Source organism: Paraburkholderia kirstenboschensis (assembly GCF_904848585.1).
GTDB lineage: Bacteria > Pseudomonadota > Gammaproteobacteria > Burkholderiales > Burkholderiaceae > Paraburkholderia > Paraburkholderia kirstenboschensis.
Genome location: NZ_CAJHCR010000013.1, coordinates 114876 through 172546 on the forward strand (window position 1 = coordinate 114876; position 57671 = coordinate 172546).

47 protein-coding genes and 7 pseudogenes (2 of these 54 cut by a window edge) are annotated in these 57671 nt (G+C 61.3%); 25 read left to right on the forward strand and 29 right to left on the reverse strand.

Translation table 11 applies throughout. From position 1 onward, the window contains the following. The 5 genes from JMY24_RS27000 to JMY24_RS27020 form a co-directional block, all read right to left on the reverse strand. Nucleotides 1-861: the 5' portion of a LacI family DNA-binding transcriptional regulator gene (locus tag JMY24_RS27000; RefSeq protein ID WP_128596137.1), read on the reverse strand. The gene continues 219 nt to the left of window position 1, outside the view; only the first 861 of its 1080 coding nucleotides appear in the window; the start codon lies at nt 859-861; the stop codon falls past the left edge of the window. 19 nt (nt 862-880) lie between these two features. Then, the gene (locus JMY24_RS27005) at nt 881-2776 is read right to left on the reverse strand and encodes a TRAP transporter large permease (protein ID WP_128596138.1); all 1896 of its coding nucleotides are present in this window, start codon (nt 2774-2776) and stop codon (nt 881-883) included. 15 nt (nt 2777-2791) lie between these two features. After that, nucleotides 2792-3823, reverse strand: coding sequence for a TRAP transporter substrate-binding protein (locus JMY24_RS27010; RefSeq protein ID WP_128596139.1), 1032 nt, complete (start codon nt 3821-3823; stop codon nt 2792-2794). A 255-nt stretch (nt 3824-4078) separates the two neighbouring features. Then, complete coding sequence (locus tag JMY24_RS27015) at nt 4079-4585, reverse strand: DoxX family protein (protein ID WP_128596140.1); 507 nt, start codon at nt 4583-4585, stop codon at nt 4079-4081. Between the two features lie 105 nt (nt 4586-4690). Next, nucleotides 4691-4909 (reverse strand): tautomerase family protein, encoded by a 219-nt coding sequence (locus tag JMY24_RS27020; RefSeq protein ID WP_128596141.1) that lies wholly within the window; start codon nt 4907-4909, stop codon nt 4691-4693. A gap of 433 nt (nt 4910-5342) precedes the next feature. Here JMY24_RS27020 and JMY24_RS27025 point away from each other — a divergent pair, with 433 nt between their 5' ends. From JMY24_RS27025 to JMY24_RS27055, 7 genes are all read left to right on the forward strand, one after another. Continuing rightward, complete coding sequence (locus JMY24_RS27025) at nt 5343-5864, forward strand: hypothetical protein (protein WP_236597527.1); 522 nt, start codon at nt 5343-5345, stop codon at nt 5862-5864. 3 nt (nt 5865-5867) lie between these two features. Beyond that, entirely contained in the window at nt 5868-6053 is a 186-nt protein-coding gene (locus JMY24_RS27030; protein WP_128596142.1) for a hypothetical protein, read from the forward strand. A gap of 41 nt (nt 6054-6094) precedes the next feature. Then, complete coding sequence (locus JMY24_RS27035) at nt 6095-8479, forward strand: hybrid sensor histidine kinase/response regulator (RefSeq protein WP_201703239.1); 2385 nt, start codon at nt 6095-6097, stop codon at nt 8477-8479. 643 nt (nt 8480-9122) lie between these two features. After that, entirely contained in the window at nt 9123-10643 is a 1521-nt protein-coding gene (locus tag JMY24_RS27040) for a helix-turn-helix transcriptional regulator (protein WP_128596145.1), read from the forward strand. A gap of 37 nt (nt 10644-10680) precedes the next feature. Then, nucleotides 10681-12198, forward strand: a complete 1518-nt coding sequence (locus JMY24_RS27045) for an ATPase domain-containing protein (RefSeq protein WP_128596146.1) — start codon at nt 10681-10683, stop codon at nt 12196-12198. A 249-nt stretch (nt 12199-12447) separates the two neighbouring features. Continuing rightward, nucleotides 12448-13125, forward strand: coding sequence for a heavy metal response regulator transcription factor (locus tag JMY24_RS27050; RefSeq protein WP_128584019.1), 678 nt, complete (start codon nt 12448-12450; stop codon nt 13123-13125). Next, nucleotides 13125-14549, forward strand: a complete 1425-nt coding sequence (locus tag JMY24_RS27055; protein ID WP_128596147.1) for a heavy metal sensor histidine kinase — start codon at nt 13125-13127, stop codon at nt 14547-14549. The genes JMY24_RS27050 and JMY24_RS27055 overlap by 1 nt, the downstream gene beginning before the upstream one ends. On the opposite strand, the gene JMY24_RS27060 is transcribed toward JMY24_RS27055, so the two are convergent. The 3 genes from JMY24_RS27060 to JMY24_RS27070 are packed head-to-tail and all read right to left on the reverse strand — an operon-like array spanning nt 14524 to nt 20491. After that, nucleotides 14524-16026 carry an efflux transporter outer membrane subunit gene (locus tag JMY24_RS27060; protein WP_201703240.1) on the reverse strand — a complete coding sequence of 501 codons (1503 nt, stop codon included), beginning with the start codon at nt 16024-16026 and terminating at the stop codon, nt 14524-14526. The genes JMY24_RS27055 and JMY24_RS27060 overlap by 26 nt on opposite strands. Before the next feature lie 19 nt (nt 16027-16045). Next, nucleotides 16046-17287, reverse strand: a complete 1242-nt coding sequence (locus JMY24_RS27065; protein WP_128596826.1) for an efflux RND transporter periplasmic adaptor subunit — start codon at nt 17285-17287, stop codon at nt 16046-16048. A gap of 9 nt (nt 17288-17296) precedes the next feature. After that, entirely contained in the window at nt 17297-20491 is a 3195-nt protein-coding gene (locus JMY24_RS27070) for an efflux RND transporter permease subunit (protein WP_128596825.1), read from the reverse strand. A 344-nt stretch (nt 20492-20835) separates the two neighbouring features. Here JMY24_RS27070 and JMY24_RS27075 point away from each other — a divergent pair, with 344 nt between their 5' ends. After that, on the forward strand, nt 20836-21153 hold the full coding sequence (locus tag JMY24_RS27075) for a DUF4148 domain-containing protein (RefSeq protein ID WP_128596824.1): 318 nt from the start codon (nt 20836-20838) through the stop codon (nt 21151-21153). A gap of 294 nt (nt 21154-21447) precedes the next feature. On the opposite strand, the gene JMY24_RS27080 is transcribed toward JMY24_RS27075, so the two are convergent. Both JMY24_RS27080 and JMY24_RS27085 read right to left on the reverse strand, forming a co-directional pair. Further along, nucleotides 21448-22431: an aldo/keto reductase gene (locus tag JMY24_RS27080; RefSeq protein ID WP_128584005.1), complete on the reverse strand. Its 984-nt coding sequence runs from the start codon at nt 22429-22431 to the stop codon at nt 21448-21450. Between the two features lie 13 nt (nt 22432-22444). Next, entirely contained in the window at nt 22445-23218 is a 774-nt protein-coding gene (locus JMY24_RS27085; protein WP_128596823.1) for an SDR family NAD(P)-dependent oxidoreductase, read from the reverse strand. Between the two features lie 127 nt (nt 23219-23345). Here JMY24_RS27085 and JMY24_RS27090 point away from each other — a divergent pair, with 127 nt between their 5' ends. After that, complete coding sequence (locus tag JMY24_RS27090; protein WP_128596822.1) at nt 23346-24275, forward strand: LysR family transcriptional regulator; 930 nt, start codon at nt 23346-23348, stop codon at nt 24273-24275. Between the two features lie 113 nt (nt 24276-24388). On the opposite strand, the gene JMY24_RS27095 is transcribed toward JMY24_RS27090, so the two are convergent. Further along, a complete protein-coding gene (locus JMY24_RS27095; protein ID WP_128584003.1) occupies nt 24389-25093 on the reverse strand; it encodes an SDR family oxidoreductase in 705 nt (234 codons plus the stop codon). A gap of 234 nt (nt 25094-25327) precedes the next feature. Between JMY24_RS27095 and JMY24_RS27100 the strand changes: the two genes are divergently transcribed. Continuing rightward, nucleotides 25328-25906, forward strand: coding sequence for a TetR/AcrR family transcriptional regulator (locus JMY24_RS27100; RefSeq protein ID WP_128596827.1), 579 nt, complete (start codon nt 25328-25330; stop codon nt 25904-25906). 147 nt (nt 25907-26053) lie between these two features. On the opposite strand, the gene JMY24_RS27105 is transcribed toward JMY24_RS27100, so the two are convergent. Beyond that, nucleotides 26054-27223 (reverse strand): glycosyltransferase family 9 protein, encoded by a 1170-nt coding sequence (locus JMY24_RS27105; RefSeq protein WP_201703241.1) that lies wholly within the window; start codon nt 27221-27223, stop codon nt 26054-26056. A gap of 297 nt (nt 27224-27520) precedes the next feature. Between JMY24_RS27105 and JMY24_RS27110 the strand changes: the two genes are divergently transcribed. After that, the gene (locus JMY24_RS27110) at nt 27521-27904 is read left to right on the forward strand and encodes a nuclear transport factor 2-like protein (RefSeq protein WP_128596821.1); all 384 of its coding nucleotides are present in this window, start codon (nt 27521-27523) and stop codon (nt 27902-27904) included. A 121-nt stretch (nt 27905-28025) separates the two neighbouring features. Here the strand turns inward: JMY24_RS27110 and map are convergent. After that, nucleotides 28026-28478 (reverse strand): annotated as a pseudogene (gene map / locus JMY24_RS27115) (type I methionyl aminopeptidase); the annotation flags it as partial. A gap of 76 nt (nt 28479-28554) precedes the next feature. Then, nucleotides 28555-29457 carry a LysR family transcriptional regulator gene (locus tag JMY24_RS27120; RefSeq protein ID WP_128596820.1) on the reverse strand — a complete coding sequence of 301 codons (903 nt, stop codon included), beginning with the start codon at nt 29455-29457 and terminating at the stop codon, nt 28555-28557. Between the two features lie 100 nt (nt 29458-29557). Here JMY24_RS27120 and JMY24_RS27125 point away from each other — a divergent pair, with 100 nt between their 5' ends. Further along, nucleotides 29558-30577 carry an aldo/keto reductase gene (locus tag JMY24_RS27125; protein WP_128583999.1) on the forward strand — a complete coding sequence of 340 codons (1020 nt, stop codon included), beginning with the start codon at nt 29558-29560 and terminating at the stop codon, nt 30575-30577. Nucleotides 30578-30585: 8 nt separating this feature from the next. Then, nucleotides 30586-30901 (forward strand): annotated as a pseudogene (locus JMY24_RS27130) (SRPBCC family protein); the annotation flags it as partial. Between the two features lies 1 nt (nt 30902). Here the strand turns inward: JMY24_RS27130 and JMY24_RS27135 are convergent. From JMY24_RS27135 to JMY24_RS27145, 3 genes and pseudogenes are all read right to left on the reverse strand, one after another. Then, nucleotides 30903-31358, reverse strand: a pseudogene (locus tag JMY24_RS27135) (two-partner secretion domain-containing protein); the annotation flags it as partial. Between the two features lie 509 nt (nt 31359-31867). Continuing rightward, nucleotides 31868-32566, reverse strand: coding sequence for a GNAT family N-acetyltransferase (locus tag JMY24_RS27140; RefSeq protein WP_128597059.1), 699 nt, complete (start codon nt 32564-32566; stop codon nt 31868-31870). 38 nt (nt 32567-32604) lie between these two features. Beyond that, a complete protein-coding gene (locus JMY24_RS27145) occupies nt 32605-33012 on the reverse strand; it encodes an MAPEG family protein (RefSeq protein WP_128597060.1) in 408 nt (135 codons plus the stop codon). Between the two features lie 126 nt (nt 33013-33138). Between JMY24_RS27145 and JMY24_RS27150 the strand changes: the two genes are divergently transcribed. From JMY24_RS27150 to JMY24_RS27155, 3 genes and pseudogenes are all read left to right on the forward strand, one after another. Then, nucleotides 33139-34098 (forward strand): GlxA family transcriptional regulator, encoded by a 960-nt coding sequence (locus tag JMY24_RS27150; protein WP_128583996.1) that lies wholly within the window; start codon nt 33139-33141, stop codon nt 34096-34098. Nucleotides 34099-34119: 21 nt separating this feature from the next. Further along, nucleotides 34120-34483, forward strand: a pseudogene (locus JMY24_RS38510) (cation:dicarboxylate symporter family transporter); the annotation flags it as partial. Between the two features lie 32 nt (nt 34484-34515). Continuing rightward, on the forward strand, nt 34516-34953 hold the full coding sequence (locus JMY24_RS27155) for an SET domain-containing protein (protein ID WP_128597061.1): 438 nt from the start codon (nt 34516-34518) through the stop codon (nt 34951-34953). Between the two features lie 185 nt (nt 34954-35138). Here JMY24_RS27155 and JMY24_RS27160 read toward each other — a convergent pair whose 3' ends face one another. The 5 genes and pseudogenes from JMY24_RS27160 to JMY24_RS27180 form a co-directional block, all read right to left on the reverse strand. Further along, nucleotides 35139-36074 carry a substrate-binding domain-containing protein gene (locus tag JMY24_RS27160; protein WP_201703242.1) on the reverse strand — a complete coding sequence of 312 codons (936 nt, stop codon included), beginning with the start codon at nt 36072-36074 and terminating at the stop codon, nt 35139-35141. 270 nt (nt 36075-36344) lie between these two features. Beyond that, nucleotides 36345-37346, reverse strand: coding sequence for an NADP-dependent oxidoreductase (locus JMY24_RS27165; protein ID WP_128597062.1), 1002 nt, complete (start codon nt 37344-37346; stop codon nt 36345-36347). Between the two features lie 47 nt (nt 37347-37393). Then, nucleotides 37394-37976, reverse strand: a pseudogene (locus JMY24_RS27170) (alpha/beta fold hydrolase); the annotation flags it as partial. A gap of 44 nt (nt 37977-38020) precedes the next feature. Further along, complete coding sequence (locus JMY24_RS27175) at nt 38021-38809, reverse strand: SDR family NAD(P)-dependent oxidoreductase (RefSeq protein ID WP_128597063.1); 789 nt, start codon at nt 38807-38809, stop codon at nt 38021-38023. A gap of 169 nt (nt 38810-38978) precedes the next feature. Next, nucleotides 38979-39164, reverse strand: a pseudogene (locus tag JMY24_RS27180) (oxidoreductase); the annotation flags it as partial. Between the two features lie 132 nt (nt 39165-39296). Between JMY24_RS27180 and JMY24_RS27185 the strand changes: the two are divergent. Next, nucleotides 39297-39926, forward strand: a complete 630-nt coding sequence (locus JMY24_RS27185; protein ID WP_128597064.1) for a TetR/AcrR family transcriptional regulator — start codon at nt 39297-39299, stop codon at nt 39924-39926. Nucleotides 39927-40101: 175 nt separating this feature from the next. Here JMY24_RS27185 and JMY24_RS38515 read toward each other — a convergent pair. Then, nucleotides 40102-40293, reverse strand: a pseudogene (locus JMY24_RS38515) (hypothetical protein); the annotation flags it as partial. A gap of 57 nt (nt 40294-40350) precedes the next feature. On the opposite strand from JMY24_RS38515, the gene JMY24_RS27190 reads away from it, so the two are divergent. The 7 genes from JMY24_RS27190 to aroQ all read left to right on the forward strand — a co-directional run bounded on the left by JMY24_RS27190 (nt 40351) and on the right by aroQ (nt 45914). Further along, the gene (locus tag JMY24_RS27190; RefSeq protein WP_128597065.1) at nt 40351-41301 is read left to right on the forward strand and encodes a ketopantoate reductase family protein; all 951 of its coding nucleotides are present in this window, start codon (nt 40351-40353) and stop codon (nt 41299-41301) included. Further along, nucleotides 41298-41690, forward strand: a complete 393-nt coding sequence (locus JMY24_RS27195) for a VOC family protein (RefSeq protein WP_201703243.1) — start codon at nt 41298-41300, stop codon at nt 41688-41690. Before JMY24_RS27190 ends, JMY24_RS27195 begins: the two co-directional genes overlap by 4 nt. Before the next feature lie 2 nt (nt 41691-41692). Then, on the forward strand, nt 41693-42154 hold the full coding sequence (locus JMY24_RS27200) for a MaoC family dehydratase (protein ID WP_128597066.1): 462 nt from the start codon (nt 41693-41695) through the stop codon (nt 42152-42154). Then, on the forward strand, nt 42154-43374 hold the full coding sequence (locus JMY24_RS27205; protein WP_128597067.1) for a CaiB/BaiF CoA transferase family protein: 1221 nt from the start codon (nt 42154-42156) through the stop codon (nt 43372-43374). The genes JMY24_RS27200 and JMY24_RS27205 overlap by 1 nt, the downstream gene beginning before the upstream one ends. Continuing rightward, on the forward strand, nt 43374-44207 hold the full coding sequence (gene aroE / locus JMY24_RS27210; protein WP_128597068.1) for a shikimate dehydrogenase: 834 nt from the start codon (nt 43374-43376) through the stop codon (nt 44205-44207). Before JMY24_RS27205 ends, aroE begins: the two co-directional genes overlap by 1 nt. A 197-nt stretch (nt 44208-44404) precedes the next feature. Then, nucleotides 44405-45457 (forward strand): Gfo/Idh/MocA family protein, encoded by a 1053-nt coding sequence (locus JMY24_RS27215; protein WP_128597069.1) that lies wholly within the window; start codon nt 44405-44407, stop codon nt 45455-45457. Between the two features lie 19 nt (nt 45458-45476). Further along, the gene (aroQ, locus tag JMY24_RS27220; protein WP_128583988.1) at nt 45477-45914 is read left to right on the forward strand and encodes a type II 3-dehydroquinate dehydratase; all 438 of its coding nucleotides are present in this window, start codon (nt 45477-45479) and stop codon (nt 45912-45914) included. 155 nt (nt 45915-46069) lie between these two features. Here aroQ and JMY24_RS27225 read toward each other — a convergent pair whose 3' ends face one another. Beyond that, complete coding sequence (locus JMY24_RS27225; RefSeq protein WP_128597087.1) at nt 46070-47503, reverse strand: MFS transporter; 1434 nt, start codon at nt 47501-47503, stop codon at nt 46070-46072. Between the two features lie 188 nt (nt 47504-47691). Here JMY24_RS27225 and JMY24_RS27230 point away from each other — a divergent pair, with 188 nt between their 5' ends. Continuing rightward, nucleotides 47692-48597, forward strand: a complete 906-nt coding sequence (locus JMY24_RS27230; RefSeq protein ID WP_128583987.1) for a LysR family transcriptional regulator — start codon at nt 47692-47694, stop codon at nt 48595-48597. Nucleotides 48598-48792: 195 nt separating this feature from the next. Here the strand turns inward: JMY24_RS27230 and JMY24_RS27235 are convergent, their stop codons facing one another. The 5 genes from JMY24_RS27235 to JMY24_RS27255 all read right to left on the reverse strand — a co-directional run. Further along, entirely contained in the window at nt 48793-50400 is a 1608-nt protein-coding gene (locus JMY24_RS27235) for an alpha/beta hydrolase (protein WP_201703244.1), read from the reverse strand. A gap of 406 nt (nt 50401-50806) precedes the next feature. Then, nucleotides 50807-52273 carry an NADH-quinone oxidoreductase subunit NuoN gene (gene nuoN, locus JMY24_RS27240; protein WP_128583985.1) on the reverse strand — a complete coding sequence of 489 codons (1467 nt, stop codon included), beginning with the start codon at nt 52271-52273 and terminating at the stop codon, nt 50807-50809. Nucleotides 52274-52425: 152 nt separating this feature from the next. Next, the gene (gene gltS / locus JMY24_RS27245; protein ID WP_128597070.1) at nt 52426-53628 is read right to left on the reverse strand and encodes a sodium/glutamate symporter; all 1203 of its coding nucleotides are present in this window, start codon (nt 53626-53628) and stop codon (nt 52426-52428) included. A 35-nt stretch (nt 53629-53663) separates the two neighbouring features. Then, complete coding sequence (gene nhaA / locus JMY24_RS27250) at nt 53664-54875, reverse strand: Na+/H+ antiporter NhaA (RefSeq protein ID WP_236597528.1); 1212 nt, start codon at nt 54873-54875, stop codon at nt 53664-53666. 1625 nt (nt 54876-56500) lie between these two features. Beyond that, nucleotides 56501-57671 carry the 3' portion of an HAD family hydrolase gene (locus JMY24_RS27255; protein ID WP_201703248.1) on the reverse strand. The gene runs 926 nt beyond the window's last position, so the window shows 1171 of its 2097 coding nt (coding positions 927-2097); its start codon lies off the right edge, out of view; the stop codon is at nt 56501-56503.

Consider the following 57671-nt stretch of genomic DNA (forward strand, 5'->3'; position numbering starts at 1 on the left):
ATGCCCGTCCATACCGACGATCGACACGTCTTCCGGTACACGCAATCCACACTCGCGCAAGCCTGCCATGAGGCCGAGCGCCATCAGGTCGTTGACCGCCACGATGCCGGTCGGGCGCGCGTCGTCTTGCGAGAGCAGGCGCGCGAGCGCGCGGCCGTTCTCCGCGATCATCGAATCGCCGTATTCGTTCACCGGGCCGCTGTCGAGCACGCGCGCCTCCTCTGCTAGCCCTGCCTCCTGTGCTGCCGAGAGGAACCCGTTGATCTTGTCGCGGCGGCTCATCGTCACGCCGGTCAACGTGGCGAAGGCGAGCCGCGTGTGGCCGTGCGCGATCAGATGGCGCGTCGCGATGCGCGCTGCTTCGAAATTGTCCGGCGTGACGTGTTCGACGCGCGTCGTCTCACCTTCGGTCGCGCGGCGGTCGTAGCTGACGACGACCATCCCGCGCTCGACGGCGGTTTCCAGATGGCGCTCGTTCGCAAGCGACGAGATCACGATCACGCGCCGCACGCCCTGCGACAGCAGATCTTCAAAGAACGACGCTTCCTTGGCCGGATCGCGATACGTGTTGCCAATCATCACGCGATAGCCGTAGCGCTCCTGTGCGTACGTTTCGACCTCACGTGCGATATAGCCGTACATCGGATTGGCGATGGACGGCACCAGCAGTCCGATGAGCGGCGTCTGTCCCGTCTTCAGCTGACGTGCGAGCGTGCTCGGCCGATATTGCAGCGAACTCATCGCGGCCTGCACGCGCGCGAGCGTTTCCTGGCGCATCTGGTCGGTGCGGCCGTTGAGTACGTTCGATACCGTGCTCACGGAAACACCGGCCTCGCGGGCGACATCCTGAATGGTGCTCATAAGGTTTTGCATCTGCCGGCTACAGGCCGAGCCGGGTCGGCAACCACAACGAAAAAGATGGCACCAGAATCAGCACCACCAGTGCAATGCACAGCACCAGCAGATATTTGAGCATAGGACGCGCAACGGCCTTCATTTCCGTGCCGGTGATGGCGCAGGTCGCAAAGAGGCCCAGGCCGACCGGCGGCGCGAACAAACCCAGGCCCATCGCGACGACGATCACCGTGCCGAAATGCAGCGGGTTGATGCCGAGCTGCGTGGCGATCGGAGTAAGGAGGGGCCCGAAGATGATGAGCGCGGGCGCGCCTTCCAGCACCGCGCCGAACACGATCATGATCAGCACGGAAAGCAGCAGGAACATTGTCGGGCCGTATTGATGCGCGAAGACGATCATCGAATCGGAGACGAGCGCGGGAATCTGCTCGATGGTCAGCGCGAACGACACGCTGGAGGCCGCGGCGACGATGAACAGAATGCTGCTCGCCATCGATGCCGAGCGCACGAATACCCGTGCGACCGATTTCGGCGTGAGCTCGCGAAACGCCAGCCAGCCGACGATAAGCGCATAAACCACGGCGAATGCGGACACCTCGGTCGACGTCGCGATGCCCGACGTCACGCCCTTGCCGATCATGGTGATCATGACGAGCGCGACCAGCGCGCCGCCGAGCAGCGGCATCCACGCGCGAGGATTGGTGAGCGCATCGGCGAGATTGATACGGCGCCCGAAAATCACCGCGACGATTGCCAGCGCTACGGCAAGCACCGCGGCCGGCACCACGCCCGCGAGGAACAGCCCCGCGATCGAAATGTTCGCGACGAAGCCCATGATGATCATGTTCACGCACGGCGGAATGGTTTCCGCCATCACGGCGCTGCAGGCGAGCAACGCTGCGGCTTCGTTCGGATCTTCCTTGCTCTGGCGCACAGCCGGCATCACGACACCGCCGACGGCCGCGATATCCGCAAGCTTTGAACCGGACACACCCGAGAAGAAGGCCGTTGCCATGATCGTGATGAGGCCGAGGCCGCCACGCACGCGCCCGAAAATTCGCAGCAGCAGTTCGATGAGGCGCGACGACATGCCATTGGTTTCCATCAGCAGGCCGGCTAATACGAAGAACGGAATTGCGAGCAGCACGAAATGGTCGGTGCCGGCCATCACTTGTTGCGAATAGACGAGCATCGGCAGGGACGGTTCCGCGAGGAAGTACAGCAGCGCCGAGAACGCGAGCACGAAGCCGATCGGCACGCCGAGCACCAGTGCGCCGATGAAGCCGGCCATCAGCAGGAAGCCGGGCTTGATCGCGTGAGCGGGCACGAACGCGTTCCACGCGAACACGGCCGCCGCGAGCAACAGGCAGCCGATCAATGTGCCGAGCACGGTCTTGCGCGCGCCGTTCACCGCGTTGGCGAGCGCGAACACCGCCATGAATACGCTGCCAATGACGAGCGGATACACGTTGATCCACGCGGGGAGGCCGCTCGGCGTCATCTGACCGTACGAATCGACCAGCAGCAGGCACGACGACACGCACAGATTCCCCGCGACGCCCACGATCACCCAGTGCCCTACATGAACGAGCGCGGGCTGCCAGCGCCTTGGCAGCATGCCGCGAAACAGGTCGACGCCGACGTGCTGGCTGCGCGCAAGGACCGTGGCGGCGCCGAAGAACACCAGCACGATCATCAGCGCGCCGGCGACTTCCTCGGCCCAGTCGAAAGGATCATGGAGAAAGTAGCGGTAGATCACGGAGAGGAACACCACGAGCACATCGGCCGCGAGCACGGCCGCGCACAGGTATTCGATCCAGCGCATGAGACGTGCGAGGCCGCGCGCGAGCATGGTCTCATGGCCGAAGCCCGGTGCGGCGAGTTGCGTTTCCGGTCCGGGCGTCGCGGAGAAAGTGGTCATGATGTGCCTGCCTCGTTAGCCGCGCGCTGCGGCGATGGCGGTGAAGAGCGGCGCGGTCGAGGGATACTGCTTCGAGAAGCTCGCGTACAACTGCGACTGCATCTCGCTGCGCGCGGTGTCGCGGTCGGCTTTCGACATCGGATAGAACGTCATGCCGCGCTTTTTCAACTCCTGCTCGGCGCGGGCGGCCGTCTGGATGGCTGCGACGCGCTGCTTCACGGTCGCGTCTTGCGCCGCTTTCTGAAACGCGGGGCGCAAATTCTCCGGAATCTTCGCCAGCGCGCGGCGGCCCATCGCGACGACAAGCGGGCTGAAGACGTGCTGCGTCTGCCAGCACGACTTCACGACTTCGTCGTACTTGCTCGCGAGCACCGTCGCGCAGTCGTGCTCGAAGCCATCGACGACACCTGTCTGCGCGGCCATGTACAACTCGCCGATGGGAATGGGCGTCGGTACAGCGCCCATCAGCTTGAAAGTTTCCATGAAGGCGGGCGTGGGCAGCACGCGCAGCTTCACGCCCTTGATATCGGCGAGCGATTGCGTGGGCTTCTTCGTGAACACGTTGCGCGCGCCGAACGAATAGCCCCAGGTGACGACCGAGCAGCCCGCACGCTGTTGCAGCATCGTGTCGAACGACTTGCCGACGGTGCCGTCCATGGCGCGCCCGACATGGTCGAAGCTGTCGAACACATAGCCGAGATCGAGCATGCCGAGCTCCGGCAGCACCGTCGCCCAGATCGATGAGCCGGTGACCATCATGTCGACCGCGCCGACCTTCACCTGCTGAACCACGTCGCTTTCCTTGCCGAGCTGGTTGTTCGGGAAGTAGTCGATCCGGATCTGATCGCCGACGCTCGCTTTCAGGTTCGCAGCGAGGTTTTGATACCACACGTAATGCGCGGCGTTTTCGTTCGGAGGCATCGACGATGACAGCCGTAACGTGGCCGCGGGCTGAGCGCGCACGATTGCGGGAAAGCCCGCGCCCGCGGCGGCGAGCGAGGCTGCCGAGGCCGTCTGTAGGAACCGTCGCCGGGAAATGGAATGCATGGTGTTGTCTCCTGGATGCCGCTCTAAGGGGCGGGCGAGTTGTCGAGCGCGGCACGACGGAGCGCGCCACTGTATCGATTTAGTGTATCGATACAGTAAATCGCGGCATCGCCAGATCAAATGGGCGTTTACCCGTGTTTACGTCGGTTGACCGTGACGTCGTGCGTGCGGGCAAACCGCTAAAGCGATCGCAACGCAGCGATGAACAACAGGTTCGTGGCGCTTGCTGGCGAACGTCGCGGCAAGGCGCATCCGTTAAATCTCTCTGCCGATGCCCTTGTCGATCGAATAGCGGCCGCCGCCCTTGAACGCGATATGCAGGGCAAGCAGGCCCATCAGGACGGGGTATTCCATGCCCTTGTCCAGCCAGACCCACGCTGGCGCGAGGACGAAGCAGATCCCGATCATCTCGAACGTGATCATTGCGGCAAAAATGCGGGTCAGGAATCCAAAGGCGATACATAACGCCCCGCCCGACTCGAGGAAGGTCACGACATAGGCAAACATTTCCGCTGCCGGAAGGTGAAGCCTGGAATCGATCAGCCGCATCGAACTCGCCATTGGGTTATCCATCGACCCATGAGAGCGGCCGAGCACCTTCGGAAGTCCGTGGGTGAGCAGGACAATGCCGAAACCAAGTCGCAGTACGGCGTATGACACGGGATCGAAGAGTCGATAGAGCCGGCCAAGTTGCGGGATGATCAGCTTCGGAGCCGTCTCACTCGCGTTGCGGGGTTCGAGTTCTTGCGTGTCGAGATCCATAGCTAAACTCCGCATAAATCGGGAAGACCGGGTGGGAGTGCGTGGCGGATCGCGCACCGACCGAAACGAGTAGCCCCGGTAACCGTGCGCGTTCCCAAACGACAGCTATTTCGACTTCGGAGCGAGTCCCATTTTTTCGAGCGTCAGGGTTTCGTCGGCGCGACCCCATCCCCCGTCGGCAACTTCTTCGACGAGAACCATGGAATACGGACGGACACCTTCACCGAAGTATTCGACGAACATCGCGGTGGTGCGATGGACGATTTCTTCCTTGCGCGCGTGATCCAGAATGCCTTCCGGGAATTTGTAGTTTGCAAACGGCATAGTGCTTTTCCTCTTGGATGCCTCATCGCGAGGCGCATGTCGTGGCACCGGGGCGGTCCGCGAAACAGAAGTCAGCGGGATGACTGGCATGACTGACCGCATTTTTGTCGTTGTCCGTCTTGAGATAAAGAGTGGGAGATGGACATCTGCATTCGAGGTCGATCAATAATGGACGCGAGCGGAGGGGGCTGTGGAAGGGCGTTTGTGTTGCTTGCCGTCGAACAGTGCGTCACCTGGAAATCGCTGAAAGTCGGTTGCGCTCCCGAAAACCAGTGTCATCAGACAATTCATTGCGTGCGCAAGGAGCACCGGCAGCGCGCCGTGCAGGCCACTGCCGCACCAAGCCGATCGCGCGCGTCATGAGTGGGTTTGTCGATAAGTGAGCACGAATGTTTGCCCGATTGCGACGGACGATAGTGAGACGGTACAAATAATGCTGGCTTTGCAGCCAGGCCGGTTGCATGCGGTTATCGTTGATGCGAGACAAGGACTACAACCGGCGGTGATCATGACTTTGAAAAAGTACCCAATGCGACTCTTTTTGTGGCTGCTGACGCCCGTCCTCTTTTTACCGACACCGGCATTCAGTCATGCACTGGACCAGGAAATGGCATGCGAGGGCACTCCGCATGACTTCGTCGAGGAACTGCTCAATCTGCAATCGATAGAAACGCCAGCGAGCCGCGTTCAGCAGGATTCAGTCAACGCGTTTCGTCCCACCCGCGGTGCACATCTGACTGCGTTCGGTTTCCGGGTGAAGGCGATTTTTGGATATCAGCCCGGCGATCCGCTTTTCGAGGCGGGCACCGGCAAGCCAGCGTCCGCACCAATCTATGGCGTGGTCGTGTTCGGTTCGTCCGAGTCGGTGCAGCGTGAACTGGCTGCAGCGGGCAGCCACGCCATCACTCATTCGGTGATTCCGATGGTGCTGACCGCAATTGTCTGTGGGCAATGACACATGACGAAGCGCACCGCCTATCGAGCTCGGCCGGTGGTGGATACATTCAATCATGCCAGCGCCACCGGCACCCGCGAACGCGTTGTGCAGGCGGTGGAGACCGTTGAGCAGGCAACTTTTGCAAGATTTCGATTGCTGTGGAACTGGGTATGTTTGCTGACACTAAAGCATTGGTTGTCGCGCTAATAGAGGCGAACCCCGCTGCATGTGCAGTGCTCGCTCGCGACTTGACCGTAATTGAGGCTAACTTTCGTTTTAGTGACCTGTTCGACTACCGCCCGTCACCGCTGGTGTCCAGGGAGTTTGTTTCGCTCGTCATCGAGAAGCTGCCGGTTCTGTCCAGAGAGGCGTCGCGAGGAAAACTTCTGGCGGCCGCGACGCGAGCACTCGAAGAACATAGGACGGAGAGCGTCGTCATTGCAGACGCTGCGATCGATGCGGACGTCGCGCCGGACGCTCCTGGTTTTGGATCAAGCATTACATGGTGCGTCGAATTCAATCCTCTCTCCGTTGGAGATGCGATCGGCATGGCGCCGGCAATGCTGGTGCTAGTCAAGTCCAAAGACGCGCCGGGCGAGGTTTCACCGGCGGACAGAAAGTGCGAGGGCGCCGCCGCGGCCGGGAACGATGACACTTCGAGGGAGACGGCCCATGTCGACGCTCGTGACGATTCGGAATTGCGCCGATTGCTGTCGGAGGCCCGATATCATGCGCTGGTGAAGGTGGCCAGCTCGGCGGCCTACGTGTGCGATGCTCAGGGCAGATTCGTGGTGCCGCAACCTTCGTGGGAAAGCTATACGGGGCAGCCGTGGGAAAAGCACCAAGGTTATGGGTGGGCCGAGATGATCCATCCGGACGATCGGCTTGCGGCACAGACAGCGCTGAACAAGTCGCTTGAGACAGACGGGCCGTACCGCGCGGACGTGCGACTGTGGCACGCCGCATCCTCGACGTACCGGCGTTGCCAGATACGCGCGGCGGGCTCGCACGACGAGCGCGGCGCGATCTACGAATGGGTGGGGATGATTACCGATGTCGAAGAAACGCTAATAAATGCACAAAGTCTCACAGAAGAACGCGAGCGTCTGGACCTGTCGATCGAGGCGGCCGAAATCGGCACATTCCACTGTCCGATCCCGCTGGACCGAATAATCTGGAACGTCAAGTGCAAGGAACACTTCTGGCTGCCTGCGAACGCCGAGGTGGGCTTTGACCTCTTCTATGAAAGGATTCACCCGGACGATCGGCAAAAAACCCGAGCCGCTGTCGAGAAGGCTGTCAACGAAGGCGTCCCTTACGACATCGAATACCGAACTGCTTCGCCCTCGGGTGATATCCGATGGATCCGTGCCAAGGGGCGGACACATGTCGACGAAGCTGGCCGGCCGTTGCGGTTCGACGGCATCACCATCGACGTTTCATCGCACAAAGCGCTTGAAATGGAGCGCGACCGGCTTCTGACAAACGAGCGGCTCTTGCGGTTCGAGGCGCAACATGCCAATCAGCTCAAAGACGCCTTTCTTGCTACGGTGTCGCACGAGTTGCGGACGCCACTTAATGCGATGCAATCGTGGCTCTACCTTCTGCAGCACGAGAACGCCGATCCTGACCTGCTCGCTCGCGGCATCGAGGCGATAGACCGCAACGTCGAACTGCAAACGCGGCTTGTGGATGACCTGCTCGACCTTAGCCGGATCGCCGCCGGCAAGCTGTTCATCAACTCGAGCGAGGTGGACCTCGTGCCGCTGCTCATCGCCGAGATCAGTGACGTTGAGTTGGCTGCGGGCGCTAAACGAGTCGAGATCGTGCCGAGGCTGGCAGACACACTGCTCGTGGAGGGCGACCCGCTCCGGCTTCGCCAGGTGTTTTCCAATGTGCTCAGCAATGCGCTGAAATATTCGAGCGCTGAAGGGAAAATAGATATCGTTGCCATTCGCGCCGGCAACTGGGCAGAGATACGGGTTGAGGACAATGGTGCGGGTATTCCGGCTTCTTTCATCAACCACGTATTCGAGCCATTTGCACAAGCTTCACAGGCAACGACACGCCGCTTCGGCGGGCTCGGTATTGGCCTCGCAATAGCGAAGAGCATCGTGACTCTGCATGGCGGATCGATCACGGCACATAGTGAAGGCGACGGGCGCGGGAGCACTTTCGTCGTTCACATTCCTCTGCTGGCCGAAGATAGGGGAGCACCGGCTGGACGCCCTCTGGCAGATGTAGTGACATCGTCTCGCGACGAGGCGCTCACCGGCATAAAGGTGCTCCTGGTCGAAGACGAAGCTGAGGTCCGTGATGCAATGCTTGCCGTACTGGAGTCCGCTGGGGCGGCGGTGCGCGGTGCGGAATCGGCGCCCGAAGCGCGTCAGCAGATCGACGACGAGCAGTTCGACGTCATTCTTTCAGACATCGGCATGCCGGACGAAGACGGTTATTCGCTTATCCGCTCACTGCGGCAGCAAGGCAATCGAACGCCGGCGATCGCGGTGACAGCGTTCGGGCGCCCAGAAGACAGGTCGCGTGCATTGCAGGCGGGCTTCGACTTGCATATGCCGAAGCCCGTCGAGCCGAGGGGCCTCTTTAGAGCGATTCGGGAGCTGCTCCGAATCTAGGTTCCCGATGAGGTGCGCCCGAGCGTACCCAGGGCAGCGCAACGCTACGAGCGTGATCGAGGTCCTGCGTGGGCGCGGCCCTCTTCTTGCCGCGTGGGTCGTTGCCTGCGTCGTTCTCTCGCGGCCTTTTTTTCGGCCGCACCCTCCGCCTCTGCATGGGCGTCGCCGATCACCTTGCCGATCGCTTCCTTCACAGAGCCTCGCGCTTCACTGGTCTGAGCCGTCCTTCCTCGTCGGTTGTCCATTTTCGCCTCCTGTGTTGCGTCAACCGAAATCGCTGTCTTTCATAAGGTAAGGAAGAACGGCGCCGGGAAAGTTCCCCGAACACGCGTGGACCTGCGCTTCGCACGCTAAGAGGGGCGAATCATTCGATGTCAACATGCAATTGCTCCCAGGCGTTGGGTGCATTTGCGGCTACCGGTCGGTAAATACATCCCTGATAATCTCGCATTAACGAACGTGCTCGGAACACCATGTCTGCACGTGCTGCATGTTGCTGCGCATACGCTTCCTGATGATTCCCAACGCGTCTGCGCGACTCGACAGGCGGTCGCAACCGGCGAGCCCGCCGGTGCGCCGCCGCAGGCGCTTTCGTCCTTGAACCTTGCCGCGACGCGGCGCCCGAACAGAACAGGCAGCCGCGATGGACGCTTCCGTGCAACGCCCGCAAACCGACCGCCGTCAGCTCCAGCAGATCATCGCAGGCTTGAGCGAAGGGGTCATTCTCATAGAACCCGACCAGAGCATTCGTTGGGCCAATCAGGCCGCCCTCGACATGCATGGAGCAAGCAGCATCGAGGAACTCGGGCGAAACGTGTCCGAGTACCGGCAAAGGTTTCAGCTTCGCTACCGCAACAATCATCGAATCGAACCGGGCAGCTATCCGATTGACCGCGTGGTCGCCGGTGAATCCTTTAGCGACGTACTGGTGGAGGTCGCACCCGCCGGGCAAGTCGAGCCTCGCTGGGTTCATCGCGTGCGAAGTCTGGTGATTACCGATACGAACGGCGAGCCTGACTGTCTCGTGCTCATCCTGCACGATGCGACCGAGTGGGCAAGTGCCGAGGAGCGCTTCGAAAAGACCTTCGGCGCAAATCCCGCGCCTGCCGTGATCTGCAGGCTTAGCGATCTCCGCTTCATCAAGGTCAATCGCGGCTTTGTCGAGATGACGGGCTATACGCGCGAGGAGGTAATCGGGCGTTCAGTCTATGAACTCGATGTCCTCGAAAATGCGTCGCAAAAAGAACTGGCGGTCGAGCGCCTGACAGCTGGGCAGACCATTCCGCAAATGGAAGCGTTGCTGCGCCTCGCGGACGCGGAGTCCAAGCTGGTTATCGTCGCCGGACAGCCGATCGATCTCGCCGACGAACGGTGCATGCTCTTCACGTTCATGGATCTCGAGCCGCGCAGAAAGGCCGAAGAAGCGCTGCGGCGCAGCGAGGAGCAATTTGCCAATGCGTTCAGGATGGCCCCGATCCCGACCATCGTATATGCCCGTGATTCGCTTACGCTGCTCGAGGCGAACCAGGCGTTTCTCGATGCCACGGGTTTCGCGGCTGAAGAACTTGTCGGTCACACGCTCGAGGAATCGACCTTCTGGGACGCGGCGGATGCGCACGCGAACATAGAGCGGATGCTCGCCACGTCGGGAAACCTGCGCAACGTCGAGTTCAAGGTGCGCACCCGGGCCGGGCTTGCGGTCGACTGCCTGATCTCCGCCGAGTCGGTGCCCATTCATGGCGACGACTGCGTGCTAATGGTGTTTCAGGACATCACCGAGCGCAAACGCACCGAGGTCGAACTTCTTCTCGCGATCGAAGCCGTCATGCAGGACGCTTCGTGGTTCAGCCGGTCGATTCTGGACAAGCTTCGTCATATCCGCAGCGGTACGGCACCCGGCAAGGTCGATGCGGCGATCTCCGACCTGACACCGCGCGAGCGCGACGTTCTTGCGCTGATCTGCGAGGGCCTTGCCGACAAGGAAATTGCCACGAGACTTGGCGTGGCTCCGAACACCGTCCGCAGTCGCGTGAGTACGTTGTACGCGAAGCTCGGTGTGCACAGCCGCAGCGAGGCGATCATCTGGGCGCGCGAACATGGCCTGCCGGCTGGCGGCGTTGCAAGCACACGTCCTGCGGCACGCGGTTCCCGACGTTCTTCCTGACTCTGAGGCCGGGACAGCCGGCGTCTTTTTACCTCTCATGGAAAATCAAAGTTCTGACCTCCGTGGCAGTCACATCGACCACCGCGTATCGACCGGCGTTGCCGGCCTCGACGAGATCCTGGCCGGCGGTCTTACGGCAAGCCGGGTCTATCTGGTCGAAGGGCCGCCCGGCGCGGGCAAGACGACTCTTGCACTACAGTTCCTGCTCGAAGGTCAGCGCCATGGCGATACCGGTCTCTACGTCACGCTGTCCGAAACCGCTACGGAGCTGCGTTCGGTGGCCGCGACGCATGGATGGTCACTCGACGGCCTGGCACTCGTCGAACTATTGAGCGACGAAGGGCTCACCCCTGCATACCAGCAGACAGTGCTCAATCCGGCCGAACTCGAACTCGGCGAAACGGTGCGCAACGTGATGCGACAGGTCGAGCAACTTCGTCCTGCACGCGTGGTGTTCGACAGCCTGTCCGAGCTACGGCTTCTGTCGCAGAGTGCACTGCGTTATCGACGGCAGTTACTCGCGCTCAAGCGGTTCCTGGGCAACCGGAACTGCACCGTGCTGCTGCTCGACGACGAAACCTCCGAAGCCGGCGACGTGCAGTTGCACAGTCTGGCGCACGGAGTCATCAACCTGAATCAGATCACGCACGAATACGGCACGCAGCGTCGGCGTCTGCGCATCGTCAAGATGCGCGGCGTGGCCTTTCAGGGAGGTTTTCACGATTTCACGTTGAAAAGCGGGGGCATCCAGGTTTTTCCGACGCTGGTGGCCGGGCATCGACACGCAGAGTTCGACTACGAAAACCTTTCGACCGGTGTGCCGGAACTCGACGCGCTGCTGGGCGGCGGCCTTGCACGCGGAACGAATACTCTGCTGGTGGGCCCGTCGGGCGCGGGCAAAACCACTACCGTGCTCCGGTGCATACAGACGGCACTCGAACGGGGCGAGCATGCCGTCTACTATCTCTTCGACGAAACGCTCGGCACGCTACTGCGTCGCGCAGCGGCGCTCGGCATGGATCTTTCGCCTCATCTGGAAAGCGGTCTGCTGTCGATCCAGCCGATAGACCCAGCAGAGCTTTCGCCAGGCGAATTCACTCACCGCGTCCAGGTGGCGGTCGAGACGCACGGTGCGCGCGTCGTGGCTATCGACAGCATCAATGCGTATCTGCAGGCGATGCCTGGCGAAAAATACCTGATGCTCCAGATGCACGAGCTATTGACCTATCTGAACCAGCGGGGTGTCATGTCCCTGCTCGTTCTCGGTCAGCACGGCATCATCGGAGAGACCCAGAGCAATCTCGACGTGAGCTACCTGAGCGATGCGTTGCTGCTGTTCAGGTTCTTCGAAGCAGAAGGCTCGGTGTTGACTGCGGTGTCCGTCGTCAAAAGCCGGACCAACATGCACGAACGCTCCATTCGGCAATTCCGGCTAAGCGACAAGGGGCTCGAAGTCGGCGATGTGTTGAGCGATTTCAAAGGTGTGTTGTCGGGGCTGCCGTCTTATACCGGACATACGCCTTTGCTCGGCGCGAGTTCCGTTTCCACCGGGTGAGATCTGGCGCTCGGCACCTTTGTCGCTGCCGTACTGACGGGGCGCGGAAGCAGTCCGACGCCCCGTTCGCCGCTCCATCACGGCAACAGCCATTGCCAAAGGCGTGCACATATCGGTAGGCACTCGCCGAGGGAGCGAGAGCGAGAGCGAGGCAACGCCCGTCGAACACCGCGGCTCGGCGGTACATTTCGGTAACATTCGCCAGTCCCTTAGAATGCCGGGATTGATCCAATGACGCCGGAGCTGGTGATGCGTATCCTGGTGATCGAAGACGAGCCGAAAACAGGCGCGTACCTGAAAAAGGGCCTGGAAGAATCGGGCTATTCCGTCGACCTCGCGAACGACGGCGCCGACGGCCTGCTGCTCGCGCAGGAGCAGGACTACGACGTGATCGTACTGGACGTGATGCTGCCGACAATGGACGGTTGGGCCGTGCTGAAAGTACTACGCGCGACTCATGCCACGCCGGTGCTGTTCCTTACCGCGCGCGACGACGTGAACGACCGCGTGCGCGGCCTCGAACTGGGCGGCGACGATTACCTCGTCAAACCATTCGCGTTTGTCGAACTGCTCGCACGCGTGCGTACGTTGGCGCGGCGCGGTCCGCCGCGGGAGAGCGAGCTGCTGGCCGTCGGCGACCTGGAGATGGACATCAACCGGCGGCGCGTGAAACGCGGCGCAACGCGTATCGATCTGACGCCACGCGAGTTCTCGCTATTACAACTGCTGCTGCGCCGCCAGGGCGAGGTGCTGAGCCGCACGCAGATTGCCTCATATGTGTGGGACATGAACTTCGACAGCGATACGAATGTGGTCGAGGTGGCGATTCGCCGCTTGCGCGCGAAGATCGACGACGCTTTTCCGGTCAAGCTGATCCAGACCGTGCGCGGCGTCGGATATGTAATCGAAGCGAAAGAGCCGGACTGATGGCCGCACGTTCGCTGACCACCACGCTTGCGCTCGCGTTCGCTGGCACGACGCTGCTCGTATTCGCGCTGGTCGGCAGCGTGCTGTACTTCGCGCTCGACCGCCAGGTTAAACAGCAGGACGACCTCGACATCGTGCTGATCGCGCGGCACACGCGGCGTCTCGCGCAAGAGCTCGATACGCTCGACGAACTGCGCAGCCACGGCGATCGGCTGACAAGCCAGGTGCTGGGCAACCTTGCGCTATCCATGGAAGTGCGGGATTCGCAGCGCAAGCTGCTGTTCGAACACAACACGGCGGCCATTGCCGACGTGGCGACGCCGTCGCCCGCGCTCATGAAACGGATCGGCGCCTCTCAACGCATCACCGAAGCCGATATCGCAGAGTGGCGCACCGCGCAGGGCGTGCCGGTGCGGGGACTCGCCGCCGATGCGGCGTTGCGCGATGGCACACCGGTGACGGTGATCATCGCGCGCAACATGGCGGATCGCTGGCGTCTGCTCGACCGGTATCGCGACCGGCTGTATGTCGCGGGTCTCGCGGGCATGCTGCTCGCGTTCCTGATGAGCTGGTTGCTGGTGCGCGAGTCGTTGCGGCCATTGCGCGCGATGGCGCGCAGCGCGGCCACCGTCACCGTCGACAAACTGGACACGCGCATCGAAGCCGATGGTGCGCCGAATGAACTGGCGGCGCTCATCGTGTCGCTGAACGCGATGCTGGATCGCCTGCACGGCGGCTTCGAACGGATGTCGCAATACACGGCGGACCTCGCCCACGACATGCGCACGCCGCTTGGCAATCTGCGCGGATCAACTGAAGTCGCGTTGGCACGCCCACGTTCGGCGGATGAATATCAGTCAGTGCTCGCGTCGAATCTCGAAGAGTGCGAACGGTTGTCGCGCATGATCGAAAGCGTGCTGTTTCTAGCCCGTGCCGAGCATCCGCAATTTGTCAAGACGCTGACGCAGGTCGATGCGCAGCAAGAGCTTTCGCGCATCGCCGAATACTTCGAGGGCGTCGCCGACGAAGCCGGCGTGCAAATTCGCGTGACAGGCGGCGGCCAATTGCGCGCCGACGTCGAGCTGTTCCGGCGCGCCGTCAACAATCTGCTTGCGAATGCACTCCGCTATACGCCGCGCGGCGCCATGATCACGTTGAGTGCACAGACGCCCGCCGAGGCTCCCCATACGCTGCGTGTGACCGTGGCGAACGAGGGCAAGCCGATCGATCCGGCCTTGCTCGAGCGGGTGTTCGACCGCTTCTATCGCGTGGATCCGTCGCGCAAAAGCGAGCCGAACGCGTCCGGCTCTGCGGGGCTGGGTCTTGCCATTGTGCGCACCATCATGGAACTGCACGGCGGCAGCGCACATGCCGAAAGCGATGCGGCCAGCACACGCTTCATCCTGACGTTTGCGGCAGCGTAGGCGGCGCGTTCGGTGACGTATTCGTTGCTGTGTTCCCGCTTTCATCGAGCGACGTGCGACTCCAGCCGCCGCCCAGCGCCTTTAGCAACTGCACACTGGCATCAACGCGCCGTGCGTCGATCAGTTCCTGCGTGCGTTCATTCGTCAGCGCGATGGTTTGGGCGGTCACGACATCCAGGTAGCTCACGGCCCCGGCCTGATAGCGGTTCATCGTGAGCTTCAAAGACAATTCAGCGGCCGATGTCGCGCGTTGCTGGCTGTTCGCTTCGCTAGCCAGCGTCGTCAGCGTGGACAGGTTGTCTTCGACTTGCTGGAACGCGGCCAGCACAGTCTGCCGGTAATCCGCCACTGCGCTGTCGTACTGCGCGTTCGCGCCCTGCAACGCGGCATGGCGGCGGCCGCCGTCGAACAGCGTGCCGGCCAGTTGCGCGCCGAGCGACCAGAAGAGGCTGGGCGCCGTGAGCCACGGCGCGAAGAACGTGCTTTCGAGTCCCGCGGTGGCCGACAACGTCAGGTCGGGATAGTAGGCGGCGCGCGCCTCGCCGATCTGCGCGTTGGCCGCCGCGACGCGCCGCTCGGCGGCTGCGATATCCGGCCTGCGTTCCAGTAGTTGCGACGGCACGCCCGTTGGGATCTGCGGCAACCCAACGCTTTTCACTTCGCTGGCCAGGGCGAACGACGACGCGGGCATGCCGATCAACGTCGCGATGGCGTGCTGAAGCTGCGCACGCTGTACGTCGATGTCCGTGTCCTGGCTGCGGGTGCTTTCCAGTTGCGTCTGCGCCTGCGCAACGGCCGATGCGTCGATCGCACCGTCCTTTAACTGCTGTTGCACGATGCTCAAGGCCGCGGCATACGCCGTGACGCTATCGTCGAGCAGCTTCTTCTGACGATCGAGCGAGCGCAGATCGAAGTAATCGGTCGCGAGGTCGCTAGCGACCGACAGGCGCACCGCCTGAAGGTCCGCCTCGCTTGCCTGCGCATTGTCGCGCGCATAGACGGTCGCATCCTTCACACGCCCGAACAGGTCGGGCTCCCAGCTTGCGGTGGCGCCAACCGAGTAGTCGGGCACTGTCTTTCCCGCGAGCGAATGCCCGAGCACGTTCTGCGACAGCCGGGCACGCGACTGCGCCGCGCCCGCCGTCACCGTGGGTGCATAGCCGGCGCGCTGGTAGTCGAGCATCGCTCGGGCGGCCTGCAACTGCGCTACCGCTTTCGCCACCGTCTGATTCGACACATCGACGCGCGCTTCGAGCTGGTCCAGTTCGGCGTCGTGAAAGAGCGTCCACCATGGGCCGGGCGGCTCGGCATCGGCTGGCGCGGCGACGCTCCAGCCGGGCGCCGCCGCGCCTGCGTATCGAGTGGGCACGGCCGCTTCCGGTTGGTGATACGTGGGCAGGGTCGAACACGCAGTCAACGCGCAGGCAGTGACGATAGCCGCGCTGCGGCGGGCGAATGGATGAAAAAGAGTGAGCATGATCCGTCTCCTGGATCGCTTAACCGTGCAGTGCCACGGGTGCGGCGAGGCGCACAGGCTGGCCGTTCGCGAGTGCATCGCCGGGATTGTTGATCACCTGATCCGTCGACGTGACACCGGTCGCGATTTCAACGTAGGTGCCGAAGTCCCGGCCGATCGTCACCTTGCGAAGGTGCGCGCGGCCGTCCTGTCCGATGACCGCAACCGTGACGCCATCGGGTCTGAACAGCAATGCGCTCACCGGCAGTTCAAGCGCGGGGTGCTGCGTGCGCAACGCCAGATGAACCTGCGCATACGCGCCGGGCAACAACGCGCCATCGCGATTGTCGACATCGATCTCCACGCGCAGCGTTCGGCTGACAGAGTCGATTGCGTCGGCGCTGCGTGCGACGGTCGCCGCAAAGGAGCGGCCCGGATACTGCTGGGTCGTCAGATAGACCTGTGTGCCCGCGGTGACGCTGCCGGCATCGTCCTGCGGCACGTTCACATACACGCGCAAGCGGTCGGTCTGTTCGACGTGGAAGAGCTCTCCGGGCGCACTCGCAAGACCCGGCGATCCTCCCGAGGTCACGAGCGCTCCGACGTCGATGTTGCGCACGGTGACGACGCCGTCGAACGGCGCGGTGACTTTCTCGTAGGACACGAGCTCGCTCAGCCGCGCAACGTTCGCCTGCGCCGACGCGAGTGCGGCGAGTTTCGCGGCGCTGTCGCTCGTCTTTGCGTCGGCATCCTGTTGCGAGACCGACTGCGTTTGCAACATGGTCTGCCAGCGCCGCGCGGTACTGTCCGCAAACGCGTAGTTCGCCTTTGCGGTGGCCACGTCGGCGCGTGCCTGTTGCAACTGGGCGTCGAGTTCAGGCGTTTCGATGTCGGCGAGCGTTTGTCCGGCTCGGACCTTCGTGCCGATGTCCGCATACCAGTGCCGAACGTAGCCGCTCGTGCGCGCATAGATCGACGCGTCGGCATACGGCATCACCGAACCGGGCAACAACAGTTCCTGCGAAGCCGGCGCCGGCTTTGGCCGCACCGCATCGACGATCATTTCGCGTTGTGCAGCGACCTGTTGCGAGAGTTCCGTGCTCGCATGCAGACGCGGCACGATTCCGATTGCGAGCAAGGCCGCTGCAATCGCCAGCAGGGCGACGGGCAGCAGCAACGCGCGGCGCTTCGCGGGTTGCGTGCCGGCATCGCTACGCTCGGGTACGGCAAGCGCCGTAGACGCCGTGCCGTCGCGGTCCTGCGGAAGGTTGGACGTAGTCATGGCTTTTCCTTATCGAGCTTGAGTATTCAGTGGCACGGCGGCAGAGCGAGCCGCGCGGCGCCGCGCGAGCCACGCATGTACCGTACCGAACACGACGGGTACGAACATCAGCGTGGAGAGCGTGCCAAATGCCAGGCCGCCGATCACCGCGCGGCCGAGCGGCGCGTTCTGTTCGCCGCCGTCGCCGAGGCCGAGCGCCATCGGCAGCATGCCGATCAGCATTGCGAGCGCGGTCATCAGCACGGGCCTGAAGCGGTTGAAGCCCGCATCGAGCGCGGCGGCGAGCGGCTCCATGCCGGCCTGCAACGACTCCCGCGCCGTGTTGATCACGAGAATGCTGTTTGCCGTTGCAATGCCGATGCACAGAATCGTTCCTGTGAGAGCCGGCACGCTCAGCGTGGTATGCGTCGCGAACAGCATCCATGCGATGCCCGCGAGCGATGCGGGCAAGCCGCTGATGATGATCAGCGGATCCAGCCACGACTGGAAATTCACGACCATCAGCAGATAGACGAGTGCGATTGCGAACACGAGCCCGGCGCCGAGACCCGCGAACGACTCGTTCATCGACTGCACCTGACCGCGCATCACGATCGACGAACCGGGCGGCAACTGCGCGCGCGCCGCGTCGACGATCCTGGATACGTCGGCGGCGACGCCGCCCAGATCGCGTCCCTGCGTCGCCGCGAAGATGTCGAGCACCGGCTGCACGTTGTAGTGCGAGACGACCGCCTGTTGGGAGCTGCGACCCAACGTGCCGAGTGTGCCGAGCTGGTTTTGTGGCGCGACGGTGGGCTGATTCGTAGTCAACGGAATGTTCGAGAGCGTCTGCAGCGAGTCGATGTCGTACTGCGGCACCTCGGCCAGCAGCGGATAGCTGACGCCGTTCTTCGGATCCAGCCAGAAGTTCGGCGTGGTCTGCGAGCTGCCCGATAGCGCGATCAACAGGTTTTGCGCGACGTCGCGCTGCGTGAGGCCCGCCTGCATCGCCTTCGTGCGGTCGACGTTCACGTCGATGGTCGGCGCGTCGCCCGGCTGCTGGATGCGCGCGTCGACGAGACCGCGCACGCCGCGCAACTGCGCAAGCAGCCGGTCGGCCACCACGCGGTTCTTGTCGAGCTGATTGCCGACGATCTGCACGTCGATGGGGGCGGGCAGGCCGAAGTTCAGGATCTGGCTGACGATGTCGGCGGGCAGGAACGCGAACGTCACCCCCGGGAACGACGTGGCGAGCACGTTGCGCAGTTGCGCGACGTATTGCGCGGTGGGCTTGTGCTTCGGTTGCAGCGTCACCAGGATGTCGGCGTCTTCGGGGCCGACCGGATCGGACGAGTCGTAGGTCAGATTGATGCCGCTGACAGGCACACCGATGTTATCGAGCACGGCCGCCTGCTCGGACTTCGGGATCACGCTGCGAATCTTCGCTTCGACCTGATCGGTGATGCGCGCTGTCTCCTCGATGCGGGTGCCCGTCGGTGCGCGCAGATGCAGGCGAATCTGCCCGGTATCGACGGAGGGAAAGAAGTCGCGCCCCGCGAACGGGACGAGGACCAGAGACGCGAGACACAGCGCGACATACACCGGCACGAAACGGCGGCGTCGCGCGATCGCGCGTCCCAGCATCGCACGATAGCCGTTGCGCAGCGCCTCGAAGTGCCGTTCGAACCGCGCCTGGAAACGCGACACCGCGGCGAAGCGTCCGCGCTCGTCGTGGCTGTCTTTGGACGGCGCGCGCATCAGATACATTGCAAGTGTCGGAATCAGCGTGCGCGAGAAAAAGTACGACGCGCACATGGCGAACACGACCGCTTCCGCAAGCGGAACGAACAGGTAACGCGCGACGCCGGACAGCAGGAACATCGGTACGAACACAATGCAGATCGACATAGTCGAGACGAACGTGGGCACTGCGATCTCGCCTGAGCCGTTCAGGATCGCGTCATGCAACGGCTCGCCTTTCTCCAGATGGTGCGTGATGTTCTCGATCGCCACCGTCGCGTCGTCGACCAGAATACCGACAGCGAGCGCAAGGCCGCCAAGCGTCATGATGTTGATGGTCTGCCCGAGCGCTGCAAGTGCAATCAGCGATGTCATCACGGCGAGCGGAATCGTCACGGCAATGATCAGCGTTGCGCGCCAGCTGCCGAGAAACAGCAGAATCATCGCGGCCGTCAGGCACGCGGCGATCAGCGCTTCGCGCACCACGCCCGAAATGGCCGCCTTCACGAACACGGACTGATCCGATAACGGGGTGATGTGCAGTGCTTTCGGCAAACCGGCAGCGATTTTCGGCAGCATGTCCTTGACCTGCTGGATGATCGTCAGCGTCGACGCGCTGCCGGTCTTCTCGACTTGCAGCAGCGCCGCGCGCTTGCCGTCGCTGCGCACGATGTTGGTCTGCGGCGCATAACCGTCGATCACATGCGCGACGTCGCGAACGTACACCACGCCGCCTTGCACCGTCTTGATCGGCAGATCGTTGAGCGCAGCGACGCTCTTCGTGCTGCCGTTCATCTCGACGTTGTATTCGCGCGAGCCGATTTTCGCGGTGCCGCCCGGCAGAATCAGGTTCTGTGCATTGACTGCGTTGACGACGTCGATCGGTGCGAGTCCTTTCGCCTGCAGCGCCTTCGGATCGAGTTCGACCATGATCTGGCGGATCTTGCCGCCGAACGGCAGCGGCACCGCCGCGCCCTGCACGGTGGCTAACTGCGTGCGGATGAAGCTGTTGCCGAGATCGTAGAGCGTCTGTTCGGGCAAGGTGTCGCTCGACAGGCCCAGTTGCAGGACAGGCACCGTCGATGCGTTGTACGTGATGATGTTCGGCGGCAACGTGCCCGGCGGCAGGACGCGCAAGATCGACGCCGAGTTCGATGCGGCTTCGGCGATCGCGCGGTTGATGTCGGCGCCGGGGTGAAAGAAGATCTTCACGACCGAGACGCCGTTTAGCGATTGCGACTCGATGTGCTCGATGTCGTCGACGTCCGTCGTGAGCGCGCGCTCGTAATTCGACGTGATCCGGTGCGCCATGTCTTCGGCGGAAAAGCCGTTGTACGACCAGACAATGCTGACCACGGGAATGTCGATGTTCGGAAAGATGTCGGTCGGCGTGCGCATGATCGCAAGCGGGCCGAGTATGAAGAGCAGCACGGCCACCACGATAAAGGTATAGGGCCGCCGCAGGGCCAGTCTGACTATCCACATGACATTTTCCTGGACGATGGGCTTGAGAGATGGCCTCTGCCGCGGTGCGTCCAAGCGGTGCAATGCGGCGGGCTGATGACGTCGCAGTGTGCCGATCCGTCACTGACTTGTAAGTGACGCCGTCATTACAAGTCTGTTATCTGCATGGGTGCAAAGACGGCAATCGACGGCAACGAGCAGCAGCACTGGGCGCGCTCGAAGATGACAAGCTTGTAATGCGCTGGTCAGCATTGGGTCAGTGCTGATTGCCCACAATCCGTTCAACCCTTCACGAATCGCAACGGAGGGAACCCGGGCCGCGTTCATCGTGAATGTGGCCGCAACCCACAGACAGGTGAATGATCATGAAAGCACTGCTCAACGTTGTTCTCGTTTCCTGCGCACTGGCCGCGCCCGCGCTTTCGTTCGCGCAAACCGTCGACCAACCGGTGACGCGTGCCGAAGTGCGCGCCGATCTCGTGCAGTTTGAAATGGCCGGATATCGTCCGGTTGCATCTGACGCGCAGTATCCCGCGGACATCCAGGCCGCAGAGGCGAAGGTGTCCGCCGCACGGACTGCTGCGTATACGACGTCGGTAGGGGGCGTGTCGATGAACGGCTCGTCGCAAGCAGGCGCGCCGGCATCGGTGGACGGTGCCGGGCAGATCTACTTCGGACATTGAGCCGCGTTTGCGGTGTGACGTGCAACAGCCGGGCGGGCAATGAATGCGTTCCTCGCGTGACGCGGGCTGCCCGGGCTTTCGCTCGCTACCAGTCGATGGCGGTTTCTGATTGCTTCGATGAGGAACCTTGCGCGCTGGCGGCAACTATCGCGAGCAGCGTGGGTCGCTGGTTCGTCTCACGTTCTTGACCAGTGGGTTCGACATCAACCTTGTTCGCGTCGGAACACGCGATAGAGTATTGGTGCTTCCGGCGCGTAACCGGAAGGCAACGATCGACGTGTTCTCAACGAGGCTTTACCACTGCTGATGGACAAACGGCGCGATCTTTTCCAGGTACAGCGCGCGAAGGACCGCCATGGCCGAATCAGTCAGCGGCGGCAGTTCGCTCGCCTCGCTATTTGCTTTGGCTTGCGCTGCGTTCTTCGCCCCTGGGATGACAGTCGTCACTCCATTGTTCATGAGAATCCAGCGAAGCGCGAACTGCGCCATCGTGGCGTTCTGCGGAACGAGTGAGCGGATTTCGTCGACGGCTTCCAGAGCGACGTCATAAGGAACGCCGGCAAAAGTCTCGCCCTTGTCGAACGCCTCGCCATTACGATTGAAAAGGCGATGGTCATTGGCCGCAAACGTCGTCTCGCGCGTCATTTTTCCCGTGAGCAGGCCCGATGCAAGAGGCACCCGGACAATGACCGCGATTCCTCGGTCACGAGCTTCCTGAATGAAGCGGGCTGGCCTTTGCCTGAAAATGTTGTAGATGATCTGTACCGACTTCACGCCCGGATATTCGATCGCCTTCAGACCTTCTTCGACTTTCTCGACCGACACACCGTAGCTGCTGATCTTTCCCGATGCGACCATGCGGTCCATCGCATCGAAAACCTCCGGCCGGTAGTAGACCTCGGTCGGTGGACAATGAAGCTGTACCAGATCGAGGCGCTCCATATCCAGGTTCTTCAAAGACCGGTCGACAAAAGCATGCAGATTCGCTGCGGTGTAGCCCTGTGCCACGTGAGGGTCCAGGCGCCGCCCAGCCTTGGTCGCAACGAAGGGTCGCGGCCCTGAGCGTTCTTTTAGCACGTCCGCGATGATCCGCTCCGAACGCCCGTCGCCGTAAACGTCGGCGGTGTCAATGAAGGTTGTACCGTTGTCGAGCGCTGCATGCAGGGCGGCCTTTGCATCGCTCTCGGCGACGTCGCCCCATGAGCCTCCAATCGCCCATGCGCCAAACCCGATTTCAGAGACGCTTCTTTCCGCGTGTCCGAATTTCCGCTGTTTCATCTTGATTCTCCGTTCATGGCATGAGTTGTCCGCCGTTGACCTCAATGACCTGCCCCGTGATATATCCCGACATGGCGGGAGACGCGAGGAACAGAAATGCACCGACGCATTCCTCCGGCAGGCCCTCTCTGCCCATCGGCACCGTGGCTGTCTGCGACGCCCGGATTTCCGGCGGCGTGTATTTGTCGTGGAACGGCGTTTGTATGAGTCCTGGTGCTACCGCGTTGACCCGTATTCCGTCGTGTACGAATTCCTTTGCATGGCCACGGGTCAAACTGCTGACAAAGCTTTTCGAAGCTGCGTAAAGCACCGCTCCTGCGCCGCCGCCCGTACGTGCAGCAATGGACGACGTATTGATGACGTAACCGCCGGATTCCTTGAGAAACGGATGGGCAGCCGAGGTTGCTTCCCAAACCGATCTAGCGTTCAGATTGACAACCTGTTCGAAGTGGCTGGCCGAGGCGCTTATAGATTCCAGCCGTCCCAACATGCCGCCGGCGTTATTGATGAGCCCGTCAAGTCCGCCTAGCAGTTGCGCCGCTTCCTTTACGACCCGCGATGCTTCGCCCGGCTCGCTGACGTCGCCCTGGACAAGGTGAATGCGCTCCGGTGATTCCGCTCGCAGCGCTTGCGCGGCCGCTTCGCTCTCGTTGAAATGCGCGACCACGTGCGCACCCTGTGCGGCAAATGCGCGAACAACAGCCGCTCCTATTCCAGTCGACCCGCCCGTGACGAGAACTCTCGTATCTTTCAGATCGCCAATGTGTATTTGCTCAAGTCCATGCATGGAATTTCCTCCGAATGGATCAAACATGAGCGGGGCATATGCCTCAGCGCTCTGGGTACTTGACCAGGAAAATGATTACATACCGTAGAATGAAACGGATTCACTGGAGCGATGAATCGCATTCACCATGGCAAAGAACGACCGGATCGATTTTGCAGACTTAAGGTTGTTTCTCGCGATAGTCAGGTGCCGGAGTTTCCGGCTTGCTGCCATTGAACTAGGGCAGACCCCGTCGGCAGTCAGTCACGCGATGCGGCGGCTGGAAGATCGCCTCGGCGCAAAGCTGCTCAACCGCACAAGCAGGGCGGTTTCGCCCACGGAGGCCGGGCTCGATCTCGCTTCCCGGCTGGAAGAAGGCTTCAATCAGATCGGCTCGGCTCTGGAGAGTTTTGAAGCGCCGGGTACGGCGCGGCTCGGCTCTTTACGTCTAAATGTTTTCGCGGATGCCGCCCACTTGCTGGTCGCACCGGCATTGCCGGAATTCGCGCGCCTGTGTCCCGAAGTGCAGCTTACGGTCGTGGTCGATAACCGGCCAATCGATATCGTTGCAGAAGGATACGACGCTGGAATCCGCTACGGTCACCATGTTCCGGAAGACATGATTGCGGTGCCGCTTACCGGCCCGCAGCGATGGGTAATGGCCGCGTCGCCCGCATATCTGAAGAAACACGGCACTCCCCGTCATGTCAGCGAGCTGGCCGATCACAACTGCCTTCAGCTTTTACTCGGCGACAATTCGAGCTACCGTTGGGAGGTCAACGTTGCAGGTAAAACAACCCCTATGCGAGTGCCCGGGTCGATTACGATCAACGATACCGCGACCACGATCAGCGCGTGCAAGGCGGGAATGGGCATAGCGTATCTGCTCGAGGCCCGCATCGCGGATGAACTGGCACGGCATACCCTGAGGGTTGTCCTGGGAGAGCATGCGTGCGCTGAGGATCCTTTCCACATTTACTACAGCGGCCGTCGATACAACCACCCGGCGTTACTTAGCTTGATCAATATCATCCGGAAACAGCAGTCACTCGCGAAGATTTCGAGGGCGCGTGCGTGAGCCGGAACGGAGCCGCCAATTGCTGCTGTTGCCACGAAGGTTCATTGACGTGGATAGTCGTCATGCCGTCCGTCGCACGCGTTCGCATGCGACGGACGAGCGCTCCGATGCCGTTAGTGAGCAACCGGCTCGTTGAGATAGACGCCCGAGGACAGTGTGGCTTTCACCTCACGCGTGAACTCGTCGGTGGATACTTCCTCCGCACCGGCCTCAATTGCGTCGTATGCCTGACGCACGACGTCGGCCGGCGTCGCCTTCGGCACTTCCAGCCCGCGCGTCAGATCCGTATCGATGAAGCCGGCATGAAGCCCGACGACTTGCGTATGCTGTTCGCGCAACGAATGACGCAGGCCGTTGGTCAGAGCCCACGCGGCCGACTTTGACACGCCATAACCAGAGAGGATCGGCCGGTTCACCCAGCTCGCGACCGAAAGCACGTTCAGAATCGCGCCGCCGCCGTTGCCGGCGAGGTTGCCCGCAAACGCCCGCGACATCGCCAGCATGCCAAACACGTTGGTTTCGAGGTGATCGCGCAACGCGTCGATCGCGCCGTCGTCCGTCAGGCTGCCAAGCCGTGCTATGCCCGCATTGTTGATCAGCAGCGTGACGTCACCCGCCGCCTCGGCGGCAGCGGCGACCGCCGCTGGATCGGTCACGTCCAGTTTCACCGGCGCGACGCCCGGCAACGTCACACTGGCCGGATCGCGCGCGCCCGCATAGACCTTGCGCGCCCCTCTTTCGAGCGCCTGTTTCGCAAACTCGAGACCAAGGCCGCGATTCGCGCCCGTTACGAAAACAACAGAACCTTCGATTTTCATGACGCATCCTTCATAGGGTTAATCGCAGGCGCGCCGGCTCACCGGGCGCATGGGAACTGATCAAAAAACTTCGTTGCGTATTACTTCCCTTCACGCCCGAAAGTCCGCTAGACTCATGTCAATGTCGATCGCCATCGTCTTTTGATGCATTGTGTCGACGCAGCTCGGGTATGTCAATGGTGATCGACATTGTGTTTGTTAATCGATGCGATTGTCTGGATAAGGGAGAAAGCGATGGGTGTGTCTCGGCAACAGGCCGCCGAAAACCGGAGCGCGATTGTCGCGGCCGCCGAGCGGCTGTTCCGCATTCACGGCGTCGACGCCGTGGGGCTCGCGGAGCTGATGAAGGAAGCCGGTTTTACGCAGGGTGGCTTTTACAACCACTTCAAGTCCAAGGACGCGCTGGTCGCCGCGGTGATGGAAAAGGCCATGCAAGATTATGCTGATTCGCCGAACGCCGGCAGCCTGGTCAAGCAAACCGCGCGGTACCTGTCGACCCGGCACCGCGACAACATCGAGGCGGGATGCCCGCTGTCCGGCTTCGTTGGCGACGCTCCGCGGATGACCGCCGCCGCGCGTGTGTCCTACGCGCGCGGCCTGGCGGCGTATCTCGACCGGTTTGCAGCCATGATTTGCAAGGAAGGCGCGGCGCCGGAAGAAACCCGCCAGGATGCCATTGCAGCGTTCAGTCAGATGGTCGGGGCGCTCGTGTTATCGCGCGCGGTTGCAGACGCCGATCCCGCCTTCGCAGACGAAATCCTCGAAGCAGGGCGCCGCATGCTTGCCGATGAGACGCCACCTACGGCTCCCTGAGCGCCGGGTGCGATTCACGGCTACGCGCCAAGGATCATTTCAACGCCGACCAGGACAGTGACTGGAATCGGGCAGGGCCGTTCAACTAGTGACTGGTCTAGACCGTCGAAGGTTGTTCGCGCTCGCGGCGCTCAAGGGACGCTCGACCTACACCGTACTCACGCAAGTACGCTGCGTTCGCAATGCACTCAGCACGGCGTCCACAACCCGCTCGACGCTCGGCCAGTTTTTTTCGTGTTGGCCTTCGATATAAACATCCGGTGAGATGCTCTTATAGTGTTCCGGGTATCCCCAGATCGCATCGTGAACCGTCGGCCTCGTGATACTGCCGCCGAGCACGGCGACAGTCGGCCGGTGGAAGGCGGCAGCCACATGCATCAGCATCGAAGAATTCGTCAGGACGGCATTCGCGTTTTCGGCGAGCGCAAAGACCGTTCGCATCGACACCTCGCCTGCCACTGAACGCACCGGAACATTAGGTCCGGCGGCGGCGATAGCTTCGTTGGCACGCGCCTTGTCGGCCTCGCTGCCAACTATAAGAATCTCACAGCGGTCGCCGGACTGTTGCAATGCGGACGCAATCTGCAGGAGAGCTGCCCCAAACTGACGGGGATCCCAAGCCTTGGTGGGCACACCCGCCCCCACGCCGACCAGCACTCGCCATGTCGTGCGAACGTCCGGGGAGTCACTGGACCAGATCCTCATGGCGCTTGCTCGTTCTGCCGCCGTGAGGAAAAGTTGTGGTCGAGCGTCGGGAAGGTCGGTTGCACCGAGCAACTCCGCTTGTGCGAGCGCGGCGCGACCGGATTGACGGCGCGCGAAGTCAATGTAAGCGTGACACCCGCTGTGGCCGCCGCGGTAGCCGCGCACGCCGATGCGGTATCGCACACCAAGCCGCATCATCAGGAGCGCCCCCATGTAACTGCCGAGGACGTCGATGCCGGCGTCAAACCCGCCCCGCTTGCGCAGCGCGGCGACTTGCGGCGACTTCAGCAGGAAACGCACTACGTCACCGGGCGAGCGGTTCTCGACGATCTTGTTGTTCCATGGTGCGTCGACCTCGACGATCTCATCGACGAAGGGATTGTTCTCGAGAATCGGACGCCCCCAACTGCCGATGCCGGCAACGATTCGGGTGGCGGGGAAGCGTTTTTTGAGCGCCTCGAAGATCGGCGTCGCAGTCAGCAATTCACCAAAATCGTTCGGTCGAAGGACAAGAATTTCACGCGGCGTACTGCGATGAGGGTCATGCCGCTGCGGGGTCAAGCGGCCAATCACCCAGACCGGGAATTCAGTAAGCAGGCTTTTCCATTCCATTGCATATCCACGAGATAAGGTGAGTGCCAAGCCGCGCGGAGCGACGCACTGAGTGTGCATGGAAGGAGGTGCCCGGTCTGTGGGCCGCCATACGAAACTGCCGCGTCGTGAGCGCTCGCCGCTATGGTCGTTCGCGAGCTCGCAGCTTTCCGTCGCCGGTGTTGAGGAAATCAATATTGTCCCGTGGCGGCCTCAAGAGGTCGTTGGACATCGGTATCCACATCGTTGAGAATCGAATCAATTGTTTGGTCGAAGCAAAACGCAAGAGATGGACTCAATGGTATCCGGAGGCACTCCATGCAGCAGGAAGAAATTCGTGAAGCCCTGAATGCGCACTGGCACGCGTCGGCGGTCGGCGACCTCGACGCAGAACATGACATTTACGATGACAACGCCATCTGTGACTATCCTCAATCAGGTGAACGCATCCTCGGGCGAAACAATTTGCAGGCACTGCGAGGTCATCACCCAGGTAAACCATCGGGATTCGATATCAGACGGATTCAAGGAGAAGGTAATCTCTGGGTCACGGAATACGCTATCACCTATAGCGGGCGAGTCGCTTATACGGTGAGCATTATGGAATTCCGCAACGACAAGGTCGTTCACGAAACCCAGTATTTTTCGGACCCGTTCGAAGCACCGGACTGGCGAAGCCAATGGGTTCAGCAGATCGCGTGATCTTCTATAGCGGGCGGGATAACTGGGTGCACAGGCTCTGGCATGGTTCTTCACAATCGAGCCGCACGTCCGTTGAGACGGGCCCGCTTTAAGTGAAGATATCTCTCTCGCCCGGCGGACTTCAGTTCAACGTTCTTTCCTCCGGACGCAACGTCAAGACTCGCACACCGTTTCGGGTCACGGCGACGGTATGCTCGAATTGCGCGGACAGTTTTCCATCGTTCGTGACGACCGTCCAGCCATCGTCTTCGGTCCGAACCGCATGTCGGCCCTGGTTGATCATCGGCTCGATGGTAAATACCATGCCTTCTTGCAGCACCAGACCGGTTCGCGGCTTTCCCCAATGCAGCACTTGAGGAAGCTCGTGCATTTCGCGTCCGATGCCGTGCCCGCAATATTCCCTCACGACCGAATAACCGTTTCTCCGTGCGTGCCGCTCGATCGCATGACCGACATCGCCCAGTCGCGCGCCTGGACGAACGGCCCTGATGCCTTTCCACATCGCCTGATAGGTGACTTCCACGAGCCGTTTAGCCAAGGGCGATACCTCGCCTGGCAGATACATTTTGCCGGAGTGGCGGTGGTGAAAGCACTTCACACTGGAGGTTCGTCCACGGATCTCCGCGTCGCGAATCGCATGACCTGTCTGTTCAGTCTGCATTGCCGCTGGAACGCAGCAACGTGATGCGGAAATGTTCGACTAGTGGTCTCAGGTTGACCCTGTGCCATGCCGCCCAAAGCGCCGTGCGGTAGCTGAACCATGACAGCTCGCGCAGCACGACACCGGCCGGCGCCTGATGGCGCAGGCTTTGCTGGATCATGGTGAGCCCCAGGCCGGCGGCGACGAGCCCGAGCGCGGCCAGCGGCTCGGTCGCTTCCATTCCGATATCGGGCGTGAAGCCCGCCTTCGCGCATGCTGCTATGAAGTTGTCGTGCCGTAGCGCGCCTTCGGTGTGCATTACGCCAATCCACTTCTGCGCCGCGAGGTCTTCAGGCGTGAAACGGTCCGCGTCGGCGAGCGGATGGCCCACCGGAATCGCGAGCAGCATCGGGTCGTCAAGCACTTGGGCGGCTTCGAGATCCGGGTCGTCGGACGGTGGCGGATCGCACACGAGTGCGATGTCGAGGCTGCGCTGACGCAGGCCTGTCAGCTGTTCGGCCGAGTGGTAGTTGTAGAGCGCGATGTGCACATCGGGCCGGTCCGTGCGGAGTTGCCGCAGCGCGTTGGGCAGCACGCCGGAGTGCATCGCGTTCTCCAGATAGCCGATGCACAGACCGCCTTCGTCGCCGCGGCCAAGCCGCCGCGCGAGCGATTCGAGGCGCTTCGCATGCGTGAGAAACGCCTGGGTTTCGGCGAGAAATGTCCGTCCATCGGTCGTCAAACGAATGCGCTGCTGCGAGCGCTCGAACAGTGTCAAGCCGAGATGTTCTTCTAGCTGGGCGATCTGGCGGCTGAGCGGCGACTGCGAGATGTGCAGCCGTTCCGCAGCGCGGCCGACGTGCTGTTCCTCAGCCACGGCCACGAAATAATGCAACTGTCGGATATCGAGCATGTAAGACCTTCTGGGACTCAAGTCTATCTAATTATGTCTTGGACAGACTTAAGCCCGCAACCTAGACTTTTGCTATCAACTCAACACAAGGAGCAGGTCGATGAGTATCAAGGATAAGTTGCCGGCTGGTACGCAGCTCGGTTTCGGCACAGCCCCGCTGGGCAACATGTATCGTGACATTCCGGAAGAGGAGGCGCTGGCGACCGTCAAGGCCGCCTGGGATCAGGGCGTCCGCTATTTCGACACGGCCCCGCTATACGGCGCGGGCCTGTCCGAAATCCGCCTTGGGAAAGCACTGGCCGGCTATCGGCGCGACGAATATGTGCTCAGCACCAAAGTCGGCCGTGTCGTTCTGGACGAAATAGAGGATGCGAGCGCGCGCGATCTGGGCGAGAAGGGCGGCGTGTTCGAATTTGGCCTTCCCAACAAGATCGTCAACGACTATTCGACCGACGCCACGCTGCGCTCGGTCGAAGACAGTCTGAAGCGCCTGGGGACCGACCGCCTGGATATCGTCTGGGTGCATGACGTCGCGCAGGACTTTTACGGCGACGAATGGCTTGCGGTCTTCGAATCGGCGCGTACGGGCGCGTTCCGTGCGTTGACGCGGCTGCGTGACGAAGGCGTCATCAAGGCTTGGGGGCTCGGCGTGAACCGCGTCGAACCTTGCGAACTGCTGCTCGACCTCTCTGAGTCGAAGCCGGACGGCTTTCTGCTCGCTGGACGATACTCGCTGCTCGATCACGAGCGTGCGCTGCAGCGCCTGATGCCGGCCGCCGCCGCGCAGAACGTCGAGATCGTCGCCGGTGGTCCGTACAGTTCCGGCGTGCTGGCAGGCGGCGCGAACTTCGAATACCAGAAGGCGTCGCCGGAGATTCTCGCGAAGGTCGAACGCATCAAGGCCGTCGCCGCGCGCCACAACGTGAGCGTGAAGGCGGCTGCGCTGCAGTTCGTGCTGGCCAACCCGGTCGTCGCGGCGGTGATTCCCGGCGCAAGCAAACCGGCACGCATCGCGGAAGACCATGCGGCCGTCAAGGAAGTCATTCCCACGGACTTCTGGCGCGAGTTGCGCGAGCAAGGTCTGGTGGCGGCGAATGCGCCGCTGCCGGCCAACGCATAAGGAGCGAAATGGCACAGGCCAATGCATCCATTACGGTTCCCGTTTCGCCCGACATCGTGTGGCAACTGATCGGCGGCTTCAACTCGCTACCGGACTGGCTTCCGCATGTCCTGTCCAGCGAGTTGAGCGAAGGCGGCCGCGTGCGGCGCCTTGCCAACCCGAATGGCGACGTTATCGTCGAGCGCGCTGGAAGCGTTCGATAACCGCGCGCGCAGCTATACCTATTCGATTCTCGAAGCGCCTTTTCCGGTTACAGAGTACCGCTCGACGTTGCGCGTTGATGAGGTCGGAGATGGTCGCTCATTGCAGGTCGGTTGGTCCGGTGACGCGCGATCAGGAACACATCGCCGCCGCTGGAACTGATCCTGCCGAGGTTGACCACGCTCGCGTCCGACTTGCCCGACAGCGTGAGTGCATCGCCGCCGTTGATGAAGGCGTCGTTGCAGATATCCAGCGTGGACGCGACGAAGCGTCCGCCCGTGCTGACAACGCCCAAGGGCCCCACGACGATGCCTTGCGGATTGATCAGGTAAAGGCTGCCGGTGGCGGTGAGCTTGCCGAGAATCAATGACAGGTCGCCGCCCGTTACACGGTTCAGCGTCGCGCCCGAACCGTTGTTGAAGGCGACGGTGTTGCCGTTGCCAATCGAGAAACTGTGCCAGTCAATCACGCCGCGGGACGAGGATTGGTCGATCGTCAGCAAACTGGTGCCGCTGTTAATCGCGCCCTGCCCCCGGACGAAGGCGCCGCTCTGCGGCAGTGGTCCGGCCGCCTGGGCCATCGGTACCCACCACGCGGCGAACGCGAGCGGCACCCATAGCGCGAGCGGCAGCGGGCGCCGGACACGCGTCAACGCGGAAGGCCGGGACCGAGGTGCAACGCGTGCCGCGCCGGCAAACGCCAGCGTAAAGGTTGGCCCGTTGCGCGGGGTTAGCGGCGACTGGATCGCCAGTCCGATTGAATGACGCGACATGATCCCTCCCGAAACGTGATTCGTAGAAAGTCGTTGTCGCGGAATGCAGTTTGTTGCGACCAGGCAAGGCGCGAAAGCCGCCATACCGCACAACACAGCCTAGTGGTAGCTGCGCGTTTCGAAAGACAAACCGGTATTTGCGCATGCACCCGGTGCTTGCCGGTATCTCGCCAAGCGGGGAGGGTTTCGGTCGCCGCGATGGCAGGAATGGCTTTTCAACCTTCGAAAGCTCCAGTCAAGCGGGCGCGCGGTCCAGCGGCGGATCGGGGGCGTGCGGCTGTCAGCTCGCCGCCGTCGATGCGTCGGTGCCGACGGTCTCAGACTCGTGTCACTCGATATAGGGCGAAGGTCCGCCGGTCTTCGAAGCCCAGGCGGCGATAGAGCCCGATGGCCGTCGCGTTGTCGGCGCGCACGTGTAGAAATGGCACGTCTCCGCGCTTCCGTATTTCGGCGCGCAAGATATTCATCAGGCGGGCCGCGATGCCTTTGCCACGGTAGTCGTCGTCCACGCATACCGCGCTGATCTCGACGAAGCCGTCGAGCCGCATGCGTTCACCAGCCATCGCGATAAGGCGTCCTTTGTCCCGCAAACCAATGTACTGACCTGTCTCGACGGTGCGTTGCGCGAACGGCCCTGGGTTGGTCCTAACGACCAATGCAACCATGTCGTCCGCGTCGACCGCGCCCAGACGTTCCACATCGCCTATGTCGCCCGGTTCGATGGTGCGCTTGTCGGTCATCTGCAGGACATCGAAGAGTTTTTCCGCGCGCAGTCCCGCCTCGGTTGCAGTGGAGGGGATATCGGTCAGCGTCTGGAGCAGTACCGCCTCTCCTGGAGCGAGCAGGTCGGCAAGCTGTTCCAGAGCTTCTCCACTCAAGCATTCCACTGCGGCGAATGGGGCGATCGACGGAAGGAAGCGGCGCGCAAGGCCGGCGCCCGCGGCGAGTCGCGCTTGCTTCGCGGTGAGTGCTTCCCACGCGGGGTTATCGAGTCTGTCCGCATCGATTCTGTGCATGGTTTTCTCTGTGGATGACGCCCGTCGGGCAGCTGTGGTCAGACGGCGTGTTCGAAGATCGCCATAGCGAACACGATGGTGGCGCCGAAGCCGGTCAGGAAAGCGAGCGTGCGAACGACCGGCACGCCCGCCATGTAGACGACGTAGTGAACCAATCGGGCCAGCAAATAGATCTTGGCCGCAACGACAGTTGCCGCCGTGGAGACGCCGAGCGCCGCGGCGATGAGCACGAGCGGGGCGAACACTATGAGGTTCTCGACGGCGTTGGCGTGGGCGCGCTTCGCCCGTTTTGCCCAGGACGGATCGCCCGGCAAGAACGATGCGGGATCACGCATCGCGCGCAGCGGCCCATTGGTGGCAATGCGCGCGAGGACATAAGGCACCCACATGAGCGCCGTCGCCACGGCGACGGTGGCGAGGCAAGCCAGTTCGGAAGTCAGTTGCATGGTGTCGTCAGGTCTTGTTTTCGCAATGTCCGGGCTCACCCAAAGCCCGATTAGATGAACTGATTCTAGGCACCGTGCCGCGCCGGAGCTATAGTCACAAATGACAATTTCAGGTTCATTTGTGACATGAAGATCGGCATACTTGCGCTGGATGGCGTATTCGACACAGGACTGACGACCCTGCTCGACACTTTCGCGACCGCCAACGAACTCGCGCTGGCGCGCGGCGCGGCCCACGCACCGCTCGACATCGAAGTCGTGGGCTTCACGCGACAGATCCGCACGGCAATGGGTCTGAGGATCGCTGCTGCGCCCGTGCGCGTCATCGGCAGGCCGGACTGGATCGTGGTGCCGGCGCTCAATGCGAAGACACGCGACGCGCTGCTCGCCGCTCTTGGCCGGCGTGATGTCGTCGAGGCAAAAAAGCGTCTTAGAGCGTGGCGGGAAAAGGGAATCGGTATCGCTGCGGCATGCATCGGCACCTTCGTGCTCGCCGACAGCGGACTGCTGGACGGCGAAGACGCGACCACCACCTGGTCGCTCGCACCGTTGTTTCGCGAGCGTTATGCGGAGGTCCGGCTGGACGATTCACGCATGGTCGTAAGCTCGAATGGAATCGTCACGGCGGGCGCGGCTATGGGGCATCTCGATCTCGCGCTTTGGTTCGTGCGGCAGGCGAGCCCCGAGCTCGCAACGCTGGTCGCCCGTTTCTTGCTGATTGACAACCGTACGTCGCAGGCGCAATACATCATCCCGGACTATTTGGCGCATGCCGATCCGCTGGTCGAGCGTTTTGAACGATGGGCCCGCGACAATCTGCCGAACGGTTTCTCACTACAGGATGCGGCGAATGCGCTGCACGTCCATACGCGCACGTTGCAGCGCCGGACGGAACTCGTGCTCGGCAAATCGCCGCTGGCGTTCTTTCAGGACCTGCGCGTCCAGCGTGCGCGTCAACTCGTTCTGGACGGTTGCGACCTCGACACCGTGGCCGAGCGCGTTGGATACGCTGACGCTTCGACATTGAGGAATCTGCTTCGCCGGAAACTCGGTCGCGGTGTGCGCGAACTGAGAGTGGACGGTTGATAGCACGCGGAGTTGGCTGGCAGCATCGGTCATCAGCTCACGCTTCCGCTCGTCCTGCTGCTCACGTCCAAGGGCGCGGCGAGCGTCAGCGGAGGCGCATTCATCGTAATGGCCGCGACGCTCAGTTCCGTGCAGGCATCCCTGTAGCCGTCCTTGTTCTCGTGTTCGGCATCTGTCGATTTATCTCGGAAGGCGGCGCGTTGATCAACGTCATCGGCAACGGCATCGCGACGATCGTCGTCGCCAAATGGGAAAGGCGCTCGACCGCGATACGTTTAAACGCTTGCTCTCTTTGTATCGTGCCATTATGTTGAAAATTCCGTTTGTGATGATGGACGAACCAGGCGCGAGGCGCTATGTTCGTTCCAGTCCTCCTCCGCGGTAGCTCAACTTCGACATTCGCAGCCTCAATAATCGATGAAAAGAATTTCTGTCCGCCGCTCGAGCGTTCATGGTCGCGGCGTCTTTGCGCTGCAGCCCTTATGTGCCGGCGAGCTCATCCTCGAGTACACGGGCACGGTGATGAGCTGGAAGCGTGCGATAAGTCGCCATCGCCGGTTCGGGGAGGAGGGCCATACGTTCCTCTTTGGACTTTCTGATGGACGGGTCATCGACGGTTCGCTCGGCGGCAACAGCGCGCGCTGGCTCAACCATGCCTGCGTCGCCAACTGTGAGGCCGTCGAGGATGAGGGAAGGGTCTACATTCAGGCCGTGTCGGATATCCAGCCGGGCGAGGAACTCTTCATCGCATACGGTCTCACGACAGAGGGCCGTGCCTCGGCAGCAGTGCGCGCGCAGTATGCTTGCCGCTGCGGCCACCGGCGATGTCGCGGAACGATGCTCGCAGGTGCGTGAGCAGCACCTCGCAATGTCGGCGTATATCCTGAGTTCGCGCGCTCTGGTGCTCTCCGCGACGGGCTGCAACCGCATCGGGTAACCGTCTCACATGGGCGCTTTGCATCGCCGCAGACATCTGGATTCAAGCGGCGGCAACGGTTGCCCCGTCAAGCGGTACTCGACACGCTCGTGGCTCACGCCGCTTATTTGGCGTACTTTGCCAACAACGAACGGATCGCCTGGTCGTTCATGTTTTTTGGCGTAACGGTGACCACGTCGACGAATATATTGCGGGGCGGCGGATGGCCCTGAAGTGCCTCGACCAGCGACGCCAGCGCGAGGTAACCCATGCGGTAAGGGTCCTGCAATATGGCGGCGTGGACGATTCCTCTTTTGAGGCCTTCCATGAATTCCGGACGCCAGTCGAATAGCACGAGGCGCGGGCGCTGGTCGACTGCCGCGTTTTCAATTACCCGCAGAGCGCCGTAGGCGATGGGTTCGGCCGGCGCGAAAACGGCGTCCAGGCGGGCCGGGTAGGCGTTTATCGCCTCAGCGATCAGCGCTTCGGCATCGCGTGGTCGATACCCGACATAGGTGTCGATCACCACATCCCATCCCTCTCTGCGGGCGACGCTTAAGAATCCGCTTTCTCTCGCGGAAGTCGAACTCACGTTGGGCGCGAGCCGCAGCATTGCCACCTTGGCGCCCTTTTTCAAAACCGGTACGAGGCTGAGCGCGGCCTTCCTGCCTGCGCCGTAATTGTCTGTGTGTACCGTCGAGAGGCCGTCGTAATCGGCGTTATACCGATCGACAAGGACCACCGGGACAGGGATTGAAACCCGCGTGTCGCTTGCCAATGGTTCCGGTGCCAATAGCAGACCCGAGACTCCCTGCGTCACCATGTAATCGATAATGCGCAACTGGATATTCGATGTATTGAGCGACTCACCATCGGACGGGCTGCGAATCAGCAGATCTACATGACGATCATGGGCCGACTGTTGTATTCCCTTGAGCATTGTCTGGTAGAAAACAAGCGATGAGCCCGGTAGGACAGCACCGATTGTGATCGCATACGCGGTGGGCACGATCCCCGCCAACGACCAAAGCAGTATGAATAATTTCAGAGGTCCAAGCATGGTGTTTCCACTGGCAGTGGCCTGGAGCTGACCGGGCAAGCTTGCGGGAAGGCATTGCCTTGTTATGAAGGTTCTTACCAGGCAAGCGAAATCGTTACCTCGCGCCAATTTTCGCCGACCTTTCGGAATAATAATCCGATGACCCACGTCCTGCCATCGTCACCTGACCCTGACGAATTCCGACGCCGTCCGGTTTTCAGAACTCTTCCCGAGGACCCGGTGTCGCTTGTCGCCTCGGCGTGCGTCTCGTTGTCCAGCGTCGTTGGCAGCTCACTTGATCCTCACGACGACCTTGCCCTTGGCGCGTCCCTGGGCCAGGTATTCAAGCGCCTCCTTCGCTTGCGAAAACGGAAACACCTTGTCAATCACTGGACGAACCTGTTCCGACTTGAGGAGTTCGCCAATTTCGGCGAGTTGGGTTCCATCGGGGCGTACGAAGAGAAATGAATAGGTTACATCCCGCGTTTTCGCGAGCCGCATGATCTTGCGGCTCATCAGCCCGAATACCAGCCTCAGAATAAAGTTCAGCCCGCGAGCACGGGCGAACGCTGCATCCAGCGGCCCGATGAGAGACACAATCTTGCTCCCCGGTTTGAGGATACCTATGGATTTCTCAATCGCATCACCTCTTACAGTGCCAAGCACCACGTCGTAGCCGCGCAGCACTTTCTCGAATTCCTGCTTTTTATAGTCGACGACCTCGTCTGCGCCCAGACTGATTACCAGCTCGACGTTGCCCGTACTGGTGGTCGTTCCCACGCTGGCGCCGAAGTGCTTTGCCAACTGGATCGCAAACGTGCCAATACCGCCGGACCCGGCAGGGATGAAGACCTTCTGGCCAGCTCGAAGATTGGCGCGCTCCTTCAACGCCTGCCAGGAGGTGAGCGCGACCATCGGAACGGACGCAGCCTGCACAAAGTCGAGATTGACCGGCTTCGATGCGGCAACGCTCTCCGGCACCGCCGCGAATTCGGCGATCGAGCCCCTACCGAGATCGAAGAGGCTGGCGAAGACTGCGTCGCCCGGCTTGAAACGCGTCACACGGCTGCCGACCTCGGTCACGACACCGGCGATATCGCTGCCCAGCGTAGCGGGCAACTCGAACTTGAGGACGGGCTTGAACGTTCCCGCGGGAATCATGTTGTCGATTGGGTTCAACCCCGCCGCGTGGACCTGGACCAACAGTTCATCAGGCTTTAGCGTGGGGCGGGGCACTTCGGCGAACCCGATCTCGGGTGACTTGCCATAGCGTTTGAAGGTGAGCGCTTTCATGGTGTTCTAAATCCAATGTTGGGAACCTGTCGCTGACCGCGAAGGATTCATTGCGCCAGAAACTCCAGCGCTTTGATCACGAAGTCGGTGTGATACTGAAAGATGCCTCCGTGTCCGGCGTCCTGGTAAATGACGAACTGCGTGTTGGGAATGCGGCGGGCCATATCGTGGCTCAAGGCGGTGGGCACCATGATGTCGTTGTCTCCATTGGCGATCAGGACAGGCATGTGCAGACGGGTGAGGTCCTGCGGCGCCTGCTGGCCCCAGGCCTTGATCGCCTTGAGCTGGCGAAGCAACGCGCGGGGTGTCGGCCCCTTGTCGCGCCCCGCCTTGCGTTCCTTCAGCCTCTTCAGGAATGCGCTTGCTGCCGGCCGTTAGCGGTGGAGGTGAAGAACAGATAGGTCTTGGGATCGCGCATCGTCACCAGGCCCTTGAGCATCAGTGGCCAGGACATGGCCCCACACGATCGATACCCTGACCGCCCGCGGGCCCGGTGCCTGTGAGGATGAGCCTGCGCACCAGGTCAGGCGCCTTTAGCGCCACGTCCTGCGCCACGAAGCCGCCGAGCGAAAAGCCGAGCAGATCGACCTGATTGAAACCCATCGCGCGGATCAACGCGATGGTGTCGCCAATCAGGCATGGCTGGCTTTCGGGTAAGACAGAAGCCGCAGTGGTCACGCTTCTGGGCGATAGCGATCGGCCGCGTGCGCTTGTCGAATGTCCGAGATGAGCCCTTGACGCGCGCCCTCCAGCGCGTCCCAGCGTCCGGCCACGTGCAGCGGCGGGATGGTGATGAGTTCGCGGCGATCGAAGCCGACCAGCGCCGCGTCAACCAGTTCGCCGACCTCCATCACCTCGGCAAGCGTATTGATGTCGATGCCGGCGCGCTCCCAGATCTCCGTGCGGGTCGCCGCCGGCAGCACCGCTTGCACGTAGACCCCGCTGGGTGACAGCTCGAGGTTCAATCCCTGCGACAGGAACAGCACAAAGGCCTTGGTCGCGCCGTAGATCGACATGCCGAGCTCGGGCGCGAAACCTACCACCGAGCCAATGTTGACGATCGATCCAGTCCCCGACTGCACGAAGCGCGGAGCGACCGCGGCTGCGAGCCGCGTCGGCGCCGTGGTATTGAGCGTGATCAGGCGTTCGATGCCATCAGCGGTCTGCTGCGCGAAGCCACCCGTCTGGCCCATGCCAGCGTTGTTGATCAGGATGCCTATGCGAGCGTCGTCGCGCAGACGGGTCTCGACGGCGGCCAGATCCCCGGGTTGGGTCAGGTCGGCCTGCAGCACTTCGACGGCCACACCGCTTTCTTCACGCAGGCGCGCGGCCAGCGTATCGAGGCGCGTCTTGTCGCGTGCAACCAGCACGAGGTCGTGGCCGCGGCCGGCGAAGCGCTCGGCGTAGGTGGCGCCGATGCCAGATGAGGCACCGGTGATGAGAACAGTCGGAAGCGTGGTCATGGGTTCTTTCCCTTGCAAGAGTGGTTCAGATACGGACGCGAGCAGCGCGCGCCTCAGGCGGCGATGGTCGGGTAGTCGGTGTAGCCCGCAGCGCCGCCGCCATAGAGCGTGGCGAAGTCGGGCTGGCCCAGCGGTGCGCCGGTCTTCAGGCGTTCGACCAGATCGGGGTTGCCACCTGGGTGGCCTCCGTGATGATGAGGCCGGCGGAGGCGCGCTGAGCATAGTAGGTCGCGGCCAGTTCGCTGGGTACCAGCCCCGCGCCTGCGCGATTGCGGGTCAGCGGTGCCATGACAAAGCGGTTGGCGAGTGTCCGGCGGCCGAGGGCGTAGGGCTCGAAAAGCGTCTTGTCGCTCATGTTGCGTCAGTTTCCGGGGTTGGTAGTGCGAGCAATGATGACGTTCATAATCTAAACTGTCAAGGTTTTGATGATGATTGACATCAATGTATAATGGAGCCTTCGCAGAGATGCACTCACAGTGGTCGGGAAATGAAGATCACCAAGGCACAGGCGCAGGCCAACCGGGAGCACGTCGTCGAGACGGCGTCGAAGTTGTTTCGGGAACGCGGCTACGATGGGGTCGGCGTTGCCGATCTGATGGCCGCCGCCGGCTTTACCCACGGCGGCTTCTACAAGCAGTTCCGCTCCAAGGCCGATCTGATGGCGGAATCGGCGGAATGCGGCATCGCGCAGACCGTGGCGCTGAGCGCGGGTGTGGACGCGCCTGAGTTCGTGCGGTACTACCTTTCCCGCGAGCACCGCGACACCCGCGCAACCGGTTGCACGATGGCCGCACTGGGCGGGGATGCCGCGCGTCAGCCGGAAGCAGTTCGGGCCACGTTCGCGGCCGGCATTGAGAGCCTGCTGGCTGTGCTGAGCGCCGAGGGCAGTGCGGCGGACGGTGTGGACCCGAGCCAGGCGCGAGCCAGATCCCTCGACATACTGGCGCACGCGGTCGGTGCCATTGTCATGTCGCGCGCCTGCCCCGACGATTCGCCGCTGGCCGACGAAATCCTTGCGGTTTGCCGCGACGAGATTCTGGCGTCAATGAGCCCGTCGGCGACCGCGGGCGAACCTACGCTCAATCAGGGTAGCGGCGCGTCGGCAAGACCGGAATGACGCAGTCACAGGTGACACACTAAATGTTCGAGGGTCTGCTGCGAAGTACGCAAAGCAGGCGGGCACATAAGCGCGAGCGGCGGCGATCCTGCACGTTTGCCAAAAACCGTAAGCCGACCTGGGCGCGCCTGACGCCAAAACAATAACCCACGATCAACATGCGGACCATCAGCTACGGGTCAATCGATGGACGACCCATCGGGCTATAGAACGGTGCGAAGTGCTGGCGCACATCTCGTAGATCAAAGAAACGGTCGATGCATCTCAACAGCCGCGATTGCGATACGTGGTTGTCGAGGTTGAACGAAAGAACTTGTCCTGTCCACCACCTCAATATTGCGAAATGCAATGCCGCTATTAAAGCCATTGCATTGCCAATATGTGCCGCGGAGCCGTATCTTCGTTTCCATTCAAGGAGACGCATATGAAGATCGCATTTCTCGGCGCTGGCGCGCTAGGTTGCGCCATCGGCTCCGCGCTGATCGAAGGCGGCCATGAGACATGGCTCGTCGACCGGTTCGCCGAGCACGTCGAGGCCATGTCCCGCGACGGCCTGCAAGTCGACGACGAACGCGGCACGCGCCGCGTCAAGGTCCGCGCTACGATGAATCCGGCGGAAGCCGGCCCCGTCGACCTCGTGATCGTGCTGGTCAAGTCCTTTCATACCGATCAGGCCATGCGCGGCGCGCTCGATCTCGTCGGTCCTGAAACGCTCGTGCTGTCGTTGCAGAACGGCCTCGGCCACGAAGATGTGCTGAGCGAAATCGTCGGACGTGAGCGCGTACTCGCTGGCAAGACGTATGTCGGCGGTGTGTTGCGTGCGCCGGGCCATATCCAGTCCGGCGTAACGGGCAAGCTCACGATCATCGGCGAACTCGACGGCCGCGTCACGAGCCGTGCGCAGGCGATCGCGGACGCATTCAACAGCGCCGGCCTGACCACCACGGTCAGCGACAACATTCTCGGCACGATGTGGGACAAGCTGCTCATCAATGTCGCGACGGGCGCGATCACGGGCATCACGCGTCTCACCTACGGGCAGCTCTACGACGAGCCCGTTCTGAAAGCGACGTCGCTCGCAGCGATCAATGAAGCGATGACCGCCGCGAAAGCCGCCGGCGTCACGCTTTCAATCACTCATGCCGAAGACGCCTGGAACATGGCCGCCGAAGGTCTTTCGCCCGCATTCAAGACATCGATGCTGCAAAGCCTCGAAAAGTCCTCGATCACCGAAATCGACTTCATCAACGGCGCGGTTGTGCGATGGGGCGAACGGCTCGGCGTGCCGACGCCGGTCAATTCGACGCTCGTCGCCTGTATCAAGGGTATCGAACGAGCGATGACGGACCGCCAGAACGAAGGAGCCGCAGCATGAGCGCACCAAAAGCGTATCTGGAACACGTCGCCATCTGGGTGAAGGACATCCACTGGCATATCCGTTTTTTCGAACACGTGCTCGGCATGACGATGCGAGAAGTCGACGGCACGCGCGAGGAGCCGCGTCAGTACTGGACGCTGGGCGGTCTGCAGTTCGTCAGCGCGCCGCAGCATGAGGGCCCCGAAGGCCGGCTCGCGCATCTCGGCGTGATGTGTGAGGACCTGGAGGCCGCACTTGCCGCCGCGCAAGCGTTCGGCGTTTCCGAAATGCCGCAGGGACGCAACTGGCTGCGTCTGCCCGATGGCCTTGCCGTCGAACTCATTCAAGCTAAACCGGCGACGTGCGTCGCGCAGGCGCTGGCGATCAATCCACGCGCGGAGGCGTGAGCATGAGCACCATCACTGAAAAATACTGGGACGATGCGCAGGAAGGCGACGAGTGCGTAAGCCCCACTTACACCGTCACGAAAGAACGCATCCTCGCCTACGCGGACCTTACGGGCGATCACACTCCGGTTCACGTCGATGAGGAATACGCGAACGCGAGCCACTTCGGTTGCATCGTCGCGCACGGTTTGTTTGGCTTGTCGATCGCCGATGGTCTCAAGACGCAGAGTGCTTATCGGTTTCTGCCCGGCATGTCGCTCGGCTGGACCTGGGACTTTCTGTTGCCGATCAAGGTCAACGACGTGCTGCATGTGAAGTTCCGCGTCGGCTCCATGCGTGCGAGCAAGAGCAAGCCGGATTGGGGCATCGTCGTATTGCCCTCCGAGTTGATCAACCAGAACGGCGAAGTCGTTCAACGCGGCGAGCATCGTCTGATGATCCCGCGCCGTCCGGGAGCGAACTGATGCAAGCCCGTCCCCTCGAAGGTATTCGCGTCGTCGATTACAGCCACTTTCTTGCCGGCCCTTATGTCGGACGATGCCTCGCGGCACTCGGCGCGGAAGTCATCAAGGTCGAGCGTCCCGGCAGCGGCGATGCCGGTCGTCAGCACGCCACGATTCTCGACGATCAGCAGAGCGCCTATTTCCTGCAGCTCAATATGGGCAAGCGCGGCGTCAGCGTCGACATGAAAGATCCGCGCGGCAAGGCATTCATGCAGCGTCTGTGCGATTCGGCAGATGTGTTCATCGAGAACTATCGGCCGGGCGCGCTCGATAAGCTCGGCCTCGGCTATGCCGCGCTGTCCGAGCGCAATCCGGGCCTCGTCTACTGCTCGATTTCGGCGTATGGACACACTGGACCAGACGCGCATCGCGCGGGCTTTGGTCTCATCGCCGAGGCGAAGAGCGGCATCATGCAGATGATCGGCAATCCCGGTGAGCCGCCGCCGCTCATGCGCATTTCGCTCGGCGACATGTACACCGGCATTCACGCGGTTGCTGCGATTAATGCCGCGCTGCTGGGCCGGGCGAAGAGCGGACGCGGTCAGCATATCGACATGGCGTTGTACGACACGCTGTTCTCCATGCACGAATACGCGGTCCAGTGCTACACCATGCAAGGCGTGGTGCCGGAGCAAACCGGTCACGACATGCCGACATCGACGTTATATGGCGTGTTCCGCGCGTCCGATGGCGATCTCGTCATCGCCGCCCAGGTGGATGATTCGTGGAAGCGATTCGCAACGGTCGTCGAGCAGCACGGCGGTCCGGCCGGCTTCGGCGCCGATGCGCGGTTTCATAGCCTGAACGGCCGCAACGCAAATCGTGAAGCCATTCTGTCGGTCGTGACACCGTGGGTGGCGGCGCGCTCCGTTGCGGAGGTGCTGGCGCTGCTCGACAGCGTCGATGTCCCGAGCGCGAAGGTTCAGCGCATCGACGAGGTCGTCGCCGATCCGCAGATCGTCGCGCGCGGCATGGTGATCGAGCAGGAGCATCCGCGCTTCGGAAAACTGCGGCTTCCGAACCTGCCGTTCCGCTTCTCCGACTGCGACACGTCCATCCGCGAAGTGGGCCCCGACCTCGGTCAGCACAACGCGGAAGTCGCGCAATCGCTGGGCTTTAGCGCAGCGGAAATCGACGCGATGCAGACCGATGGCGTGCTGTTTTCGAAACCGGGTGCGTGATGAGCGATCGATACGCGGTAATCGGCAATCCGATCGGGCATACGAAATCGCCCCTGATCCATGGTCTTTTCGCAGAGGAGACCGGACAGGACATGACGTATGGCGCCATCGAAGGGCCGCTGGAACCGGCCGATGCCTTCGCAGATACGGTGAGAACCTTCATTGCGGCGGGCGGCAAGGGCATGAACGTCACCGCGCCCTTCAAGCTGCAAGCGTTCGCCATGGCCGACGAGCGCAGCGAAAGGGCCGCGCTCGCGGGGGCGGTCAACGCGATGAAGTTCGAGAACGGCCGCATCGTGGCCGAGAACTTCGACGGCGTGGGCCTTGTGCGTGACATCGAAATCAACCTGCATCAGCCGATGGCGGGCAAGCGCGTGCTCGTCCTGGGCGCGGGCGGTGCGGTGCGCGGCGCGTTGCTCCCCTTCATTGCGGCGCGGCCTGCGCGACTCGTCATCGCCAACCGGAATGTGGAGAAAGCAAGGGCGCTAGTCGGTCAGGTGGCGGCGGACGCAACGCTGACCGCGTGCGGCTATGCGGAGCTTGAATCGATGGAACAGTTCGACCTCGTTGTCAACGCGACGTCCGCGAGCCTGACCGGGCAACTGCCGCCCGTTCCGCCGGGCGTCTTCAGCGCGAGCGGCACAGCCTATGAACTCGCGTACGGAAAGGGCCTCACGCCGTTCCTGCGGCTCGCGCGCAATGCTGGTGTGCAAGGCATCGCCGATGGCGTCGGCATGCTGGTGGAACAGGCCGCCGAAGCATTCGCATGGTGGCGGGGCGTTCGTCCGCGCACGCACGCGATCATCGACCGTCTCACCGTTCCGCTCGATTGATGTGACGAGGCAACGCCGCGGTTCGGCCGTGGCTTACAACCTCGCCGTCGTCACTGGCAGCAGCGCGCCGTTCGCCGCGATGTTGATTCAGGCACATACCAATGGCGCGACCTGACCGATCGTTGTATTCAGTATCGTGTTCGATCTGATTTCGATGTGGCCGATTCACGCTGGCCCCGAAAGCCATGGAGAGTGGTATGACGAAAACGCGTATCGCCGTGGCGGGTGCCGGCTATATCGGTCTGGAACATATTCGTGTCGCCCGCGAAAGCGAGACTTGCGTCCTCTCGGCGGTGGTCGATCCGTCCGACGCGGCGGACGCCATTGCCGCGAAAGCAGGCGTGCCCCATTACCGCTCGCTCGACGAACTCTTCGAGAGGGATCGTCCAGACGGCGTGGTCCTTGCAACGCCGAACACCCTTCACGTAGACCACGCGCGCTCGAGCATGCAGGCCGGCGTGCCGATGCTGCTGGAGAAGCCCATCGCCCCCACGGTCGAGCAGGCGGAAGCACTCGTTGCCGATGTCGACCGCTACGGCGTGAGCGTGTTGATCGGTCATCATCGCGCACACAGTCCGATCATGGCGCGCGCGAAGGAGATCATCGACGAAGGAAGGCTCGGGTCGCTAGTCGCGGTGATGGGTAGCGCAATGTTCTTCAAGCCCGATCAGTACTTCGCGGACGCGCCATGGCGGAAGGAACCGGGCGCAGGCCCGATCCTGCTCAACATGATTCACGAGATCCATAACCTGCGGATGCTGTGCGGCGACATCGTGGCGGTGCAGGCGTTTTCGTCGAACGCGACGCGCGGCTTTGCAGTCGAGGATACCGTCGCTGTTAATTTGCGTTTTGCGAGCGGCGCACTCGGCACGTTTCTTTTGTCGGATACCGCCGCCAGCGCGCGCAGTTGGGAACAGACCTCGCAAGAGAACACTGCCTATACGTCGTATGCCGATGAAGACTGCTATGTGATTGCCGGCACCTTCGGATCATTGTCGATTCCCACCATGCGCCTCAAGACCTACGCAAAAGCCGAGGATCGATCCTGGTGGAAGCCGTTCAATGTCAGTGTGGCCGACATGACGCGCGGCGATCCGCTCAAGTATCAAATGGAACACTTCGGGCAAGTCGTGCGAGGCGAAGCAAAACCGATCGTCACCGCGCGCGACGGCCTGCAAAATCTGCGCATCACCGAGGCGATCGTGAAAGCCGCGAAAACCGGCGCAGTCGTCGAGACGACGCCACTCTAAACCTGGATACGGATAACCGATGAAATCTTTCCTCATGCTGCACGGCATCAACCACAACATGTTCGGCAAGCGCGATCCCGTTCAATACGGAACGGCCACGCTCGCCGACATCGATGCTCAACTTCAGGCGCTAGCCAACGAGCTTGGCGTCACGGTCGAGAGCTATCAGACCAACAGCGAAGGCGACATGTGTTCGCGGATCCATCAAGCCTTCGTCGATAAAGTCGATGGCGTGCTCATCAATGCGGGCGCGTGGACGCACTATAGCTATGGCATCCGCGACGCGCTCGCCATACTGACGGTGCCCATCGTCGAGATTCATATGTCGAACATCCACGCGCGCGAAGCCTTTCGCCATCATTCAGTGTTCGCCGAAATCGTGAAGGGGCAAATCTGCGGCTTCGGCATCGACAGTTATTCGCTTGGACTGCGGGCGGCGGTGTCGGCGGCGGCCTGATATTTGATGCGTCGGCCCATGCGCGGCGCAGGAACGCGGCCCTTTCTCGCATTGATGTGACGGGGTCGAAGTTGATGCCGCATTCGCGGCTCCTGGTGTTGCGTTGACGAGAAGGCACGAACGGGCGCATCGACTGATGCGCCCGTTTATGCGCATCAGCGCGTTTGCACGAGCGCTTTCGCGAGTCTTGCTTCGCCCAATGCCTCTTCGCGAAGCTGACCGTATTGTTCCTTTGGAATCGGCACCGCGTCCTTCTTCCCAAGGTCGTCGAGACGCACGCGATACGTTTCTCGCGCACTCCATGCGGACAGCGCCGAGACGATCGTGGCGCCCAGCGTGATCGAGCCGATCATCAGCGGCACATTGTGCGATCCCGGCGGCGCGACTGCCGCGAAGAGCGCGGGAAGCAGCGCGGTAATGGTCGTCCCGATGTTCTGTGCGATCGCCATCGCGGAGACGCGAAAGCGCGTGGGGAACAGTTCCGGATAGTAGCCGGGGAAGACCGCGTTATAGCCTTGGTAGACCACGCCCCACATGAGTATCGACATCACAAAGGCAACTGGCAGGTTGTGAATGCTGATCGCATACAGATAAGCGAACGAAAGAAGACCGGAACAGAGCGCGCCGAAGATCATCGGCGTCCTCCGCCCGATGCGGTCCGAGAGATTGCCGACATACGGAATGACGAGCACCGCCACGATGTTGCCGACCACCGGAATCCACAGATACACGCTCGCATGGAAGTTGATGCCATAGGCGGGCTGCACCGCATACGCAGCGCCGAAGATTGTGGTGACGACCGGTATCACGTTCATGAACGCCATGCACATGACGCGAAGCATGTCAGGCCAGCTGTACTTGAACGCTTCGAGGACTGGCGCACGCGCGACCTGACCGCTCGCGTCTTCCTTCGCAAATGCGGCCGTTTCGTCGACTTCACGTCGAATGATGAAGCCTGCAATCAGGACGACCGCGCTGAGCAGGAACGGAATGCGCCAGCCCCATGCGACGAAGGCGTCTTCCGGCATGTAGTACGCAAGCGGCAGGAAGACGGCGGCGGCCAGAATCTGACCGGCTTGCACACCTTGCAACGTGAAGCTCGCAAAGTAGCCGCGTCGGCCGAATGGGGCCTGTTCCATGATCATCGAACTGGCGCCTGAGATTTCGCCTGCGACGGCAAAGCCTTGAACCAGGCGCAAAATCACCAGCAGCGCCGGCGCGAGCATGCCGACCGATTGATACGTGGGCAAAAAGCCGACGGCCATCGTGGAAAAACCCATCAGGAACATGCAAATCAGGAGCACGGTCTTGCGCCCGTGGGTATCGCCCCAATGACCAAGAACGAACGCGCCGATGGGCCGCGCCACATACCCCACGCCATACGTCGCCAGCGAGGCCACGATCGCGATTTTTGGATCGCCTTTGGGAAAGAAGATCTGAGGAAAGATCAACGCCGCAGCTTGCGCGTAAATAAAGAAGTCGTAGTACTCGAGCGCGGAACCTATCCAGCCGCTTGCTCGCGCTTTCCGTGCCTGTTTGCGCGCTCTTTCATCCAGGCGCCCGTCAATTGCGCCGCCTTGCCGCGGCATTCCTTTGTCCATGAACGTCTCCTGATTTTGAATTGACTGGAGCAGCATCGTCGGCTGCATCTCTGGCGGCTCGAACGTGGCCGTTCGCACGCAACGGCGCGCTTTCGTGCCCAAATCAAGATACGGGGATGGACCCCTAGGCGCAATGCAATGGATACAATGACGGCATTGCGTTGGACAATACCGCCATGAGCACATCCGAACTACCCGATCTCAAGCTGCTCCAGCTATTCGATCTGCTGTACGACGTGCGCAGCGTCACGCGGGCTGCAGATCAACTCGGACAGAGTCAGCCCACGGTTAGCATCTGGCTGGGACGTCTGCGCGAACATCTGCAAGACCCATTGTTCGTCCGCACGCCGGGCGGCATGACGCCGACACCCCAGGCGGACGCACTGATCGGACCGTGCAGGGAGATACTGGAGTCGCTTCGCCGATTTTCCGCATGGGAAATTTCATTCGACGCGACTACGGCGAAGCGCCGCTTTCGTATTTGCATGACCGATGCCAGTCACATCACGCTGCTTCCGCGCATGCTGGCACATGTACGCGCGCATGCGCCGGGCATTCGGCTGGAAGCCGCGAGAATCGATGGAAATACGGAGCGCGCGCTGGAATCCGGCGAGGCCGATCTGGCGATCGGGCATGTACCGTGGCTCGGCAGCGGGATGTATCAGCAACAGCTTTATATGCAGGATTGGGTGTGCCTCGCCAATCCGAATCACCCGCGCGTGCGCTCTAGGCTGAGCATGAAGCAGTACTGTAGCGAGGGGCACGTGATCATCGCCGCCGGGACGGGCGCGCAATTGCTGGAGCAGGCGCTGTTGCGCGAGAACATAGAACGCGATGTGGTGCTAGAGCTTCCGGGCATGCTCGGTCTGGGGTCAATCATCAAGTCGACGGATCTTATTGCCACGTTGCCGCGCAACATCGGGGAAACACTGGCAAGAGTGAACGATATCGCGGTCCATTCCTGTCCGTTTCCGGTCGATAAATTCGCGGTGCGGCAGCATTGGCACGCGAAGTACCATCACGAGGCAGGCAATCGCTGGTTGCGATCCGTTGTGGCCGATTTGTTTTCGAGTAGAAGTTAGTATCGCGTGAGTCGGCCAATACAAGGGCGGCTTTCCTGCTGCAACCACGCGTCGCTTAGGGTGCCCCGCAAATCTGTTATCTGGACCGACCGTGCGAATGGCGGCTGTGGGGTGCGTCGCGTTCTGTCGATACCAGCCATCCTGGTGGTGCAGGCCTCGGATACCAGTAGCATGAGTCAGTCACCGCATCGTCAGTCACGGTGCGGCGGCAGGAACTTCGCCATCGTTCAACGGATCGTCGGTGAGCTCATCTGCACCTACCTGGATTGCCCGCTCCGCCGCAGACTCGGTTGTCTTCCCTGAATCCGTGGACTGGCTGGGTGCTCCCGATGGGCGAACAGGCTCGCTGATAGCCGCGTCCAGCCGTGCTGAGACATACGGAAAGAACGGATTCGACGCGATGCGAAAGAGCGTATCCAGACTAAGAATGAGTCCTCCCCGCTCTCCGCGTGGGACGAGAGTGCCCAGTGCGACGCCATACCTGGAGGCCGACGCCTCATCGGGGCGCGTCCCGTACAGTGGATCATCGGGGGGAAAGGGAATGGCGACGTGCGACAGGGAGAACACTTGTGACGGGTAAATGAGATCAAGCGCGCGGGTTTGCCAATGCAAGCTGCCCGGTTCCACCACGCGCTCCTGCATGTTCTCGGAGCCGGACGCAGCATTTGCGATGACCGTGATCCGGTAGGCAACAGGTAAACGCGGCATCACGCGTGACAGTGCCAGCGGCGACGCAGGATTGAGGATCTGGCTTAGTTTCGCCCGCCGGTTCACGTCGAATAACACTAGCTCACTCCCGTTTGATGGGAGGTATGCGTACATTGCCGCAAGAATCGCCCGTGTGCTCACGGTCGAATCGATAACGGACTGGAATGTTAGTACTGGCGGAAGCGCTCGCAGTCGGTCCGCTCTCGCCAGACGAACCAGTTCCTCCTGCAATGCTGTTGTTAGCCGGTGAGATTGCGTCGCGCCATTCACCGGGAATGAGTTGTATTTGAAAGGATTGAATTCCGGCACTATGCCGAGCCAGGCAGCTTTCGCAAAAGGCGGCAGCAGCGCAGGAAGTGACGCAAGACCGGCAAAACGGGCGTACCGTGTCACGCCAATCATCGGTGAGAACAGAATGATCCGTTGCGGACGGACCAGTCGACGATCTTCGAGACTATCCAGCGCGTACTTCATCGCAAGCGCACCACCATTCGAAAATCCGATCACGTGCAGCGGATGACCTGGCCCGACACGATGCGCGGCTTCACGCATGGCCAGCCGCGTTGCTGCCATCCAGGTCTCCCAGTCGGTGTCGGTCAGCCCCGCCGGTACTGTTCCGTGACCTGGAAGACGAATGCCGATCGCAATGAACCCATGTGCGACGTAGATCCGTGCAATGTGCCGGAGGCTGTACGGAGAATCGGTCAAACCGTGCAGCAGCACGACAGCGCCCACCGGCTGCCCGGACGGTAGCATCTCGTACGAGCGGTTCCAGTCATGGTCAAAACGCGGCGGATAGACGGGGCTCTTTGCAAAGTATCGATTTGATGCGACCTGCGCGGACGCCGGCAAACGATCAGTGACTTCACGGCGCACCTGTTGAAAAAGCAAGTCCTCATGCTTCAGATACGCATTCCAGTCGGAGTCGTCGATTTGCCCGGCAGTCAGCTCCTGCGGTACATAGGTATGCCAGAGTTCAAGCGGAGGACCCGTGCGCGAGTCGTACGCACGAAGGCCAAGTAGAAGTACAGACAATGCGGCGACGCACAGCAAAGCTAGCCACACCATTTTCACGAAGCGCGCACGTGGTTCCATTTTCCGGTATCTCGACGGTTACTCATGCAATGACCAAACTATCCGGTCAGCACGATATGCATGTTGGCGTTCGTCTGGCTGTTGCTCCTGTTTCCAGCAAGGTGCGCGTCAAGGAACTGTTTCTTTGTGACCGGGACAGTCACGACGGGCGCACACCTGGAGGCTGATTAATAATCACTAGATGCCGGGAAGCCGGCGTTAGCAAGCATGTGACCTGAAAGAAACGATCAGTTGAACAAGCCGCAACGAAAAGACCACGTACGCAACGCCCAGAGCAACCTGTAATGCAAGCTTGCACAAAAGAGCTGCATTGGCTTTTCACTGCGTCCCCCTCAACACTCTCAAACAATCTGCGTCTCGCTGGCTGGTCCAGTGAGGACTATGAAACGCCCACTTCCGGTCCACACTACAGTGTGTGCTGGATAGCGCGGAGACACACTGTCATGAGCGGCCCTGGAACGATGCCGAGCAACAGCACTGCGACGCCGTTCAGCGCGAGCAGCGCGCGGTTGCCAGCGCCAGCCGAGATGGGCGCTGCGTCCTGTGAGACGTCGAAGTACATCAACTTGACGATGCGCAGGTAGTAGAACGCGCCAAATAGCGACGTTATTACGGCAAGCACGGCCAGCCAGGTTAAACCTGCATTGATCGTGGCTTCCAGCACGGCGAGCTTCGCATAGAATCCGACCATCGGGGGCACTCCGGCAAGCGAGAACATCATGGCCATCATTACGAATGCGAACACGGCATCGCGCTGATTCAGTCCTTTCAGGTCGTCGAGTGTATCGGCTTCGAAGTCGCGTCGAGCGAGCTGCATGACGATGCCGAATGCACCGAGCGTCGCGATCAGATAGGCCACACTGTAGAACATCGCTGAGCCATATGCGCCCGCCGCCGAACTCGCCCTTCCATCGACCACACCTGCCAGCATGCCGAGCATGACGAATCCCATGTTCGATATCGCAGAGTAAGCGAGCATCCGTTTCAGGTTGCGCTGCACGATTCCGGTGATGTTGCCGACAATCAGCGACAGCGCCGCCAAAGTCACCAGCATGCTCTGCCAGTGTATGGCAAGCGGCAGCAGGCCCGTCACCAGGAAACGCAAGCCCCACGCGAAGGCCGCTACCTTAGGGCCGCCCGCCGTCAGTAGCGTCATTGCGGTGGGCGCGCCATGGTAGACGTCCGGCACCCACATATGGAATGGCACGACGCCCATCTTGAACGCGATTCCGGCGACGACCAGGACGAGACCGAACAGCAGTACCGCGTCGTCAGCATGATGGGCAACGGCATCGCGGACAGCATCCAGATAGAGCGACCCAGTCGCGCCATATAACATCGACAGGCCGTACAGCAGAAAGCCGGAAGCCAGTGCTCCCAGCACGTAGTATTTCATCGCCGCTTCGCTAGATTTCGGCGAATCCCTGCGCAACGCTATCAGTGCGTACAGGGACAACGACATGAGTTCGAGGCCAAGGTAAAGCGTCAGGAAATGGTTTCCTGAGATCATGATCAACTGGCCGAGCAGCGAAAACATGCCAAGTAGAAACACGTAATCCTGGAACATGCCGCGCTCGTCAAGATACCTTCGCGAATAAACCAGCGAGACTGCGAAAGCGAACGACACTGCGGCCTTCATTACACTCGCGAACGAATCGACCAGGATCATCCGCGAGAAGAAGTGGTACTGCTGTGGATCAAACGACTGGATCACAAACAACACGCCGGCCACGGTCGATGACAAAAGCGCCATAAGGTAGGTGAGCTGACGCGTCGTAGCTTCTGAGCAGATATCTCCCAACCTCGAGGCGATCACTATCGAGAGCGCGACCACCGCGTCGGGTAACAGCACATACATCGGTGCGCTTTGCATGGTAACGCCCTCGTAGCGGAGAAATGCAGAACGATTGCGGCCGCCCCTCATTCGGACCGGCAGTGGAAGGGCTTGTGCAGCCGTTACTTCGACAGCCATTTCGACGCACTAGTCCCTTTCACGATGCTCCTTCCAGGCAGACCTCGGACTCGTTACCCATAAATTGGAAGCAGCAGAAACAGCTTGATGACAATCGCGTTCGCGATATCGATAAAAAAAGCGCCCACCATCGGTACTATGAGAAATGCCACATGAGAAGGACCGAAACGCTCGGTAATGGCTTGCATGTTGACGATGGCAGTCGGAGTGGCCCCGAGGCCGAAACCGCAGTGTCCGGCCGCCAGCACCGCCGCGTCGTAGTTGGCGCCCATAACGCGGAAAGTGACGAAGATGGCATAGGCCGCCATCGCTATCGCCTGCACTGCCAGAATGACGACAAGCGGCAATGCAAGCGAAGCCAGGTCCCCGAGGCGCAAGCTCATCAGCGCAATGCCAAGAAAGAGCGCGAGACTGACGTTTCCGAGCAGCGACACCGCAAGTTCGAAGACTGCGTAATAGCCGCGCCACGCGAGCCCATTGCGTAAAAGGACGCCCACGAACAAGACACAAACAAACGGTGGAAGCTCGAGCGCGGTGCCGGTCAGGCTGGACGCGATCGCCGATCCGATCGCGAGGCAACTGGCAATCAGCGCGACGGTTTCAATGAGTGCTTCTGCTGTGATGGCCCGCACGGCTTTCGGCTCCTCGAAACCGCTTGCGGGCGCGACGACCGCCTCAGGCTTCGGGATAAGCGCGTAGCGCGTGATGAGTATGCGCGCGACCGGCCCGCCAATCAGTCCGCCCAGGATAAGTCCGGAAGTTGCACAGGCCACCGCGATTTCAGCCGCTGAGGTTAGCCCGTGCCGTTCCGCAAAGACCTTTGCCCACGCCGCACCCGTACCATGGCCGCCGGAAAGAGTCACCGAGGCCCCCAGTAGGCCGAGAAGTCGATCTTCGCCCAGCCCCCACGCGAGACAGATGCCCAACGTATCTTGCATCACTAACAAACCGACGACGACGCCGAGGAAAACGATCAGCGCCCGCCCGCCTGCTCTCAGGCGGGTCAGATCGGCGCCCAGACCGATAGTCGCGAAGAACGCAAGCATGAGGGGTACCTGAAGCGCCGTGTCGAAGCGGACTTCGATCTTAGCGGCGGTTTGCAATATAAACACCACCAATGCAATCAGTAGGCCACCGACCACCGGCTCCGGAATGCTGTATTGGCGCAGCACGGCGCTGCGCGCGAGAATCTGCCGTCCCAGTAGAAGAACGAGCGCGGCAGCCATTAGAGTTTCGAGCGCATCGAGTCTCAACATGTCATTTTCTCCGCTCGCCCGCTCCTTGAACCAGACTAAACGTCGTGATGAGATGTACTTGATTCACCCCGTGCGAATCTGATCAACAGGTAACCGGTAATGCCTGATAGCGTTGACCCAGCGATCACGCCCAGCCGAACCGGCGTGAAAGAGTCCGGCCCCTCAAAGGCGAGCGAGCCAATGAACAGACTCATAGTGAAACCAACACCGCATAGTGCGGCGACTCCCGTCAACTGCAACCAGGTGGCGCCATCTGGGAGCTTGGCCTTACCGAGCCCCACCAGGACGGCACACGCCGCACAGACGCCGACGAGCTTGCCGATAAAAAGACCGGCCGCTATGCCGAGTGGCAGTGGCTCTGCGAGTGCAGCCAGAGAAACGCCGGAGAAAGAGACGCCGGCATTGGCAAATGCGAAGACAGGCAACACCGCAAAGGCCACCCAGGGATGTAGCGCTTGCTCCAACTGATGCAGTGGCGCATGGACTTCAGGGTCGTTCGTTTTCAATGGGACCGCGAAAGCAATGGCGACTCCCGCGAGCGTTGCATGCACGCCCGACTTAAGAACGAAGATCCATAAAACCACACCGACAAGAATGTAAGGTGCGATGCGAGTGACGTTCTGCATGTTCAACGCAACGAGTAGCGCAATCGCACACGCGGCACCGAAAAGCATCGGTAGGGACACGTCAGCGGTGTAAAAAAGCGCAATGATGACGATAGCGCCAAGGTCGTCGGCGATCGCCACGGCTGTGAGAAAGACCTTCAACGACATTGGCACGCGCCTGCGGAGCAGCGAAAGCACACCGAGCGCAAACGCAATGTCGGTAGCCGTTGGGATCGCCCAGCCGTTCGTGGCAGAGCTGTTCCCGCGGTTTATCAGGAGATAGATCACTGCCGGCACCGCCATCCCGCCGATCCCGGCAGCCACTGGCAGCACGACTTGCGCGGGCGTGGATAACTCGCCTTCAATCACCTCCCGTTTGACCTCCAGTCCGATGAGCAGGAAAAATATCGCCATCAGCCCATCGTTGATCCAGAGCAGGAGTGGTTTGGCGATGAGCAATGAGCCAAACCGGATCTCCACGGGCGTCCGCAGCACATCATCGTAGGCCTGGTGAAGCGGCGAGTTGCTGCAGATCAGTGCAAGGACAGTTGTTCCCACCAGCAGTAATCCACCGGCCGACTCCAGCGCAAGAAAGGTTGCAATCCTGTCAGCCGCCTTGCGTATCGGAATGTAAGTCGCCATGCTTGGCTCCATGGTATGCGCGTCGCCAGACACGCCCACTCAACATCGCCTGCAACCACCTAACGCACGCACGATACATAAGCCCGATGGGAGCTATGGTCAATGCGCACCCGCCCCTCTTTGAGGTCGACCACCTTGCGATAGCCAGTACCGGCGACAGTATTTGTCCAGTAATAACTAGCGCCGCCCCAACCATATCGCCCGCCCGGATATCTCGCGTCGTTTTGCAGGGCAACAATCGAGTAGGTATCCTGTTTGCCGTCTGCGGCCGTAGCGTAGGCGACTAGCGCCCTCAGTTCATCGACGGAGGGCAATCGCATACGACGCTTCGTACATTGGTAAAGCGCATCGTGAAAGTTGTAGCGAACGATCCGGGTACCGGAAAACTGATCCTTTGCGTCTCTTGTTGCGCTCCGGTGCTTCGTTTCCCACGGATACAGATGAGTTGCCGGCGGAGAGAAACACGTTGGGTGGGAGAGCACGGTGGCGCCTCCGCCGATCATTGGAAAGGTCCCGGCAGGCAGGCAAATATCCTCTCGCACGGCTGCGTGGGCAGCGCTCTGCAATAGAGTGACAGTCAGGACGAAGCACACACGCAGCGCTACTCGAAGCGGCAATGAGCGGACGCACTGTGTGAGACACGGACAGCACGTGTGTGCGACTAATCGAGGCGACGGGCGAGCGCTCATGGCCGGACCGACCACAGGACGTATCGAGGCAAGGAGCTCGCAGGTTGAATTCATGGCAGCCTCATACCGTGCGTTAGCGGTTGAATTACCTCATTCTTTACGGCGCCAAAACCCTCTGGGCACTACCGTGATATCGGCTCGGACCGCCGCAGACGCGCTCCGGAGCGATTACAAGGTTCTCGTAGGCAGCGGTGCTGCGGCCGATTGCGTTAGCGGCGAGTCGCACGTTAGCGGAGGTGCGGAATAAGCCCATGGCCGCCGATGATGCGTGCTGGCGCGCCATCTCACCGCAGAATTACTGTAATTTGTATGAAGTTCCGGTGATGTGTTCGCTACCGAATGTCTGCGTAGGCCGGGAGGCGCGTCGGCACGCCGACCCTGGCTGTGCGTCATGTTCCAAAGTGCACCGACACGGACCGGGGCGGCGCATTCAACGTCGCGGCACGCTTTGACAGCATGCGTTTGTCGCCGGGTTGGCTAATGCAGTGTAGGTGTTGAAACGGCCTGCGTAAACGCAATGGCAATCATGACAACCGAGGAGCGCGGCATGCTCGATCCGATCGACAGCTCTCCTCCTGGCTGACTTGCCGACCTTCGCCACTAATGTCAATCGAACGGCGCGGTAGCCGTCACTGGCAGGCCACCTGCTGGTTGCCGAATTGGCTGCGGGTGCATCGCATCGTGTTGGATTCGCCTGATCCGATGGTTGCCGATCAGACAGGAACCAGTGGATGATGGCCAGGAAAAACTGATTTGGTGTTGAGCGTAATAGAAGGCAGCCGCAATGTTCTGCGTACTTACCTGCATCATTAGCCAATGAGGCAAAAGATGACTTACCGTAGCTTCGCAGCGACTTAAGCGCACGAGTAATCTGTGCGGGAGTCGGCAGCCGACGCTGCAATGGAACAACTGATTTAGCGAATCTGGCCGGCAGGACTAATGGGTCTTCAGGCGTCTGCGCAACCATCTCGCCACGTTGAGACTATGCAGCATCATCGTAGCCCCAAGCGGGGGAGCTGCGCGGACCACGCTTCCCTCAGGCCATTCGGAGATTAGCGGCTCGCCATTACCTGCTCCACGCCTCGAGATCCACTCCCGGGCATTGAGCGACAGGGGGGGCGCGACTTCCCCAAACACGCTATGCAGTTGATCGCTTGCATGCGGAAACGAGCCTAGCGCGCTCGCCTCGCTCCGAGAGGGCGAGCCAATCACCAGTTTAGTTACGATGGCAGCCCCCTGTGCCAATCCGTCGAGACAATCCAGTATGTCGATTCCAGCTGTTGTAAGCACGACCAGCACATCATCGATATAAGCGTTGATCACATCGTGCTGGATTTTCAGGCCCCAAGCCAGTGCCTGCGGATTGTCCTGGGTGAGGAGTTCCGGAAAGACAGAGCCGTCGCCTGCTCGCCTGTATCCGGTCGTCGTGCCGTGGTCCGCCGCGCACAATGCTTCGAATAGGGGCCCTCGAACGAAAGGTCTTATAGGCTCAGCCACGGACTCGCTGAGGTAGTCGTCGAGGCTGCCGCAGTTCTCCGGACGATAATAAAGTCCGAAATAGAAACCCGAAAGTCGGCGGGTGAAACTAGCGTCCCGGCTACACGCGACCTTCGCCAGCGAACGCTGCAAGTTTCCCCGCCATCCAATATCGACAACACCGACGTTCCCGTCGGCGAAGAATGCTTTCTGCTCCAGATAGTCGAGCAGTAGCTGTCGCGCCGAAGAGGCGGTCGCGTTAATCAGGTTGACCACTTCTTTGTCTGTGCGAATGTATCGGATCACTTGATCTACTTCGGATCGATTCATGGCGTCATGAGGAGAGCGAATACCAAGACGCTCGTGCATACCGGCGATGGCCGGATGGTTGATATCCAGGTCGAACTTTTTGAATATGTCGGCCAGCGAACTGCCCGACTTAATGCCGAAATGGCTTAAGTCGCCTTCTGATACGTCGAGGAGGGCGGGCAAGTGAAGCGATTGCCGCGACACGTGCAGATAGTGCACTTTGATCGGCAGGCGATATGCGCTCACTATCTTTTTCGCAATGGACAAGAGGATCTGGCCGTCACGTGCCAGAAAGAATAACTGATCGATTTTCCGGCGCCTG

Bases quoted from the DNA above. Each gene is read 5' to 3' on its own strand.
- JMY24_RS27185 (WP_128597064.1), top strand. From the start codon at position 39,297: ATGAAGATCACCAAGGCACAGGCGCAGGCCAACCGGGAGCACGTCGTC.
- gltS (WP_128597070.1), bottom strand. From the start codon at position 53,628: ATGTTGAGACTCGATGCGCTCGAAACTCTAATGGCTGCCGCGCTCGTT.
- JMY24_RS27155 (WP_128597061.1), top strand. From the start codon at position 34,516: ATGAAAAGAATTTCTGTCCGCCGCTCGAGCGTTCATGGTCGCGGCGTC.
- JMY24_RS27005 (WP_128596138.1), bottom strand. From the start codon at position 2,776: ATGACCACTTTCTCCGCGACGCCCGGACCGGAAACGCAACTCGCCGCA.
- JMY24_RS27080 (WP_128584005.1), bottom strand. From the start codon at position 22,431: ATGAAACAGCGGAAATTCGGACACGCGGAAAGAAGCGTCTCTGAAATC.
- JMY24_RS27050 (WP_128584019.1), top strand. From the start codon at position 12,448: ATGCGTATCCTGGTGATCGAAGACGAGCCGAAAACAGGCGCGTACCTG.
- JMY24_RS27225 (WP_128597087.1), bottom strand. From the start codon at position 47,503: ATGCCGCGGCAAGGCGGCGCAATTGACGGGCGCCTGGATGAAAGAGCG.
- JMY24_RS27040 (WP_128596145.1), top strand. From the start codon at position 9,123: ATGGACGCTTCCGTGCAACGCCCGCAAACCGACCGCCGTCAGCTCCAG.
- JMY24_RS27235 (WP_201703244.1), bottom strand. From the start codon at position 50,400: ATGGAACCACGTGCGCGCTTCGTGAAAATGGTGTGGCTAGCTTTGCTG.
- JMY24_RS27150 (WP_128583996.1), top strand. From the start codon at position 33,139: ATGAAGATCGGCATACTTGCGCTGGATGGCGTATTCGACACAGGACTG.
- JMY24_RS27090 (WP_128596822.1), top strand. From the start codon at position 23,346: ATGGCAAAGAACGACCGGATCGATTTTGCAGACTTAAGGTTGTTTCTC.
- nhaA (WP_236597528.1), bottom strand. From the start codon at position 54,875: ATGGCGACTTACATTCCGATACGCAAGGCGGCTGACAGGATTGCAACC.
- JMY24_RS27100 (WP_128596827.1), top strand. From the start codon at position 25,328: ATGGGTGTGTCTCGGCAACAGGCCGCCGAAAACCGGAGCGCGATTGTC.
- JMY24_RS27060 (WP_201703240.1), bottom strand. From the start codon at position 16,026: ATGCTCACTCTTTTTCATCCATTCGCCCGCCGCAGCGCGGCTATCGTC.
- JMY24_RS27045 (WP_128596146.1), top strand. From the start codon at position 10,681: ATGGAAAATCAAAGTTCTGACCTCCGTGGCAGTCACATCGACCACCGC.
- JMY24_RS27025 (WP_236597527.1), top strand. From the start codon at position 5,343: ATGCTGGCTTTGCAGCCAGGCCGGTTGCATGCGGTTATCGTTGATGCG.
- JMY24_RS27120 (WP_128596820.1), bottom strand. From the start codon at position 29,457: ATGCTCGATATCCGACAGTTGCATTATTTCGTGGCCGTGGCTGAGGAA.
- JMY24_RS27205 (WP_128597067.1), top strand. From the start codon at position 42,154: ATGCAAGCCCGTCCCCTCGAAGGTATTCGCGTCGTCGATTACAGCCAC.
- JMY24_RS27020 (WP_128596141.1), bottom strand. From the start codon at position 4,909: ATGCCGTTTGCAAACTACAAATTCCCGGAAGGCATTCTGGATCACGCG.
- JMY24_RS27160 (WP_201703242.1), bottom strand. From the start codon at position 36,074: ATGCTTGGACCTCTGAAATTATTCATACTGCTTTGGTCGTTGGCGGGG.
- JMY24_RS27200 (WP_128597066.1), top strand. From the start codon at position 41,693: ATGAGCACCATCACTGAAAAATACTGGGACGATGCGCAGGAAGGCGAC.
- JMY24_RS27015 (WP_128596140.1), bottom strand. From the start codon at position 4,585: ATGGATCTCGACACGCAAGAACTCGAACCCCGCAACGCGAGTGAGACG.
- JMY24_RS27095 (WP_128584003.1), bottom strand. From the start codon at position 25,093: ATGAAAATCGAAGGTTCTGTTGTTTTCGTAACGGGCGCGAATCGCGGC.
- aroE (WP_128597068.1), top strand. From the start codon at position 43,374: ATGAGCGATCGATACGCGGTAATCGGCAATCCGATCGGGCATACGAAA.
- JMY24_RS27110 (WP_128596821.1), top strand. From the start codon at position 27,521: ATGCAGCAGGAAGAAATTCGTGAAGCCCTGAATGCGCACTGGCACGCG.
- JMY24_RS27105 (WP_201703241.1), bottom strand. From the start codon at position 27,223: ATGGAATGGAAAAGCCTGCTTACTGAATTCCCGGTCTGGGTGATTGGC.
- JMY24_RS27065 (WP_128596826.1), bottom strand. From the start codon at position 17,287: ATGACTACGTCCAACCTTCCGCAGGACCGCGACGGCACGGCGTCTACG.
- JMY24_RS27175 (WP_128597063.1), bottom strand. From the start codon at position 38,809: ATGACCACGCTTCCGACTGTTCTCATCACCGGTGCCTCATCTGGCATC.
- JMY24_RS27030 (WP_128596142.1), top strand. From the start codon at position 5,868: ATGACGAAGCGCACCGCCTATCGAGCTCGGCCGGTGGTGGATACATTC.
- JMY24_RS27190 (WP_128597065.1), top strand. From the start codon at position 40,351: ATGAAGATCGCATTTCTCGGCGCTGGCGCGCTAGGTTGCGCCATCGGC.
- aroQ (WP_128583988.1), top strand. From the start codon at position 45,477: ATGAAATCTTTCCTCATGCTGCACGGCATCAACCACAACATGTTCGGC.
- JMY24_RS27085 (WP_128596823.1), bottom strand. From the start codon at position 23,218: ATGCATGGACTTGAGCAAATACACATTGGCGATCTGAAAGATACGAGA.
- JMY24_RS27195 (WP_201703243.1), top strand. From the start codon at position 41,298: ATGAGCGCACCAAAAGCGTATCTGGAACACGTCGCCATCTGGGTGAAG.
- JMY24_RS27055 (WP_128596147.1), top strand. From the start codon at position 13,125: ATGGCCGCACGTTCGCTGACCACCACGCTTGCGCTCGCGTTCGCTGGC.
- JMY24_RS27215 (WP_128597069.1), top strand. From the start codon at position 44,405: ATGACGAAAACGCGTATCGCCGTGGCGGGTGCCGGCTATATCGGTCTG.
- nuoN (WP_128583985.1), bottom strand. From the start codon at position 52,273: ATGCAAAGCGCACCGATGTATGTGCTGTTACCCGACGCGGTGGTCGCG.
- JMY24_RS27070 (WP_128596825.1), bottom strand. From the start codon at position 20,491: ATGTGGATAGTCAGACTGGCCCTGCGGCGGCCCTATACCTTTATCGTG.
- JMY24_RS27165 (WP_128597062.1), bottom strand. From the start codon at position 37,346: ATGAAAGCGCTCACCTTCAAACGCTATGGCAAGTCACCCGAGATCGGG.
- JMY24_RS27140 (WP_128597059.1), bottom strand. From the start codon at position 32,566: ATGCACAGAATCGATGCGGACAGACTCGATAACCCCGCGTGGGAAGCA.
- JMY24_RS27230 (WP_128583987.1), top strand. From the start codon at position 47,692: ATGAGCACATCCGAACTACCCGATCTCAAGCTGCTCCAGCTATTCGAT.
- JMY24_RS27075 (WP_128596824.1), top strand. From the start codon at position 20,836: ATGAAAGCACTGCTCAACGTTGTTCTCGTTTCCTGCGCACTGGCCGCG.
- JMY24_RS27125 (WP_128583999.1), top strand. From the start codon at position 29,558: ATGAGTATCAAGGATAAGTTGCCGGCTGGTACGCAGCTCGGTTTCGGC.
- JMY24_RS27010 (WP_128596139.1), bottom strand. From the start codon at position 3,823: ATGCATTCCATTTCCCGGCGACGGTTCCTACAGACGGCCTCGGCAGCC.
- JMY24_RS27145 (WP_128597060.1), bottom strand. From the start codon at position 33,012: ATGCAACTGACTTCCGAACTGGCTTGCCTCGCCACCGTCGCCGTGGCG.